This is a genomic window from Streptomyces sp. NPDC020747, from assembly GCF_044334695.1.
Taxonomy (GTDB): Bacteria; Actinomycetota; Actinomycetes; order Streptomycetales; family Streptomycetaceae; genus Streptomyces.
This window is the reverse complement of the sequence record NZ_JBIRTJ010000001.1, coordinates 173,015-229,240: the sequence shown is the minus strand read 5'-3', so window position 1 is coordinate 229,240 and position 56,226 is coordinate 173,015. Positions and strand designations below refer to the sequence as shown.

Annotated in this window: 51 protein-coding genes and 3 pseudogenes (2 of these 54 only partly in view); 27 read left to right on the top strand and 27 right to left on the bottom strand. The window is 71.4% G+C overall.

The features are described 5' to 3' along the window. Window positions 1–758, bottom strand: partial view of an ergothioneine biosynthesis glutamate--cysteine ligase EgtA gene (egtA, locus tag ACH4YP_RS00995; protein ID WP_398488762.1) — the 5' portion only. Its footprint begins 577 nt before the window's first position; only the first 758 of its 1,335 coding nucleotides appear in the window; it begins with the start codon at window positions 756–758; the stop codon falls past the left edge of the window. A gap of 269 nt (window positions 759–1,027) precedes the next feature. Here egtA and ACH4YP_RS00990 point away from each other — a divergent pair, with 269 nt between their 5' ends. Next, complete coding sequence (locus ACH4YP_RS00990; RefSeq protein ID WP_361065269.1) at window positions 1,028–1,885, top strand: TIGR02452 family protein; 858 nt, start codon at window positions 1,028–1,030, stop codon at window positions 1,883–1,885. On the opposite strand, the gene ACH4YP_RS00985 is transcribed toward ACH4YP_RS00990, so the two are convergent. From ACH4YP_RS00985 to ACH4YP_RS00970, 4 genes are all read right to left on the bottom strand, one after another. Then, the gene (locus tag ACH4YP_RS00985; protein WP_398488760.1) at window positions 1,870–2,325 is read right to left on the bottom strand and encodes a type II toxin-antitoxin system PemK/MazF family toxin; all 456 of its coding nucleotides are present in this window, start codon (window positions 2,323–2,325) and stop codon (window positions 1,870–1,872) included. The genes ACH4YP_RS00990 and ACH4YP_RS00985 overlap by 16 nt on opposite strands. Window positions 2,326–2,472: 147 nt before the next feature. Next, window positions 2,473–3,975, bottom strand: coding sequence for an SPFH domain-containing protein (locus tag ACH4YP_RS00980; protein WP_361065275.1), 1,503 nt, complete (start codon window positions 3,973–3,975; stop codon window positions 2,473–2,475). Window positions 3,976–4,120: 145 nt separating this feature from the next. Further along, on the bottom strand, window positions 4,121–4,339 hold the full coding sequence (locus tag ACH4YP_RS00975) for a hypothetical protein (RefSeq protein ID WP_398488758.1): 219 nt from the start codon (window positions 4,337–4,339) through the stop codon (window positions 4,121–4,123). 10 nt (window positions 4,340–4,349) lie between these two features. Then, entirely contained in the window at window positions 4,350–5,792 is a 1,443-nt protein-coding gene (locus ACH4YP_RS00970; RefSeq protein WP_398489429.1) for an amidase, read from the bottom strand. Window positions 5,793–6,025: 233 nt separating this feature from the next. Between ACH4YP_RS00970 and ACH4YP_RS00965 the strand changes: the two genes are divergently transcribed. Then, window positions 6,026–6,907: an LLM class F420-dependent oxidoreductase gene (locus ACH4YP_RS00965; protein ID WP_398489428.1), complete on the top strand. Its 882-nt coding sequence runs from the start codon at window positions 6,026–6,028 to the stop codon at window positions 6,905–6,907. A gap of 52 nt (window positions 6,908–6,959) precedes the next feature. On the opposite strand, the gene ACH4YP_RS00960 is transcribed toward ACH4YP_RS00965, so the two are convergent. After that, window positions 6,960–7,814, bottom strand: a complete 855-nt coding sequence (locus tag ACH4YP_RS00960; RefSeq protein WP_398488757.1) for an HAD family hydrolase — start codon at window positions 7,812–7,814, stop codon at window positions 6,960–6,962. 158 nt (window positions 7,815–7,972) lie between these two features. After that, window positions 7,973–8,536 (bottom strand): NAD(P)H-dependent oxidoreductase, encoded by a 564-nt coding sequence (locus tag ACH4YP_RS00955; RefSeq protein ID WP_361070603.1) that lies wholly within the window; start codon window positions 8,534–8,536, stop codon window positions 7,973–7,975. A gap of 117 nt (window positions 8,537–8,653) precedes the next feature. On the opposite strand from ACH4YP_RS00955, the gene ACH4YP_RS00950 reads away from it, so the two are divergent. The 4 genes from ACH4YP_RS00950 (at window position 8,654) to ACH4YP_RS00935 (ending at window position 13,157) form a co-directional block, all read left to right on the top strand. Next, complete coding sequence (locus tag ACH4YP_RS00950) at window positions 8,654–9,316, top strand: helix-turn-helix domain-containing protein (protein ID WP_361070601.1); 663 nt, start codon at window positions 8,654–8,656, stop codon at window positions 9,314–9,316. Between the two features lie 110 nt (window positions 9,317–9,426). Continuing rightward, window positions 9,427–10,461, top strand: coding sequence for a LacI family DNA-binding transcriptional regulator (locus ACH4YP_RS00945; protein WP_398488755.1), 1,035 nt, complete (start codon window positions 9,427–9,429; stop codon window positions 10,459–10,461). A gap of 18 nt (window positions 10,462–10,479) precedes the next feature. Beyond that, a complete protein-coding gene (locus ACH4YP_RS00940; protein WP_398488753.1) occupies window positions 10,480–11,703 on the top strand; it encodes a 4-hydroxybenzoate 3-monooxygenase in 1,224 nt (407 codons plus the stop codon). Between the two features lie 17 nt (window positions 11,704–11,720). Further along, window positions 11,721–13,157: a benzaldehyde dehydrogenase gene (locus ACH4YP_RS00935; protein ID WP_398488752.1), complete on the top strand. Its 1,437-nt coding sequence runs from the start codon at window positions 11,721–11,723 to the stop codon at window positions 13,155–13,157. 54 nt (window positions 13,158–13,211) lie between these two features. Here ACH4YP_RS00935 and trxA read toward each other — a convergent pair whose 3' ends face one another. Further along, window positions 13,212–13,586 carry a thioredoxin gene (gene trxA / locus ACH4YP_RS00930; protein WP_361070590.1) on the bottom strand — a complete coding sequence of 125 codons (375 nt, stop codon included), beginning with the start codon at window positions 13,584–13,586 and terminating at the stop codon, window positions 13,212–13,214. 122 nt (window positions 13,587–13,708) lie between these two features. On the opposite strand from trxA, the gene ACH4YP_RS00925 reads away from it, so the two are divergent. Further along, a complete protein-coding gene (locus ACH4YP_RS00925; RefSeq protein ID WP_361070587.1) occupies window positions 13,709–15,142 on the top strand; it encodes an NAD(P)/FAD-dependent oxidoreductase in 1,434 nt (477 codons plus the stop codon). 34 nt (window positions 15,143–15,176) lie between these two features. On the opposite strand, the gene ACH4YP_RS00920 is transcribed toward ACH4YP_RS00925, so the two are convergent. From ACH4YP_RS00920 to ACH4YP_RS00910, 3 genes are all read right to left on the bottom strand, one after another. Beyond that, entirely contained in the window at window positions 15,177–15,836 is a 660-nt protein-coding gene (locus ACH4YP_RS00920; RefSeq protein ID WP_398488751.1) for a peptide deformylase, read from the bottom strand. A 91-nt stretch (window positions 15,837–15,927) separates the two neighbouring features. Continuing rightward, entirely contained in the window at window positions 15,928–16,494 is a 567-nt protein-coding gene (locus tag ACH4YP_RS00915; protein ID WP_361070581.1) for a sigma-70 family RNA polymerase sigma factor, read from the bottom strand. Between the two features lie 234 nt (window positions 16,495–16,728). Then, a complete protein-coding gene (locus ACH4YP_RS00910; protein WP_361070579.1) occupies window positions 16,729–17,382 on the bottom strand; it encodes a hypothetical protein in 654 nt (217 codons plus the stop codon). Between the two features lie 175 nt (window positions 17,383–17,557). Between ACH4YP_RS00910 and ACH4YP_RS00905 the strand changes: the two genes are divergently transcribed. The 3 genes from ACH4YP_RS00905 (at window position 17,558) to ACH4YP_RS00895 (ending at window position 20,914) form a co-directional block, all read left to right on the top strand. Beyond that, window positions 17,558–18,955, top strand: coding sequence for a PepSY-associated TM helix domain-containing protein (locus ACH4YP_RS00905; protein ID WP_398488750.1), 1,398 nt, complete (start codon window positions 17,558–17,560; stop codon window positions 18,953–18,955). Between the two features lie 136 nt (window positions 18,956–19,091). After that, a complete protein-coding gene (locus tag ACH4YP_RS00900; RefSeq protein ID WP_361070573.1) occupies window positions 19,092–19,649 on the top strand; it encodes a winged helix-turn-helix domain-containing protein in 558 nt (185 codons plus the stop codon). Continuing rightward, window positions 19,646–20,914, top strand: a complete 1,269-nt coding sequence (locus ACH4YP_RS00895; RefSeq protein ID WP_398488749.1) for an MFS transporter — start codon at window positions 19,646–19,648, stop codon at window positions 20,912–20,914. The genes ACH4YP_RS00900 and ACH4YP_RS00895 overlap by 4 nt, the downstream gene beginning before the upstream one ends. Window positions 20,915–20,956: 42 nt before the next feature. Here ACH4YP_RS00895 and ACH4YP_RS00890 read toward each other — a convergent pair whose 3' ends face one another. The 3 genes from ACH4YP_RS00890 to ACH4YP_RS00880 form a co-directional block, all read right to left on the bottom strand. Continuing rightward, window positions 20,957–21,304: a tetratricopeptide repeat protein gene (locus tag ACH4YP_RS00890; RefSeq protein ID WP_398488748.1), complete on the bottom strand. Its 348-nt coding sequence runs from the start codon at window positions 21,302–21,304 to the stop codon at window positions 20,957–20,959. 90 nt (window positions 21,305–21,394) lie between these two features. Continuing rightward, window positions 21,395–21,850, bottom strand: a complete 456-nt coding sequence (locus tag ACH4YP_RS00885; protein WP_398488746.1) for a MarR family winged helix-turn-helix transcriptional regulator — start codon at window positions 21,848–21,850, stop codon at window positions 21,395–21,397. Continuing rightward, a complete protein-coding gene (locus tag ACH4YP_RS00880; protein WP_361070559.1) occupies window positions 21,847–22,338 on the bottom strand; it encodes a MarR family transcriptional regulator in 492 nt (163 codons plus the stop codon). The genes ACH4YP_RS00885 and ACH4YP_RS00880 overlap by 4 nt, the downstream gene beginning before the upstream one ends. Window positions 22,339–22,458: 120 nt before the next feature. On the opposite strand from ACH4YP_RS00880, the gene ACH4YP_RS00875 reads away from it, so the two are divergent. Further along, a complete protein-coding gene (locus ACH4YP_RS00875) occupies window positions 22,459–23,424 on the top strand; it encodes a pirin family protein (protein ID WP_398488745.1) in 966 nt (321 codons plus the stop codon). Window positions 23,425–23,573: 149 nt separating this feature from the next. On the opposite strand, the gene ACH4YP_RS00870 is transcribed toward ACH4YP_RS00875, so the two are convergent. Then, window positions 23,574–26,468, bottom strand: coding sequence for an AAA family ATPase (locus tag ACH4YP_RS00870; protein WP_398488744.1), 2,895 nt, complete (start codon window positions 26,466–26,468; stop codon window positions 23,574–23,576). A gap of 177 nt (window positions 26,469–26,645) precedes the next feature. Here ACH4YP_RS00870 and ACH4YP_RS00865 point away from each other — a divergent pair, with 177 nt between their 5' ends. Continuing rightward, window positions 26,646–27,470 carry a calcium-binding protein gene (locus tag ACH4YP_RS00865; protein WP_361052396.1) on the top strand — a complete coding sequence of 275 codons (825 nt, stop codon included), beginning with the start codon at window positions 26,646–26,648 and terminating at the stop codon, window positions 27,468–27,470. A gap of 522 nt (window positions 27,471–27,992) precedes the next feature. Further along, on the top strand, window positions 27,993–29,057 hold the full coding sequence (locus ACH4YP_RS00860; RefSeq protein WP_398488743.1) for a LacI family DNA-binding transcriptional regulator: 1,065 nt from the start codon (window positions 27,993–27,995) through the stop codon (window positions 29,055–29,057). On the opposite strand, the gene ACH4YP_RS00855 is transcribed toward ACH4YP_RS00860, so the two are convergent. The 4 genes from ACH4YP_RS00855 to ACH4YP_RS00840 form a co-directional block, all read right to left on the bottom strand. Continuing rightward, a complete protein-coding gene (locus tag ACH4YP_RS00855; protein ID WP_398489427.1) occupies window positions 29,020–30,444 on the bottom strand; it encodes a glycoside hydrolase family 32 protein in 1,425 nt (474 codons plus the stop codon). The two genes, ACH4YP_RS00860 and ACH4YP_RS00855, sit on opposite strands and share 38 nt — an antisense overlap. A 5-nt stretch (window positions 30,445–30,449) precedes the next feature. Continuing rightward, entirely contained in the window at window positions 30,450–31,319 is an 870-nt protein-coding gene (locus ACH4YP_RS00850) for a carbohydrate ABC transporter permease (protein ID WP_398488742.1), read from the bottom strand. A gap of 65 nt (window positions 31,320–31,384) precedes the next feature. Continuing rightward, complete coding sequence (locus ACH4YP_RS00845) at window positions 31,385–32,395, bottom strand: carbohydrate ABC transporter permease (protein WP_398488741.1); 1,011 nt, start codon at window positions 32,393–32,395, stop codon at window positions 31,385–31,387. Beyond that, entirely contained in the window at window positions 32,392–33,801 is a 1,410-nt protein-coding gene (locus ACH4YP_RS00840; protein WP_398488739.1) for an extracellular solute-binding protein, read from the bottom strand. Before ACH4YP_RS00840 ends, ACH4YP_RS00845 begins: the two co-directional genes overlap by 4 nt. 248 nt (window positions 33,802–34,049) lie before the next feature. Between ACH4YP_RS00840 and ACH4YP_RS00835 the strand changes: the two genes are divergently transcribed. Then, window positions 34,050–35,654: a glycoside hydrolase family 32 protein gene (locus ACH4YP_RS00835; protein WP_398488737.1), complete on the top strand. Its 1,605-nt coding sequence runs from the start codon at window positions 34,050–34,052 to the stop codon at window positions 35,652–35,654. 192 nt (window positions 35,655–35,846) lie between these two features. Here the strand turns inward: ACH4YP_RS00835 and ACH4YP_RS00830 are convergent, their stop codons facing one another. Next, window positions 35,847–36,752 carry a LysR family transcriptional regulator gene (locus tag ACH4YP_RS00830; RefSeq protein ID WP_398488736.1) on the bottom strand — a complete coding sequence of 302 codons (906 nt, stop codon included), beginning with the start codon at window positions 36,750–36,752 and terminating at the stop codon, window positions 35,847–35,849. 95 nt (window positions 36,753–36,847) lie between these two features. Between ACH4YP_RS00830 and ACH4YP_RS00825 the strand changes: the two genes are divergently transcribed. From ACH4YP_RS00825 to ACH4YP_RS00805, 5 genes are all read left to right on the top strand, one after another. Further along, window positions 36,848–37,702, top strand: coding sequence for an alpha/beta fold hydrolase (locus ACH4YP_RS00825; RefSeq protein WP_398488734.1), 855 nt, complete (start codon window positions 36,848–36,850; stop codon window positions 37,700–37,702). Next, a complete protein-coding gene (locus ACH4YP_RS00820; protein ID WP_398488732.1) occupies window positions 37,699–38,523 on the top strand; it encodes an LLM class flavin-dependent oxidoreductase in 825 nt (274 codons plus the stop codon). The genes ACH4YP_RS00825 and ACH4YP_RS00820 overlap by 4 nt, the downstream gene beginning before the upstream one ends. Window positions 38,524–38,749: 226 nt before the next feature. After that, window positions 38,750–40,240, top strand: a complete 1,491-nt coding sequence (locus tag ACH4YP_RS00815) for a DUF1996 domain-containing protein (RefSeq protein ID WP_398488731.1) — start codon at window positions 38,750–38,752, stop codon at window positions 40,238–40,240. 161 nt (window positions 40,241–40,401) lie between these two features. Continuing rightward, on the top strand, window positions 40,402–40,977 hold the full coding sequence (locus ACH4YP_RS00810; protein WP_398488730.1) for an FABP family protein: 576 nt from the start codon (window positions 40,402–40,404) through the stop codon (window positions 40,975–40,977). A gap of 50 nt (window positions 40,978–41,027) precedes the next feature. After that, window positions 41,028–41,693, top strand: a complete 666-nt coding sequence (locus ACH4YP_RS00805; protein ID WP_398488728.1) for an SDR family NAD(P)-dependent oxidoreductase — start codon at window positions 41,028–41,030, stop codon at window positions 41,691–41,693. Between the two features lie 15 nt (window positions 41,694–41,708). Here ACH4YP_RS00805 and ACH4YP_RS00800 read toward each other — a convergent pair whose 3' ends face one another. Further along, a complete protein-coding gene (locus tag ACH4YP_RS00800; RefSeq protein ID WP_361052429.1) occupies window positions 41,709–42,101 on the bottom strand; it encodes a DUF2255 family protein in 393 nt (130 codons plus the stop codon). Window positions 42,102–42,456: 355 nt separating this feature from the next. On the opposite strand from ACH4YP_RS00800, the gene ACH4YP_RS00795 reads away from it, so the two are divergent. Beyond that, complete coding sequence (locus ACH4YP_RS00795; protein WP_398488726.1) at window positions 42,457–44,244, top strand: FAD-binding dehydrogenase; 1,788 nt, start codon at window positions 42,457–42,459, stop codon at window positions 44,242–44,244. 188 nt (window positions 44,245–44,432) lie between these two features. On the opposite strand, the pseudogene ACH4YP_RS00790 reads toward ACH4YP_RS00795, so the two are convergent. Continuing rightward, window positions 44,433–44,675 (bottom strand): annotated as a pseudogene (locus ACH4YP_RS00790) (SDR family oxidoreductase); the annotation flags it as partial. On the opposite strand from ACH4YP_RS00790, the pseudogene ACH4YP_RS00785 reads away from it, so the two are divergent. The 3 genes and pseudogenes from ACH4YP_RS00785 to ACH4YP_RS00775 form a co-directional block, all read left to right on the top strand. Continuing rightward, window positions 44,663–45,340, top strand: a pseudogene (locus tag ACH4YP_RS00785) (helix-turn-helix domain-containing protein); the annotation flags it as partial. The pseudogenes ACH4YP_RS00790 and ACH4YP_RS00785 sit on opposite strands and share 13 nt — an antisense overlap. A gap of 263 nt (window positions 45,341–45,603) precedes the next feature. Further along, window positions 45,604–47,760, top strand: coding sequence for an ATP-binding protein (locus ACH4YP_RS00780; RefSeq protein WP_398488724.1), 2,157 nt, complete (start codon window positions 45,604–45,606; stop codon window positions 47,758–47,760). Window positions 47,761–47,834: 74 nt separating this feature from the next. Continuing rightward, window positions 47,835–48,575: a hypothetical protein gene (locus tag ACH4YP_RS00775; protein WP_361052439.1), complete on the top strand. Its 741-nt coding sequence runs from the start codon at window positions 47,835–47,837 to the stop codon at window positions 48,573–48,575. Window positions 48,576–48,641: 66 nt separating this feature from the next. Here ACH4YP_RS00775 and ACH4YP_RS00770 read toward each other — a convergent pair whose 3' ends face one another. Then, entirely contained in the window at window positions 48,642–49,568 is a 927-nt protein-coding gene (locus ACH4YP_RS00770; protein WP_398488723.1) for a squalene/phytoene synthase family protein, read from the bottom strand. 61 nt (window positions 49,569–49,629) lie between these two features. Further along, on the bottom strand, window positions 49,630–50,541 hold the full coding sequence (locus ACH4YP_RS00765) for a lytic polysaccharide monooxygenase (protein WP_398488721.1): 912 nt from the start codon (window positions 50,539–50,541) through the stop codon (window positions 49,630–49,632). Window positions 50,542–50,679: 138 nt separating this feature from the next. Between ACH4YP_RS00765 and ACH4YP_RS00760 the strand changes: the two genes are divergently transcribed. The 4 genes from ACH4YP_RS00760 to ACH4YP_RS00745 are packed head-to-tail and all read left to right on the top strand — an operon-like array spanning window position 50,680 to window position 53,144. Then, window positions 50,680–51,360, top strand: coding sequence for an ABC transporter permease (locus ACH4YP_RS00760; RefSeq protein ID WP_398488719.1), 681 nt, complete (start codon window positions 50,680–50,682; stop codon window positions 51,358–51,360). Next, entirely contained in the window at window positions 51,357–52,022 is a 666-nt protein-coding gene (locus tag ACH4YP_RS00755; RefSeq protein WP_361052725.1) for an ABC transporter permease, read from the top strand. The genes ACH4YP_RS00760 and ACH4YP_RS00755 overlap by 4 nt, the downstream gene beginning before the upstream one ends. Further along, window positions 52,019–52,954: an ABC transporter substrate-binding protein gene (locus ACH4YP_RS00750; protein ID WP_398488717.1), complete on the top strand. Its 936-nt coding sequence runs from the start codon at window positions 52,019–52,021 to the stop codon at window positions 52,952–52,954. The genes ACH4YP_RS00755 and ACH4YP_RS00750 overlap by 4 nt, the downstream gene beginning before the upstream one ends. A gap of 7 nt (window positions 52,955–52,961) precedes the next feature. Beyond that, window positions 52,962–53,144 (top strand): hypothetical protein, encoded by a 183-nt coding sequence (locus tag ACH4YP_RS00745; RefSeq protein ID WP_398488715.1) that lies wholly within the window; start codon window positions 52,962–52,964, stop codon window positions 53,142–53,144. Window positions 53,145–53,274: 130 nt separating this feature from the next. Here ACH4YP_RS00745 and ACH4YP_RS00740 read toward each other — a convergent pair. The 3 genes and pseudogenes from ACH4YP_RS00740 to ACH4YP_RS00730 form a co-directional block, all read right to left on the bottom strand. Continuing rightward, window positions 53,275–54,495, bottom strand: a pseudogene (locus tag ACH4YP_RS00740) (ATP-binding cassette domain-containing protein). A gap of 22 nt (window positions 54,496–54,517) precedes the next feature. Next, window positions 54,518–55,165, bottom strand: coding sequence for a lactate utilization protein C (locus tag ACH4YP_RS00735; RefSeq protein WP_398488713.1), 648 nt, complete (start codon window positions 55,163–55,165; stop codon window positions 54,518–54,520). Then, window positions 55,162–56,226, bottom strand: the 3' portion of a protein-coding gene (locus tag ACH4YP_RS00730) for a LutB/LldF family L-lactate oxidation iron-sulfur protein (RefSeq protein ID WP_398489426.1). It continues 393 nt past the right edge of the window; the window shows 1,065 of its 1,458 coding nt (coding positions 394–1,458); the start codon falls outside the window, past its right edge; its stop codon occupies window positions 55,162–55,164. The genes ACH4YP_RS00735 and ACH4YP_RS00730 overlap by 4 nt, the downstream gene beginning before the upstream one ends.

Sequence of the window (56,226 nt, the reverse complement as noted above, 5' to 3'; positions counted from 1 at the left end):
CGGACGCACATCACCGGCGCGTCCAGGACGTGCCGGGCCCAGGCGGTCCGCGGATCGCCGTCGAGAGGCGGGGCGCTCGTGCGGCCCGGTTCCATCGCGGTCCACAGGGACTGCCGGGTGGAGCGCCAGCCCGTGGGCTGCCCACAGGCCATCGGGGAGTGGGCGAACGCGGCCACCAGGACCGCGCCCAGCTGATGCGCGAGCCACCAGCGCCGCCCGTGCCCGAGCGGGCCAGGCTCCTCGTACCCGGCGTCCAGACAGACCTGGACGGAGGCGGAGGTGCACATCATGGCGCGGCCCTCGGGGCCCGTGCGGTCGAGGTAGGTCTCCATGGCGTCGTAGCGCGGGTCATGGAGGAAGCGGGTCGGCGGGTTCCAGGGATCCTGGCCGAGGCCGCTGAGGGCCAGGTCCGCCTCGCGCAGTACCGCGCGTACGGCGTCGAGGTCGGCGGAGACGGTCCCGACGCACTCCATCAGGGAGGCGGCGGGTGCGGAGCTGAGCTCCAGCTGACCACCCGGTTCGACGGTGAGCGCCGAACTCAGGGGCAGGGCCCGCAGTGCGGCGTAGGCCGCTTCGAGACGTTCCGGTGGTACGGGGAGTCGCGGGGAACGCGACTCGTGGACGAGCCATTCGAGTTCCACACCGAGGAATCGGGGCGGGCCGGTCTTGAAGCAGATGCCGCGGACCAGCGCCTCCACCTCGGCCTCGGTGACGGCGGAGCGCCGGGGCTCCGTACAGTCACTCACCGAATCGGACATGTCGGGATCCTCCTGAGATTCCATCCATGCCGCCGGCCCGGCGTCGGATGGACCGGGCCGACAGTCGCTCGTCCCACCCAAGACCCTCACGGCGCCTCGCACAAGGGTGCGTATCGGCGCTTTTAGGACCGGGAAACTCTGTTGCGGCGCAATACCAGGATCGCTCACCATGCGTTCATGAGCACGACGGGGGATGCGACGGGGGATGTAACGGGGGATTCGGGGGAGACCGCGTGGGGCGCGCTCACGGCGCGTACAGGGGTGGCGCCATGAGCGCCCGCCTGCGCGGGATCGCGCGGCAGACGGAGGAGATCGTCGCGGCGGGTTCGTACCGCGCGTCCGACGGACGCACGGTGTCGATCGCCGCGGCGGTGGCCGCCGCGCGGCAGGGCACGCGGATGTACGGGCCGGGGCCCGTGGAGACACCGCCGACCGGCCCGGTGGACACGTTCTTCGAGGTCACGGGTGAGAGCAGCCTGGAGGTGGCGCGGCGGCTGACCGGCCCGGTCGCGGTGCTGAACTTCGCCTCGGCCCGCAACCCCGGCGGGGGCTATCTGAACGGGGCGCAGGCCCAGGAGGAAGCCCTGTGCCGGGCCTCCGCGCTGTACGCGTGCGTGCTGGAGGCCAGGGAGTTCTACGACCACCACCGGGCACACCGCGACCCCTTCTACACCGATCGGGTGATCCACTCACCCGCCGTCCCGGTCTTCCGCGACGACCGCGGACAGCTCCTCGACGAGCCGTACACCGCCGGATTCCTGACCGCCGCCGCGCCCAACGCCGGGGTCGTCCTGCGCACGGCACCGGAGCGCGCGCCCGAGCTGCCGCGCGCCCTCGCGTCACGGGCCGAGCGAGTGCTGGAGACGGCCGCGGCGCACGGCTACCGACGGCTGGTGCTCGGAGCCTGGGGCTGCGGCGTCTTCCAGAACGACCCGGCCCAGGTCGCGGCCGCGTTCCGCGCCCTGCTCACGGACGGCGGCCGGTTCGCCGGCTCCTTCGAGCACGTCGTGTTCGGCGTCCTCGACCGTACGAAGGGCGCGGTGGTCCTGAGCGCCTTCGAGCGGTCGTTCCGGGAGGTACTGGAGGCGGAGGTATCGGAGGACAAGGCGGTTCAGCGCCAGCCGTAGCGCTCCCGCAGCCGGTGCACCACCGAGTTGAACCGCATCCGGTCCAGCGCGCACGCCTCCCGGCGCATCCCCTTCTCGTGCAGCCGCAGCACCCGGTCCACGTCCACCCACGAGTCGCGCCCCGACCGGTCCCACGGCCCGCTGCCGATCGGCACCCACTCCCGGTCGCCGTCGTGCCGCTTGCTCGACAACTGCACGGCGAGAAACGTCCCCGCGGACTCACGGGCGACGACCAGCACCGGCCGGTCCTTCCCGCGCCCGTCGTTCTCCTCATAGGGCACCCACGTCCACACGATCTCGCCCGGGTCCGGATCCCCGTCGTGCGCGGGCGAGTACTCGGTACGCACCTGCCCCACCTCGCGCGGATCGGCCTCGTGGGTGGCGGAGGGCCCGGAGTGGCCGGGGATGTCTTGCTCGGCAGAGGCAGTCACGGGGCACACGCTAACGCGAGCACTTTTGACGAGCCCCCGCGCCCCTTCGGTAGTTGCCCGCACCCCCTTGGCCAGGGGTACGGGCAACTGCCTTCTTGGGGGCGCGGGGAACTGCGCACTCGGCCACCCCCAACCCGCACCCGGCCCCCAGCCGTTCTACGACTCCCCGTCCACCGGAACCTTCTGCGAAGGAGGAGCAGCCGGCGGCGCCACATGCCCATTCACCGCCGAACTGTCCTTACCGACCTGCCCGTTCTGATCCTGCCCCATCGACGACAGCAACTGCCGGGCCAGCCCCAACCCCGTGCCACCCATCGTCAACGCCTTGGCGAACATGTCAGACATCCCGTCGGCCCCGTTGAGCAGCACCATGTGCTCAACGTTCCCGAACGCTCCGGCGCCCGCCCTCACGATCTCCGGCCAGTTCTCGGCGAGTTGCTGCGCGACAACGGCCTCCTGGTTCTCCGCCAGCGCGGCGGCCCGCGCCTTGATGGCCTCGGCCTCCGCGAGCCCCTTCGCCCGCGCGGACTCGGCGATCGCAAGACCCTTGGCCTGCTGGGCGGCGGCCTCCGCCTCACCCGTGGCACGGGTCGCCGTCGCGGCGGCCGCACCCCGTGCCTTGGTCGCCTCGGCCTCGGCACCCGCGGCCGTCGTGACCCGGGTCGCCTCCGCCGCGGCCGCGAGCTCCGTCTCCTTGGCCTTGGCCTGCGCCGCGGAGATCCGGACGTCACGCTCGGCCTCGGCCAGCGTGCGCTTCTCGTACGCCTTCGCGTCCGCGGGCTTGCGGACGTCCGCCTGGAGCTGCTGCTCACGGCGGTGCGCCTCCAGCTCGGCGACACGTGTCTCCTGGACCACGACCTCCTGCCGCGCCGCCGCGTCGGCGAGCGGCCCGGCCTGCCGGGCCTTGGCGGAGGCGTTGTCGCGCTCCGCCTGGTATCCGGCCTGGAGGATCTCGCTGTCCCGGGTCGCCTCCGACATCCGCGCGGCGGCCTGCTGTTCGGCCTCGGTGGCCCGCCGGTTGGCCTCGGCCTGCGCTATCCGGGCGTCCCGCTGCACGGCCGCCGCGTGCGGCATGGCCAGGTTCTTGATGTAGCCGGTCGGATCCTCGATCTCGTGGATCTGCAGCGAGTCGACGATCAGCCCCAGCTTCTCCATCTCCGTACCGCAGGCGGCCCGGGTCTGCCCGGTGAGCTTCTCGCGGTCGCGGATCATGTCCTCGACGGTCAACCCGCCGACGATGGACCGCAGATGACCGGCGAACACGTTGTGCACCCGCTCCGACATCAGCTTCTGCTGGTCGAGGAAACGGCGGCCCGCGTTGGCGATCGACACGAAGTCGTCGCCCACCTTGAAGATGACCACGCCCCGCACCTTGAGCGGAATGCCCTGGTGGGTCACGCAGTCCACGGACAGCTCGGTCTCGTTGAGGTCGAGCGAGAGTTTGCGCACCGCCTGGACGCCCGGCAGCACGAGCGTGCCGCGCCCGGTGACGATACGGAAACCCATGCCCTCCTCAAGGCCCTCTGTGCGGTGCTTCGAACCGGAGATGATCAGTGCTTCGTTGGGCTCCGCGACACGCCACATGAGCTTGAAGAGACCAACGACGAAGATGAGTGCGAGGACAGCTGCCCCCGCCACGACGCCGACAATCATCGGCATACGCCCCCTGTTGAATGGTGCCCTTTCGGCACCGAACGAACGGATTGTGCGCCCGGTCAGGCCCCGAAAGACAGACGCTGACGAGTCTTTGGCGCATCTTTGACGAGCACGACACGCTCACATGGCACAGACTCGCCCGGTCGGCTCAACCGTCGTACGCCGCCGACACGTACACCGTCCGCGGCGGCAGGTACTCCACCACCATCACCACCGTGCCCGTCTCGATGCGGTCCTTCGGGGAGGAGGGATAGGCGAGGAAGTGCTCGGCGCCGCCGCGGATCCGGACGATCACCTCGCCGACGAGCCCCGGCCCGATCGTGCCGGTCACCCGTCCCATGAGGCCCACCATCGACGCGTCGTCCATGGTCCCCACACTACGGGCCGGCAGGCGTCCCGAAATCAGGTACGGCACCGTCCACTTCACCGCTCGGCCAACGCTCGTACCACCGCTGGTCCGCCTCCAGCTGCGCGGCCAGCGACACCAGGAGCGGCTCACTGTTCGCGGGCCCGAGCAGCTGCGCGCCCACCGGCAGGGAGCCCTCGACGAACCCCGCGGGGACGTTGACGCCGGGCCAGCCCAGCACGTTCCACGGCCAGGCGTACGGACAGGCGGCGATCATGGCCCGGTCGGTTCCGAAACCGCTCAGATCGTGCAGTGCGCCGATGCGCGGCGGGGGAGCGGCGGTCGTCGGCGCGAGCACCACGTCGTACGTGTCGAAGAGCGCGCCGACGCGCCGGTGCAGCCTCGCCTCGGCTCGCCGGGCCAGCCGCAGCGGGGCCCCGCCGAGCACCCGGCCCAGCCGCGCGGCCTCCAGGGTGCGCCGGTCCAGCAGGCCGGGATGGGGTGTCTCGCGGACCCGCTCGGCGATCCCGGCGGTGGCGCGCGGGACGAAGGCCAGCCCGATCTGCCCGTACGGCGGGTCGGCCTCCTCCACCTCGTGGCCGAGCGCGGCCAGCCGCTCCGCGAGCGCGAGGACCCGGGCTCGTACGTCGGGCCGCAGCCGTGCGGGCAGCGCCGTGAACGGCGGTTTCAGCGAGAGCGCGATGCGCAGCCTGCCCAGGTCCCGGCCGACCGCGTCCGACACGCGCAGCGCGGACGGGCGGTGCAGATCACGCTCGTGGCTGCCGCTCGCCGCGTCCAGCAGCAGCGCTGCGTCCTCGACCGTACGGGCGAGCGTGCCGTTGACCGTGATGCCGTGGAAGGACTCCGCGCGAGGCCAGGTCGAGATGCGGCCGCGCTGCGGTTTGATGCCGATCAGATGCGTCCAGGAGGCCGGGATCCGCACCGAGCCCGCGCCGTCCGAGCCCAGCGCGGCGGGCACCAGACCGGCCGCGACCGCTGCCGCCGAACCGCCGGACGAACCGCCCGGCGTGTGCGCCCCGTTCCACGGGTTGCGGGTGTCGCCGAAGGCCGGCCCCTCGGTGAAGGGCCACTGTCCGAACTCGCAGGTGTTGGTCTTGCCGACGACCACGGCCCCGGCCGCCCGCAGCCGGCGGACCGCCTCGCCGTCCTCGGCCACCGGCGGGAACTCCCCGCGGCAGCCGAACGCGGTCGGCTCGCCCGCCACGTCCATGTCGTCCTTGACCGCCACCGGCACCCCGAGCAGCGGTCGGCGTTCGCCCGCCGCCAGCTCCTTGTCCGCGGCGTCGGCCTCGGCGAGCGCTGCCTCGGCGCGCACCAGCCGGAAGGCGTTCAGCGTGCCCTGAGAGGCCTCGATCCGGGCGAGGGCCTCCTCGACGAGCGTCCGCGAGGACACCGTTCCCTCGGCCAGGGTGCGGGCACACTCCGCGAGACCCGCGGCACGGTCGGGAGACACGGGAGTCATACGGCCACCTCCGGAAGCGCGTTGTCTACTGAACGGTAACGTCAAGGCGGGCCCAGCGGTACGGGATGGGTAACTTCCCTCGCCGGAGCGGTGATTCGCCTGTCAACGGCACCGCGCCCACCGCTCGGTGGGCACGTCGGTCCTTGACTTCGAGAGCGCTCCAAGATCTACCGTCATGACAGTCGGTGACGGTCCGACGGTGAGCCCAGGTGACGGAGACGGACATGCGGGTCGGCGTACACATCAACCGGTTCAACCACCCCCGGGGCGCGGCCGCGCTCGGCCCCGAGCTGGCCGCCGCGGGCGCCGCCGCCGAAGCGGCGGGCGTGAGCTGGATGTCGGTCATGGACCACTACTTCCAGATGGAGTTCAACGGCGGCGCCGAGAGCGACATGCTGGAGGCCTACACGACCCTCGGCTTTCTCGCGGCCCACACCTCCACGGTCCAGCTCGGCACGCTGGTGACCGGTGTGACGTACCGCCATCCAGGACTGCTCGCCAAGATCGCCACCACCCTCGACGTCCTGTCCGGCGGCCGGGCCACCCTGGGCATCGGCGCAGCCTGGTACGGCCGCGAGCACGAGGGGCTGGGCGTGCCGTTCCCGCCGCTCGCGGAGCGCTTCGAGCGTCTTGAGGAGACACTGCGGATCTGCCTGCAGATGTGGGACCCCGAGGCCAACGGGCCCTTCGAGGGCAAGCACTACCGGCTCGCCGAAACGCTCTGCGTACCCGCGCCGGTGAGCACTCCGCGTCCGCGGATCATGATCGGCGGGGGCGGCGAGAAGAAGACCCTCCGGCTGGTCGCCCAGTACGGGGACGCCTGCAACCTCTTCGCCTCGACCCCGGAGGAGGTCGCGCACAAGCTGGACGTCCTGCGCGGGCACTGCGACGCCGTGGGGCGCGAGTACGCCGACATCCACAAGACGCTCACCCACTCGGGCGACCCGCGGGGCGGGGCCGAACTCGACGCCTTCACCCGGGAGTTGGAGGGCTACGCGAAGCTCGGTATCGAGACGGTGATCCTCGGCCCACGCGTGGACGAACCGGCCGAGTGGATCGAGCGGAGGGTGGCCCCGGCGGTCGAGCGACTGGCCGAACTCGGCTGAACCACAAGGCGTTTGGCGTGGCCCGACCCGTAGGGCTTCGGGTGCGCGCGGCCTACGCGGGCTGGTGGTGCGTCAGTGCCACGAACCGCTCCAGCACCCGGGCCACCCCGTCCTCGTCATTGGAGGCGGTGTGGAACCGCGCCGCCCTCCTGACCGACGGATCGGCGTTGGCCACGGCGTACGAGCGGCCCACCGCCCTGAGCATGGGCAGGTCGTTGGGCATGTCGCCGAACGCGGCGATGTCGTCGGCACGTATACCGAGCTCGGCGCTCCAGGCGGTCAGCGCGCTGGCCTTGGTGACCCCCGGAGCGCTGAACTCCACCAGCGCCAGCCCCGTGGAGTGCGTGGTCTCGGCGTCCGTGCCCGCGCTGACATGCGCCCGCGCATGGAAGTCGCGCAACGACAGCGTCGGATGATGCGCCAGGATCTTGAGTACCGGACGGCCGGGAGCCCTGGCCAGCAACTCCGCGGCCCCGCCGATCAGTTCGACCTCGGACTCACCGTACGACCAGGCGGGGTACGCCGGTTCGTGGCCGAAGACCGTCTCGTACTCGAAGGCGAAGGACACACCAGGCACCGCCGCGCGCACGCGTGCCACGAGCGGGGCCACCGAGGCGGCAGGAAACGGCGACAGTCGTACGGGCGTGCCGTCGGGCGCGTACACGGCGGCGCCGTTGGCGGTGACGGCGAAGTGCCGGCCGATGTCGCGGTGCAGGGCGGGAAGGCCGCGCGGGGGACGGCCGGTGACGAGGGCGAGGCGGATCCCTGCCGCCTCGGCCGCCGCGAGCGCTGCCGCCGTCCGTCCGGAGAGGGTCCCGTCGCCGCGCAGCAGCGTCCCGTCCAGGTCGGTGGCCACGAGCTTCGGCGGCGTGGCGGGCTCGGAGGCCGGGTCGGGCGTCGTCGTCATCGTGGACCGGTGCCTTCCGGGCCGGACCGAGGGCCCGGCCCTGTGGGGACCGGTGGTGCCGGGCGGCGGCCACCGGACGAACGTACGGGAGGGGGCCGGAACCACGTCGGTTCCGGCCCCCTCCCGGCCTCGCGGCTGGCCGCGGGAGTCTCTCGTCGTCAGGCGGCGACGGGCGCGCCGGCCTCGCCGTGGATCCGGCCGATGACCTCGGTGAGCTGAGCGGCGACCTCGGTGTCGTCGGCCGGGTGCGTCTCGGCGAAGCGGACCACGGAGCCGGGGATGGAGAGCTTGACGTCCTCGAGGACCTTGGCGCCGGCGATGCCCGCGGCCTTGCGGGTCTCGTCCTGGGCCCAGACGCCGCCGAACTGGCCGTAGGCGGTGCCGACGACGGCGAGGGGCTTGTCCTTCAGGGCGCTGTCACCGAACGGGCGGGACAGCCAGTCGATGGCGTTCTTCAGGACGGCCGGGATGGTGCCGTTGTACTCGGGAGAGAAGAGCAGCAGGGCGTCGGCGGAGGCCGCGGCCTCGCGCAGCCGGACGGCGGCGGCCGGGACGCTGCCCTCCACGTCGATGTCCTCGTTGTAGAACGGGATCTCGGCGAGGCCCTCGAACAGGTCGACCTCCGCGCCCTCGGGGGCGAGCTTGACGGAGGCCTCGGCGAGCTGGCGGTTGTGCGAGCCGGCGCGGAGGCTGCCGACGAGCGCGAGGATGCGAACAGTCATGGGGAACTCCAAGGGGGTGAAACATTGCCGTTACGATCCGGACCGAGGTCCGTTTAGAGTTGTAGCACCTAAACGGACCGTGGTCCAGTTTTCTTCCCGGGGCGATACGCTGTGTTCATGTCCGCCTCCCTGCCGCCCTTCCCGAAGTCCCAGGAACCGACCGGAGAGCCCGTTCTGCTGGAGCTCGGCTCCGCCGAGGACGAGCCCTGCCTGCGCGCCGACGCGGCGCGCAACCGGGCCCGGCTGCTGGAGGCGGCCACGCGACTGATCGAGGAGCACGGAGCGGCCGGCGTCACGATGGAGGCGGTGGCGGCGGCGGCCTCGGTGGGCAAAGGGACGGTCTTCCGCCGCTTCGGCGACCGCACCGGCCTGCTGACGGCCCTGCTCGACCACTCCGCGAAACAGCTCCAGGCGGCCTTCCTCGGCGGGCCGCCGCCGCTGGGCCCCGGGGCGCCGCCCGTCGAGCGGCTGCGAGCCTTCGGCCAGGCCGTCCTGCGTCAGGCGGCCGACCATCTGGAGCTCCAGCTGGCGGCCCAGCCGGAGGCGGCCCGCCGCCACTCCAACCCGCCCACGCGTCTTCTGTCCGGTCACGTCACCCTGCTGCTGCGGCAGGCGGTGCCCGACGCCGACTGCGTCCTCCTCGCCCAGACCCTGATGGGCTATCTCGACCCCGCCCTGATCCACCACCTGACCAAGGAGTGCGGGATGTCGATCGAGCGCCTGGAGGCGGGATGGATCGACCTGGTCGCGCGTGTGACACGTACGGAACTGCCCCAGTAGGGCCCCCACTTGGGCCGCCCCGAGCCCGGGGCGGCGGTTCCGCAGGTCCGGCCCGCGCGGCGCCCCCGGCCCCGAGCCCGTCCCCGGCTTCTGCGAAGATGCCGTACGTCATGGTGCAGATACCGAAAACATCCGCCCCTACGCCGCCCGCGCCGCACTCCGTGCCCACGAGTGCCGATGTGGCCCGCCTGGCGGGGGTCTCGCGAGCGACCGTCTCCTACGTCCTGAACAACACCAGCGCCGTACGGATCAGTGAGCCCACCCGTCGCCGGGTCCACCAGGCGGCCAAGGAACTCGGATACGTCCCGCACGCCGCGGCCCGCAGTCTGCGCGCCGGGCACAGCCGCATGGTCCTGATGCCCGCGCCGGACGTGCCCGTGGGCCCGCTCTACAGCCAGTTCTTCAACGAACTCCAGTGGGCCCTGAGCCGGCTCGACTACACCGTCGTGCAGTACGGCAGTGTCGGCCTCCAGGGCGACGAGGCGGCCCGCGCCTGGGCCGAGCTGCGTCCGGTCGCCGTGCTCGTGCCCGGCAGCGGACTCGGCGCGGAGGGCGTGGCCGTCCTCAAGCGCTCCGGCGCCCGGGCCGTCGTCACCCTCGGTCCCGACCGGGTCGAGGGCGCGCACGCCCTGATCATGGACCACCACGAGGTCGGCCGGAGCGCCGGCGCCCACCTGCGTGCCCGCGGCCACCGCCGCGTCGGAGTCGTGATGCCCGAGGACCCCGGCCTGGAGATCTTCTCCAAACCCCGGTTCGAAGGCGTACGGCAGGCCCTCGGCGGCGCGGACGCGTCGGTGACCGAGGTGTCGCTCGCCTACGACGAGGAGGCCGCGGCCCAACTCGCCGCGCGCTGGAGCTCGTTGGGGCTTGACGCCGTGTTCGCGTACAACGACGAGTACGCGATGCTGCTGATGCGTGCCCTTCAGGATGAGGGCATCGGCATTCCGGGGGACACTGCTGTCATCGGCGCCGACGACCTGATGCTCGGCCGGCTGCTGCGTCCCCGGCTGAGCACCGTCCACGTCGAGCTCCCGTCCGGACGGGAGCTGGCCGAGCTGGTCGACCGCGCGGTGCGGGAGCCCGGCGCCCCGCCGGAGGCGCACGAGGTGCTGGGAGCGACGGTCGTGCACCGCGAATCGAGCTGAAGACCTGGGAGGCGCGTCATGCGGACCACGGTCGGCATCATCGGCGGGGGCCCGGCCGGGCTCCTGCTGGCCCGGCTGCTGCACCGGACGGGAATCGACTGCGTCGTCCTGGAGAGCAGGACCCGTGCGTACGTCGAGCAGCGGCAGCGCGCCGGGATGCTGGAGCAGGGCACGGTGGACGCCCTGTGCGAGTGCGGCGCCGCCGACCGGCTGGAGGCCGAGGGACTGGTCCACAACGGCATCGAGCTGCGCTTCGACCGAGAACGGCACCGCATCGACTTTCCCGTGCTCACCGGCGGCCGCACGGTCACGATCTACGCCCAGACGGAGATCGTGAAGGACCTCGTGGAGCTTCAACTCGCCGACGGACCGCCGCTGTTGTTCGAGGCCGAGGTCCTCGCCGTCGCGAACGCGGTCGAGGAGCCGGGCGGCGGCGCACCCCTCGTGCGCTTTGTGCACGACGGCCGCGAACAGACCCTCACCTGCGACTACGTGGTCGGCTGCGACGGCTTCCACGGCATCGCCCGCGACGCCTTCCCGGCCGCCGTCAGCCGCACGTACGAGCACGAGTACCCCTACTCCTGGCTCGGGATCCTGGCCGATGTGGCGCCCTCCTGCGAGGAGTTGGTCTACGCGCGTGGCCCACGTGGCTTCGCGCTGCACAGCATGCGCTCGACGTCGGTGTCGCGGCTGTACCTACAGGTCCCGAACGGCACCGACGCCGACGACTGGCCCGACGAACGCATCTGGGACGAGCTCGACGCACGCTTCGCGATCGACGGCGACTGGCGGCTGGAGCGCGGCCCGATCACCTCCAAGTCGGTGACCGGCATGCGCAGTCACGTCCACGAGCCGATGCGCCACGGACGCCTCTTCCTCGCCGGGGACGCCGCGCACATCGTGCCGCCGACGGGTGCCAAGGGGCTGAACCTGGCCGTGTCCGACGTCCGGGTCCTGGCCCGCGGCTTCGCCGAGCTGCACCAATCGGGATCGACCCAACTCCTCGACTCCTACTCGGAGTTGTGCCTCGACCGGGTCTGGCAGGCGACGCGCTTCTCGTACGACATGACTAGGATGTTGCACGCTCAACCAGATGGGGATGCCTTCGAGGACCGGCTGCAGCTCGCGCGACTGCGAAGGATCGCGGCATCCCGCCCCGCGGCCGCCGAACTGGCCGCGAACTACACGGGACTTCCGCTCGCGGCCACCGTTCGCGCTGTGGGTCCCACCGGTGTCCACTGACCGATCGGAGAGCCGACATGCCGCTGCTCGACCCGGAGAACTGGCAGTCCCACAAACTGGCGGGCGGTGAGTACGCCGTCACGGAGCCCGCGACCGGCGACCCGCTCGGCACCGTCACCCTCGCCTCCGCCGAGGACGTCACGGCAGCCGCCGGGGCCGCCCGCGCGGCCCAGGCGGAGTGGGCCCGCGCCCCGCACTTCGTCCGTGCCGCCGTGCTGCGCAAGGCCGGCGACCTGTTCACCGCGCACGCCGACGAACTGCGCGACTGGATCGTGCGAGAGTCCGGCTCCATACCGGGCAAGGCCGACTTCGAACTCCACGTCGCGGCCCAGGAGTGCTACGAGGCCGCCGCGCTCGCGTCGCGTCCGGCAGGGCAGGTCCTGCCGTCCGAGGCGGCCCGGCTGTCGTACACGCGTCGGGTCCCGGTCGGCGTCGTGGGAGTGATCTCGCCCTTCAACGCCCCGCTGATCCTCTCGATCCGCTCGGTGGCCCCGGCGCTCGCGCTCGGCAACGGCGTCGTACTGAAGCCGGACCCGCGCACCGCGGTCTGCGGCGGCCTCGCGCTCGCCGCGGTCTTCGCCGAGGCGGGCCTTCCGGAAGGGCTGCTGCACGTGCTGCCCGGAGGCCCGGAAGCCGGACAGGCGCTGGTCGCCGACCCGCAGGTGCCGGTGATCTCCTTCACAGGCTCAACCGCCGCCGGACGCGCGGTGGGTGAGGCCGCGGGGCGCCATCTCAAGCGCGTACACCTGGAGTTGGGCGGCAACTCCGCGCTGATCGTGCTGGAGGACGCCGACATCGACGCGGTGATCTCCACAGCGGCCTGGGGCTCCTTCTTCCACCAGGGCCAGATCTGCATGACCACCGGCCGCCACCTCGTGCACGCCTCCCTCTACGAGGAGTACGTCGAGCGGCTCGCCGCGAAGGCCGACTCGCTGGCCGTCGGAGACCCGCACCGGGAGCACGTGCACCTCGGGCCGATCATCGACGACGCCCAACTGGCCAAGATCCACGGCCTGGTGGAGTCCAGCACCGCACGCGGCGCGAAGCTGGCGGCGGGCGGCACCCACGACCGGCTGTTCTACCGTCCGACGGTCCTCGCCGGGGTCGACGACTCGACCCCCGCGTACACCGAGGAGGTCTTCGGCCCGGTCGCGCCGGTGCGCTCCTTCAGCACCGCCGACGAGGCCGCCGCCCTCGCCTCCGACGGGCCGTACGGCCTCTCGCTGGGCATCGTCACCCGGGACACCGCGCGTGGCCTCGACCTCGCCGAGCGCGTCCCCACCGGGATCGTCCACATCAACGACCAGACCGTCAACGACGAGGCCGTCGCGCCCTTCGGCGGCATCGCCGCCTCCGGCACCGGCGCCAGGTTCGGCGGCGAGGCCAACCTGGAGGCCTTCACCGACCTGCGCTGGACGACGGTGCGAGGGGACGTGGCGGGCTACCCCTTCTAGGGGCGCAGACGGGTTACCGGATCCGCCGGCGGCGTCGGCGGATCAGGCGGCGGATCACTGGGCCTGCTGGCCCTGCTCCGCGACGGACCTGCGGACCTCGTCCATGTCCAGCTTCCGGGCCTGTCCGATGACGTCCTCAAGGGCGGCCTCGGGCAGCGCCCCGGGCTGGGCGAAGACCGCGACCTGGTCACGGACGATCATCAGCGTCGGAATCGACTGGATGTTGAACGCCGCGGCCAGCTCCGGCTGCGCCTCGGTGTCCACCTTGCCGAAGACCAGATCGGGGTTGGCCTCCGCCGCCTTCTCGTAGACCGGGGCGAACTGGCGGCACGGGCCGCACCAGGACGCCCAGAAGTCGATCAGGACGAATTCGTTGTCCGTGACCAGCTGGTCGAAGTTGTCCTTGGTGAGCTCCACGGTGCTGCTCATGGCGTTGAATCCCTCTTCCTGGGGTCGGGGCCTTGCCGCTGTCCACAACGGCGTCGATCAGTGGCGTATTCCGCGCACGTACCCGTGTGGCCACGGCCCACACCAAGGACCAGACTGGCCCCATGACGGAATCGGAATCCATCGCGTACGACGTCGTGGTGCTCGGGGCCGGGCCCGTGGGGGAGAACGTCGCCGACCGCGCCCGCGCGGCAGGCCTCTCCGCCGCGATCGTGGAGAGCGAGCTGGTCGGCGGAGAGTGCTCCTACTGGGCGTGCATGCCCAGCAAGGCCCTGTTGCGCCCGGTCATCGCCCGTGCGGACGCACGCCGAGTGCCGGGGCTCAGCCACGCAGTACAGGGCCCCCTCGACGCCGCCGCGGTCCTCGCCCACCGTGACGGCTTCACCTCGCACTGGAAGGACGACGGTCAGATCCAGTGGCTCGACGGCATCGGCGTCGACCTCTACCGAGGACACGGACGGCTCGCCGGACCACGCAAGGTCACGGTCGACGGCCCCGACGGGGAGCGGCACGTCCTGACCGCCCGGCACGCCGTGGCCCTCAGCACCGGTACCCGCGCGGTCGTGCCCGACCTGCCCGGGATCGCCGAGGTCAAGCCCTGGACCAGCCGGGAGGCCACCAGCGCGCACGCCGTGCCGGGCCGCCTCGTGGTCGTGGGCGGCGGGGTCGTCGGCGTCGAGATGGCCACCGCCTGGCAGGCCCTCGGCTCCAAGGTCACGCTCCTCGTCCGGGGCAAGGGCCTGCTCCCCAAGATGGAGCCCTTCGCCGGGGAGCTCATCGTCGAGGCGCTGACGGAGGCGGGCGCCGACGTGCGTACGGGCACGTCGGTCGAAGCGGTGACCCGGGACGGTACGACGGTCGTGGTCACCACCTCCGCGGGCGACCGCATCGAGGCCGACGAGATCCTCTTCGCCACCGGCCGCGCCCCGCGCACCGACGACGTCGGACTGGAGACGATCGGCCTGGACCCCGGTTCCTGGCTGTCGGTCGACGACAGCTGCCGGGTGACGGGCAGCGACTGGCTCTACGCGGTCGGCGACGTCAACCACCGGGCCCTTCTCACCCACCAGGGCAAGTACCAGGCCCGTATCGCCGGCGCCGCCATCGCGGCCCGCGCGGCCGGTGTCCCGCTCCTGGAGACCGACCCCTGGGGAGCCCACTCGGCGACCGCCGACCACGCGGCCGTTCCCCAGGTCGTCTTCACCGACCCGGAGGCCGCCGCCGTCGGCCTCTCCCTCGCCGAGGCCGAACAGGCTGGTCACCGGGTCCGCGCGGTCGACGTCGACCTCTCCTCGGTCGCCGGCGCCGGCCTGTACGCCGACGGCTACCGCGGCCACGCCCGCATGATCGTCGATCTCGACACCGAGACCCTCCGGGGCGTCACCTTCGTCGGCCCCGGCGTCGGTGAACTGCTCCACTCCGCCACGATCGCGGTCGCCGGAGAGGTCCCGGTGAGCCGACTGTGGCACGCGGTGCCGGCGTATCCGACGGTGAGCGAGGTGTGGCTGCGGCTGCTGGAGGCGTATCGGGACGCGTGAGCGCTCCGCCGGCCCCTTCAAAGGGCGCGGGGTCTCAACTCCCCTCGGGCAGTTCGAAGCCGAGGTCCGCTGCCGCCTGCTTCGGTGTCGGGTGGGACCAGCGTTCCGCCATCGCCTCGTTCGAGGAGAGGGAGCGCAGTTCGGCGCGGTCCAGGTAGAGGGTGCCGTTGAGGTGGTCCGTCTCGTGCTGGACTATGCGGGCGGGCCAGCCCGTGAACACCTCGTCCAGCGGGCGGCCGTTCTCGTCCTGGGCCAGCAGCCGCACCTCGAGGGGCCGGGCCACCACCGCCTGCCAGCCCGGCACGCTCAGACAGCCCTCGAAGAACGCGACGCGGGCGGGACCCACCGGCTCGTACGTCGGGTTGACCAGGACGCGGAAGGGCAGAGGCACCCGGCCGCGTGCCTCGCGGATCTCGTCCGGCACCGGTGCCGGGTCCTCGACGACCGCGAGGCGCAGCGGCACGCCGACCTGGGGCGCGGCCAGCCCGACGCCCGGTGCCGCGTGCATCGTGTCGCGCAGGGCCGCGACGAAGCGCGCGAGGAGCGCCGGGCCAAGCTGGCCGTCGAAGGGCTCGGCCGGGCGGCGCAGCACCGGGTCACCGGCGGCGACGATCGGTAACGGGCCTGTACGGGAGAGCAGTTCCTCCACCTGGTCGCTGAGGGATGAGGGAACGGAGTCAATGGGGGAAGCCATTCCGCCAGGATGCCAAAGCGGGATGCCGGGGCGCGAATCGGCTCTCTGGAGGGGAGTGAGGGTGTCGCCTCCATGGCTTCCCCCTGGACTCCTATCCCGCGGCCTCCAGCAACGCCGTCACGCTCTCCCGGGCGCGCGCGACCCGCGACCGTACGGTCCCGATCGGGCAACCCACCGCCGACGCGGCGTCCGCGTACGGGAGGCCCGCCAGCTGGGTCAGGACGAACGCCTCGCGCCGTGGGGCGTCCAGGGTCTCCAGGAGATCGAGCAGGGCCACGCCCTCGTCGAAGCCGGGCAGCCCCCGCGGCTGAGCGCGCTCGGCGGCCGTCTGCCAGTCGCCGGTGTCGGACAGCCGCGGCCGGGCCGCCGCCGTGCGGAACCGGTCGGCCACCGTGCGGCGGGCGATCGCCAGCAGCCAACTGCGGGCGCTGGAGCGGGCGGAGAACCCCGGCAGGGCGGTCAGCGCGCGCAGGAACGTCTCCTGGGTGAGGTCGTCGGCGCCGTGCACATCGCCGCTGAGGTGGGCCACGAAACGCCATACGTCCCGGTGGGTGGCCCGCACGAACCGCTCGACCGCGTCGGGGTCGCCGGCCCCGGCCGCCAGGGCCCAGCGGGTGATCCGTTCGTCGTCGTGTGCCTGAAGCAGGGCAGAAGCCATCGCAGGTGGTCCTTCGGTGAAGGGAAGCACGGAGTGAGGAGAGCGGCGTACGGCCCGCGCGACCCGGAGGCACGCGCGCGTGGACCTACGGCAACGGCACGCGCGCGTGGCTTCGTACGACGTCTGGGCGCCGTACGACGAGGACCGGGACTTGGTCGCCGGGCACGCGAGCTGTCCGCCGACAGCTGGCACGTACGCCGCGGTTCCGCCCGTCACCGGTTGCGGGACGGGCGGTCAGCAGGCGGCCGGTGCGACCGGCGGACCCCTCCGCGCGACGGCGTACTCCAGCAGAACTCCGCGCAGTCGACGCACCGGTACGAACACGGGCGTCCGTACGGGCCCGGCCGGCCGCCCGGCCGCCGACACCCGCAACGCCCTCAACGTCCGCCGCAGCGGCTCGAAGAGCGCGGTGCCGAGCAGCCGGCCGGTCCGGTACGCGATCGCCCGCGCCGTGCGGAACGCGGCCTCCTCGCCGCGCCACAGCCACACACCGCAGACGAGTGCGGCGAGCAGGTGGGCCGCGAACATGCCGACGTCACCACCCATGAGCAGGGTGTCCGCCGGTGCGGGGCTCATGGGGTGCGTATGGCCCGCATCCATGGACGCGGGGGGCATGAAGGTGTCCGACGAGCGCACGCTCTGGGCGAGTCCGAACACCTGGTGCAGCCCGAGCTGTGCCACGACCGTGGCCCCGGTCACCAACCCGACGCCGCGCTCCCGCCCGGTGAGCCACCACGCGGCGGCCGTCGTCGCGGCGAACGCGTACCCGACGGCCCACCACGGCAGGCCCGCCCCGGACATCAGCGCGTGCCCCAGGGACGCCGACACCACGCACACGGCCGCGAACACGGCGGCACGCGCGAGGCGGAAGGCGATCCCGGAGGTCATGGCGAGCATCGTGCCAGTACAGGGCCGCCCGGAAGACCGGAGCCCCGATATGCGCCTCGCGATGTGACCCACACCACGCGAACCTCCGGGAACTCGACGCCCCCGCCCACCGACTACTGCACCGCAACGGCCGAGCACGGCCCGTCGTCCCCTGCCCCACCGGAGAAGCCCGCCGATGACCACCGCTCCCACGACCGAGACGGACGAGTCCCCGCAAGCCGTCGCCCCCTCCCCGAAACGCGGCCCCTGGTCGCCGCTGCGCCCCCTGGTCCTGCGGCTGCACTTCTACGCCGGAGTGCTCGTCGCCCCGTTCCTGCTGGTCGCCGCCACGACCGGTTTCCTGTACGCGGCGTCGTTCCAGGCCGAGAAGATCCTGTACTCGCACGAGATGACCGTCCCCGTCGGCGACGAGAAGCTGCCGATATCCGAGCAGGTCACCGCCGCCCGCAAGGCCCACCCGGAGGGCACGGTCTCCGCCGTACGCCCCTCGCCGAAGGACGACGAGACCACCAGGGTGATGCTGTCCGGCGTCCCGGGCATCGAGGAGACGCACGCCCTCGCGGTGTTCGTCGACCCGTACACCGCCAAGGTGCGCGGCTCGCTCGAACAGTACGGATCCACCGGCGCGCTGCCGCTGCGCACCTGGATCGACGAGTTCCACGCCAACCTGCAGCTCGGCCAGAACGGCCGGCTCTACAGCGAACTCGCCGCCAGCTGGCTGTGGGTGATAGCGGGCGGCGGTCTGCTGCTCTGGTTCAGCCGCCGCCGTACGCAGCGCAAGATACGCGGCACCACCGGCCGCCGACGCACACTCGGTCTGCACGGCACGGTCGGCGTCTGGGCCGCCCTCGGGTTCTTCTTCCTCGCGGCGACGGGCTTGACCTGGTCGACGTACGCCGGAGCGCACATCGACGAACTGCGCACCCAGCTCCACCAGGCCACCCCCGCGGTGTCGGCGGCGGCGGGCGGCGAGCACTCCGGCCACGGCTCCGCCTCGGCCGAGGGAGGCGTCGAGCACGGCGTCGGCCTCGACAAGGTGCTGGCGTCCGCGCGGGCGAAGGGCCTTGGCGACCCGGTGGAGATCGTCCCGCCCGCCGACGCGGAGTCCGGGTACGTGGTGAGGCAGGTCCAGCGCAGCTGGCCCACCAAGCAGGACGCGGTCGCCGTCGATCCGTCGAACGGCGAGGTCACCGACACGGTGCGGTTCGCCGACTACCCGGTCCTCGCGAAGCTGAGCCGCTGGGGCATCGACGCGCACACCGGAGTCCTGTTCGGCATCGGCAACCAGCTGGTCCTGATGGCCCTCGCCCTCAGCCTGATCCTGCTCATCCTGTGGGGCTACCGCATGTGGTGGCAACGCGGCCGAGCCTCCTCCTTCGGCCGCCCCATCCCCCGCGGCGCCTGGCAACAGGTCCCGGCCTACGTCCTGGTCCCCCTGATGGCCCTCATAGCCGTCCTCGGCTACTTCGTACCCCTCCTCGGCATCCCACTGGCGGCCTTCATCGCCGCGGACGTCGTGCTGGGCGAGATCGCGTACCGCCGCGGAAAGCGGACGTACGCGACTGCCAAGTAGCGGCCCGCCGTTGACGCGCGGCCGGGTCCTTCGGGCGGGGACCCGGCCGTACGGCAACGCCGCAACGCCGAGGTTGCGAAGAGACGTTCGCGAAGAACTCTTCCGGAAGAGTTCTTCGCGTTCTACGCTGCGCCTCATGGCGGACGACGACATCACCCTCGACACGGCCGCACTTCGTGTACTGGCGCACCCCATGCGGCTCGCACTGCTGAACCGACTCCGTCGGCAAGGCCCGGCGACCGTACGGCAGTTGGCCACGCACTTCGAGCTGGACTCCGGCGCGGCCAGCTACCACCTGCGGCGGCTCGCGGCGGGCGGACTCATCGAGGAGGACACGGGGCGGGGGACACGACGGGACCGGTGGTGGCGTGTGCGGCACAGGATCTCGACGCACGACCCGTCCACGTCACCGGACACGACCGAAAGCCGTGCGTACGTACAGGCTTTGGCCCTGACCGACGGCGAGACGCTGCGCAGGGTGGCCGCCGAGGTCGTACCGGCCCTGCCCGACGAGTGGTTCGGGGTCAGTGCGTTCATGAATCAGACGGTCCATCTGACGCCCCGTCAACTCGAAGCGATGAAGCAGGAGTTGGCGGGAGTGATCGAGCGGTACCGGACGGGGGAGCCGACCGAGGGGGCCGAGCGGGTGGCCGTGCAGCTGCAGATGTTCCCGTGGCTCGCCGAAGAGACGTGACCGCGAGGCCCGCCTTCCGCGATCCGGACGTCCTGCGCTGGCTGGGCGCCTACACCACGTCGGTCACCGGCGACGTCGCCTACTTCATGGCCCTGTCCTGGGCCACTGCCCGGGTCGCGGGTCCCGCACAGGTCGGTCTCGTACTCGCCGTCGGGGCGATACCCCGTGCCGTGCTCATGCTGGGCGGCGGGGTGCTCGCCGACCGCTTCGGCCCGCGCCGCGTCCTGATCGGCAGCGACCTCGTACGGTGCGGGGTGCTGCTCGGTGCCGCCGCCGCGACCTGGGCCGGCGGCCCTCAACTGTGGCTGCTGTACGCCCTGTCCGTGCTCTTCGGCGTGGTCGACGCGGTGTTCATGCCGGCGGTGGGCGCCCTGCCACCGAGGCTCACGGACCAGGGGCAACTGGCCCGCGTACAGGGCATGCGGGTCCTGGCGGTTCGGTTCGGCAACGCGGTGGGCCCGTTGGTCGGCTCCTTCGCTCTGGCCGTGGTGGGGGCGACGGGCGCGTTCGCCGTGGTGGGGGCGCTGTTCGCGGTGTCGTTGGGGCTGTTGTCGGCGGTGCGCATGACGCCGGTCGCCGCTACGGCAGTCGCAACCGCGCCGGTGGAGGGGGACGTCGAGCCCGCGCCGATGCGACGCGGTCCCGCCGAATCGGATCCGCCCCGGCCGCTGTCGGCCGACCTGCGCGACGGCCTCCGCTATCTGCGCGGTCACCGGCGACTGCGCCGCCTCGTCTGGGTCGTCGCCCTCGGTGAGATGTGCTTCAGCGGCCCGCTCGCGGCCGGACTCGTCCTTCTCGCCGATGAAAGGAAGTGGGACGCCGCAGGTCTCGGCTGGATCCTCGCCGCGTTCAGCGTCGGCGGAGCCATCAGCGCTCTCGCGATGGCCGCGGCCAGCCGGGTACCACGCGCCGGAGTCGTTCTGGCGGTCTCGCTCGCCGCCACCGCCGTTCTGGTCGCGGCGCTGGGCAGGGCCACGACACCAGGAACAGCCGTCGTGCTCAGCGGGCTGCTCGGCGCGGTCAGCGGCGTCGCGATGGTTCTTGGCAACGCCATGCTGCAGAAAGAGGCCGAGCCCCGGTACCTGGGGCGCGTCACCTCCGTGACGACCCTCGGCACCTTGGGGCTCAGCCCTCTGCTCTTCCCGCTCACCGGCCTGGCCGCCGCACGCTGGGGTACGGCGGCCTTCTTCGCCGGGTGCGGCGCGATCTGCGTCCTGGCGGCCGCGACCGCGCTCAGCCCGCCGCTGCGCGGCGCACGCCTCTAGGCGCTCCCGACTCTCCCGGTACTCACAGGGTTCTTCCGGTACTCACAAGGACTCGAACTCGCCCGCGAGGGCCGAGGCTAGGCGGATGTGGGGCTCGGCCTCGTCGGTTCGGCCCTGGCGTTGGAGGGTGCGGCCCAGCATCAGACGGGCGTAGTGCTCCACGGGGTCGCGCTCGACGAGCAGCCTCAACTGGTGTTCCGCGCGGCCCAGTTGGGCCGAGTGGTAGTACGCGCGGGCCAGCAGCAGTCGCGGGCCCACCTGCTCCGGCACCTCCTCGACCAGGCCGTCGAGGATGCGTGCCGAGGCGGCGTATTCCTTGGCGTCGAAGAACATCCGGGCGCGCTCCCAGCGCTCCGCGGGCGTCCCGTGGTCGTAGTACGTCGTGTCCACTTCCGACCTCCTTCGACGGGCAGAACGACGCCGTTTCGTTGAATATTCCACGACCTCGACGGGGTGCCCGGTTGAGGCTGCCGATGGCTGCTACATCCGGGCCAGTTCGGCGTTCGCCCGCTCGGTGACGAGTGTCAGTACGCGGCCTGCCGTCGCCAGGTCCTCGGCGGGAATGTCCGCGTAGATCCGGGCGGAGATCTCGCCCGTCTCGGCGGTGACCCGCTCGAACAGCTCCCGGCCGACGGGCGTGAGCCGCAGCCCGGAACCGTCCGACGGGACTTCTTCGACCAGCTTCGCCGCCACCAGTTCGTCGATGGTGGTCCGCACCGCCGACTCCTCGATCTTCAGCGAGCCGCTCACGTCGGCCGCCACCTCGTCGCGCTCGATCGGGGTGTCCGCGATCGCGACGACCCTGAGGGTCACCGACTGGTTGAACGTGTTGCCCGTACGCGTCAGAACGCGCTCCAGGACGGCACGTCCCGCGTAGTGGGCCAGGGCGATGACGCGGCCGTTGACGATGGGTGTAGTGGGTGTCGCAGTGGTCATGACTGCTCCGTCTCGTTCTCGGTCGGCGGATCGAGGGGATCAAGCGGTACGTCCAGCAGGGTCGCCAGTTCGCGGCTGAAGGCCTTCGCGCGTGGCCCGTCGAGGCCGCCGAGTGGTGTCAGCAGTTGTTCCAGCAGCCCGTGGACGATCCCGATCGCGCGGCGGGTGACCTCGCGACCCTGATCGGTGAGCGTCAGCTGCACCGCGCGGGGGTCGGCCGGGTCCCGCGTGCGCTCGACGAGTCCGGCCGCCTCCAGGGCGCGGGCGAGCTTCGACACGTACAGCGGTTCGAGCCCTGTGTGGTCGGCGAGTTGCCGCTGGCTGGGGCGGAGTCCGGCCCGGTCCATGCCGTAGAGCGAAGCGACCAGCGAGTACTGCGCGTGGGTGAGGCCGAGCGGTGCCACCGCCCGGTCCACGGCGACCCGCCATTTCATCGACAGACGCCACACCAGGAAGCCGGGCGTCGCGCCCTCGGGATTCGTACTCACGAGAAATACGGTACATGGCTACTATGTACATGGCTAGTATTTATGGAGCGGGCGACCGGTCCGCCGACCGGCGGGTGGATGGCCTGACGGAGAGTCCTTCGCGGGGCTAGGTTGTGGGCCATGAGCAATCTTGATCGCGAGGCAGTTCCCGCTCTGTGCGGCGGCCGGGGTTTCGTGGTGGCGGAGCCGGTGCGTGAGCTCCTCAGTCCCCGCCGGGTCAAGCTCGGCGAGTCCAGCGAGGTCCGCCGTCTGCTGCCCAACCTGGGCCGGCGCATGGTGGGCGCCTGGTGCTTCGTCGATCACTACGGCCCCGACGACATCGCCGACGAGCCCGGCATGCAGGTTCCGCCGCATCCGCACATGGGCCTGCAGACCGTCAGCTGGCTCCACGAGGGCGAGGTCCTGCACCGCGACTCCACCGGCAGTCTCCAGACGATCCGGCCGCGCGAGCTGGGCCTGATGACGTCCGGCCGGGCCATCAGCCACTCGGAGGAGAGCCCCAAGTCGCACGCCCGCTTCCTCCATGGCGCGCAGTTGTGGGTGGCGCTCCCCGACAGCGACCGCCACGCCGACCCGCTGTTCGAGCACCATGCCGAGCTGCCCGTCGTCACCGCCCCCGGCATCGAGGCCACGCTCATCCTCGGCGGCGTCGACGGGGCCGCCTCGCCCGGGACGACGTACACCCCGATCGTCGGCGCCGACCTGGCCCTCGCCCAAGGGGCGGACGTACGCCTCCCGTTGGAGCCGGACTTCGAGTACGCCGTGCTGTCCATGTCCGGCGAGGCCCACGTCGACGGCGTACCACTGCTGCCCGGTTCCATGCTCTACCTCGGCTGCGGCCGCTCCGAACTTCCCCTGCGCGCCGAGTCGGACGCCGGCCTCATGCTCCTCGGCGGTGAGCCGTTCGAGGAGGAGCTGATCATGTGGTGGAACTTCATCGGCCGCTCCCAGGAGGAGATCACCCAGGCCCGCGCGGACTGGATGTCGGGCTCGCGCTTCGGTGAGGTGGTGGGGTACGGCGGTGCCGCGCTGCCCGCTCCCGAACTGCCGCCCGTGCCCCTCAAACCACGGGGGAGGGTGCGCTGACCAGCGGGAATCCGGGGGAACCGTCGCGGGGTCGCGCGGCAACGGCGACTTGCCTGCCCGCCCCTTCACACTGGTCGGGGCCCGCACCATGGCCTCTGTCGGTCTCTCTGGAGCCGTGCAGCCGCCGGACCAGAGACGCCGCGCCGGTGTCAGTCCCGGTCGTCGCCAAGGATCCCCTTCGCCATCGTGGAGGCCTGGATGCGGCTGGTGACGCCCAGTTTTCGAAGGATCGCCGAGACATGCACGCTCGCGGTCTTGACGGAGATGAACAGTTCGCGGGCGATCTCACCGTTGGTCAGGCCGCGTGCCAGCAGCCGGAGGACCTCGCTCTGGCGGTCGGTCAGGCCGAATCCGGCGCCGACCGACGCCCGGCCAGGGTCTGCGGGGACCGACCGGTCGAGAGCGATACCCGCGCGCCCGGCGAAGTCGCCGATGTCCCGGGCCAGCGGCTCGGCACCGATCTCCCGGGCGCTGCGGTGGGCCTCGTACAGCAGGGGCGCGACGGTGGCACGTGGCGCGCGGGACATGAGAAGCGCCTCGGCGTGGCGCCGACGTGCGTATGCGGCGAGGTAGGGGTCCAACTCCCGGTCCCGGTCCGCGGAGAACCGCTCCCACAGGTCGGGATCCGGCCCGGACACGTCCAGCCGGGAACACTCGGCGCGGGCCAGCAGCGCGTAGCCGAGGTGGTCGGGCGAGGGCCGGCCACCGCGGGCCCGGACCTGCGTGACCAGCGAATCCGCGAGGTCGGCGAACCGGCGGGCCTTGGCCGGCGTCGAAGCCGGGTCGGGGCGGCGGCCGTGACAGCGGTCCTCCTCGACCATCTCGGCGACAGCGCGTACGGCGATGGCGCACAGCCGCGGGCCGAGCGACTCGTGTCCGCTCGTATGACGCGAACCGAGTCCGCGTTCGGCCAGTGCGAGTGCGTCCGCCCAGTCTCCGCGGGCAACGGCGAGTTCGGCTTGGTGTCCCAGCACGCCGACGCTCCACAGCATTTCCTCGGTGGTGAAGATGGCGTCGAGTCCGCCGAGCAACTCCTTGGCCGCGACCAGTCGCCCGCGCCTGGTCTCCAGCCCGGCCAGCTGGATCTCGATCTGCTGGCAGAAGAAGCGCTCCACGACCTCCCCCAGCGCCCGCTCCGCGACGTCCGAGGCCTCGCGCAGCCGCCCGAGCCGGACCAGAGCACGTACCGCGCAGCCTTCGATGGCGGGCGCGAACGTGCCGGTCAGGCCGAGGTCCCTGGTCAGCCGCGCGCCCTCGGCGGCCCGCCGCAGCGCGAGCTGTGGCTGCCCGGCTGACACCAGGTTCTCGCACAGCGACCAGTAGCTCCGCGCGACCGCCGACGGCTCGTTGGTCTCCAGGGCGAATGTGACGGCCTCGCCGAGCCGGTCCAGGCTTTCCTCCAACCGTCCGAGCTTGAACAGGGACGATCCCAGGGAGCACAGCGCGAGCGACAGGACCGGGGTGGCACCGGTCTCCCGGGCGTCCGAGATGGCCTGCTCGGCGTAGCCGATCGCCTCCTCGTCGTAGGAGCGCAGCATCAGGCCCTGGGCCATCGACTCCAGTACCCGGGCGCGTTCGGGTGAGGCGGGCGCTCCCGCCACCAGGCGGGCCGCTTCCTCGTACGCGGTACGGGAGGTCTTCTGGTCCGCGGAGGTCAGCGCATAGCAGCCCTGGCGCTCCAGCAGTACGGCCGCACGTGCCGGCTCAGCGGTTCTGTCGACCTCCAGCAGGGCCTCCGACACCAGAGCGAGGGCTCGCGGGTTGTTACCGGCTCCGGCGGCCGACTCGGCTGTGTGGAGCAGGAGTTGATGACGCGTCATACCGGCGGGCACCGGTGCGCCGGGGACGTGCGGCCACATCCGCAGCATCCGTTCGAACTGGACGTGGGCCGCCGCGGGGGAACTGGCCCCGACCGCGAGGTCCGCCGCCCGGCGGGCGGCCGCCAGGGCCTGCGCGGACTCACCCGCGCCCTCCCAGTGCCGGGCCAGCTCCGCGGCATGCGCCGGCGCGACGTCCGCCGGTGAGGGACCTCGGTCCTGGAGAGTCCGGGCGGCGCGGCCGTGCAACCGGGCGCGCTCGCCGGCCAGTACCGTGCGGAGGACCGCTTCCTGCGCCAGCTGGTGGCGGAAACGGTAGCCGTCGGACGTCGACACCAGTAGAAAGTGGTCCACCGCCTCGCGCAGGGCCTCCTCCAGGACGTCGTCCGGCAGACGGGCGACGGCGGCGAGCAGCAGGTGGTCGCTGGAGCGGCCGATCACCGAGGCCGCCCGCAGCACCTGCCCCGCGGCCGGTCCCAGCCGGGCGAAGCGGGCGTGCAGCGCATCGCTCACGGTCGCCGGAAGGCGGCCGGTCCCGCCATCGGCGGCGAGCAGTTCCTCCGTGAAGAAGGGGTTTCCCTCCGCCCTGCCGAAGAGATCGTCCACGAGGGACGCGGAGGCGCGCTCCCTGAGGAGTTCGCACACCTGTCGTTCCACCTCGGCACGTGTCAGCGGCAGCAGCCGCAGCCTGTCCACCTGCCGGTCGCGGGTCAGTTCGGCGAGCAGCGCGCCGACCGGATGGCCGGGGACCAGCTCGTCGCCTCGCACGGTGACGACCAGCAGGACGGAGTCCTTGCGCAGTACGCGGGAGAGGAACGCCAGCAGGTCGCGGGTGGACCCGTCGGCCCAGTGCAGGTCCTCGACGATCGCGACGGTGGTCGTGCCCTGTCCGGCGAGCAGATCCGCGACCTTGCGGAAGAAGCGCCCGCGGTCCCGGATCCGGGCGGATGCCGGCGAGGCGTCGAGGCCGCGCAGGATGTCCAGGATCGGCGCGTACGGCACGTCGTCCACCAGCGGCGGACAGTACCCCACCGGCACCCGTACGCCACGTTCGGCGGCGGCCCGCGCGAAGCTGTCCACGAGCCTCGTCTTGCCGATGCCGGCGTCACCCTCGACCACCACCAGCCGTCCCTCGCCGCCGTCGGCCCGGTGCAGCGCGGCGTCCAGAACGGCCAGTTCCACCGACCGTCCCACCATCACCGGCGAGGAGTACAAGGGGTTCGGCATCGAGGCCGAAGCTAGGACTCGGGGCCCTGCCCGTCAATGGACATATGAGGTAGAGGCAGGGGCGGAACCAAGGATTCTCCCGATGTGTTGCCACCGGGAGGCGGTGAGGCTGTGGGGGTCCGACGGCGGCGTCCACGGGGGGTGCCGCCGCGGACCCACCCACAGGGGGAATCGGATATGCGCGACACATACAAGATGGTGCTGGCCACCGCGATCGCGGCGGGGGCCGTCACCGCCTCCCAGGTGATGCCGGCCGTGGCGTTGCCCGCCGCGCCCGGCACCGCCTCGGTCTCCAACGGGACACTCACGTACGACGCACGCGTCAACCAGGCCAACCGGGTCACCGTCAGCCGTATCGGGGTGGCGTCCTACGAGGTCGACGACCGCCGTCGGATCACGGCGGGGGCCGGTTGTCAGCGCGTCGGCGCGGATGTGACGAAGGTGCGGTGCGCGGGCGTCCAGCGGATCGTGGTCAACACCCTCAACCTGAACGACTCCGTCGGTGTCAGCACGAACGTCCACACCCCGACAACTCTCAACGGGGGCATAGGAAACGACACCCTGATCGGCGGTTCGGGTCGTGACCTGCTTCGTGGAGGCGCGGGGAACGACGGACTCGCGGCGCGCGACGGCATCGACGTGCTCAACGGCGGCTCCGGCAACGACCGGCTGTCCGGAGGCGCGGGCAGGGACACGCTGAGCGACGACGCCGGCGACGACACGATGAACGGCGACGAGGGCAACGACCAGCTCAATGGCGGCGCAGGCAACGACACGCTCAACGGGGGCGCGGGCGACGACACGCTGAGCGGTGTCGCCGGAAACGACGTGCTCAACGGGGACGCGGGCAATGACACGCTGCGTGGTGGCTTCGGCAGGGACCGGCTGTTCGGCGGCTCGGGCCGGGACTCGCTGACCGGCGGTCCGGGCTTCGACCGGCTGAACGGCGGCACGGGAGTCGACTCCTGCAACGGCGAGGTCCGCGTCAGCTGCAATCCGTAGCCAGTAGGGGTTGGAAGGGCCACCGGCAGCCCTTCCAGCCTCATGTTGAGGTGGAGGGCGGCACCTCAACAACAGGCGCCGACGGGTATGCCCTGGGAGGGATGAGCGACAGACTCGGCAGCGCCAGGCTTCGTCGTATTGCGCGTTGCGCGTCGCGTGGGCGTCGAGATGAAGCGGCCGGCATCGGTTCGGTGGCGATGGCAGCGACGTGGACTGGACCTCGACCGTGATCCTGGCCGCACGGGAGCGAAGCAGAAGGGAACCCGACGCCTGCCGCGTTCTTTCCACTGATCGTGGTCACGAGGAAACCCGGGACGTCGTCGGCCGGTCGCGACTTGAACGGTTCCCGCAAGCTGCGAGGGACGGCGGTCGGGCGTTCGCGGTCGTACGGCGACCTGTACCCCGGTGTGCAGAGGTCAGCGGCTGTTCCACCGCGTGTCCCCTTCGGGCTGCGGTGGCGGGCTCCGGGGCATTTCCCGCGGGTAGGCTCTGCTGATCAGACGAAGTCTGCGGGGACGAGGCATGGGCGGGGTCGAGAAGACGCGGGGTGGCGGGGCCGAGCGGGCGACCTCGCGGGATGTCGCCCGGCTTGCCGGGGTGTCGCACACCGCCGTGTCCTTCGTCTTCAACGGGCGTGCCCAGGGCAACCTCTCCGCCCAGACGCAGGAGAAGATCCGCAAGGCGGCCGAACAGCTCGGCTACCGGCCGAACGCGGTCGCCCGTGGCCTGCGCCGGAGTCGTACCGCCGTGATCGGTCTGGTCACGGACGAGATCGCCACCTCGCCGTTCGCCGGGCGGCTGCTGCGCGGGGCCATGGACATGGCGTGGAGCAGCGAGCACCTGGTGCTCACCGTCGACTCCCGGCAGGACCCGGTCGCCGAGGACGCGGCTGTCGCCGAACTGCTCGACCGCAGGGTCGACGGGATCATCTACGCCGCCCTGTCGTTGCGCCGCGCCCGAGTCCCGGAAGGGCTGCACCGCACGTTCGCCGTGCTCGCCAACTGTCTCCCCGAGGACGGCTCCCTCCCGGCCGTCATCCCCGCCGAGCGGGCCGGTGGCCGCAGCGCCGCGCGTGTCCTTCTCGACGCGGGCCACCGCCGTGTCGCCCTGGTGGGCGGTCTGGACGACATCGCGACCGCGGAACGGCTGCGCGGCTTCCGGGACGCGCTGCGGACGGTGGGGCTGACGGCTGGGAAGGACCGGGTCGTGCGTACGGGAGGGGAGATCTCCGCCGGGTACGAGGGAGCGTTGCGGCTGCTGGACGGTGTTCCCGCCGACCGGCGGCCCACGGGCATCGTCTGCTACAACGACCGGGTCGCCGCGGGCGTCCTCCACGCCGCCGCGCGCCTGGGCCTCGACGTGCCCGCCGAGCTGTCCGTCGTCGGCTATGACGATCAGGAACACATGGCGGCCTTCCTCAGCCCGCCCCTCACCACGGTCGCGCTGCCCCATCGCGCGATGGGAGAGACGGCCGTCCGCCTGCTCCTGGACGCCATCGACAGCGGGACCGCGCCGCCGGTCACCACCCGGCGGCTGGAGTGCCCCGTCGTCACGCGGGGTTCGGTGGGACCAGCTCCCAGCCCGTGACCTCGACGTCCGTCCCCGTCCCTGTCCCCGTCACGGTCAGCTCCGCGATGTCGTCGTGCCGTCGGTACACCCGTTCCGTGGCCGTCGCCCGGTCACCCGCGAACAGTTCCAGCAGGGAGCCGTCCACGAGGATCCGTACGGTGAGGGTCTCGCCCGGCGGGGTCGGCAGGACCAGGGGGGCCGTGCCGTCCGGGCGGGAGCGTGGCCAGGCCGTGCGGTCCAGGGTCACCGTGCCGGACGCCGGGTCCAGGCGCACGGTCAGTTCGGCCCCGGACGCGGCCCGCAGCAGACTCAACGTCGCCGCCGAACGGGCGGTCACCAGCAGGTCGTACGCGAGGGGGAGCGGCCGGTGCGGTCCCGGTGCGGCCGTGAACGGGACGGCCGCTCGCAGGAGTTCGAGCTCCGGAGCCGGTACGACCCGTAGCGTGCCGTCCTCGTGGGTGTCCATCACCCGGGGTGCCGTGAGGACGCCGGACCAGCCCGCGCGGTCCACCTCCTCGGGCGGGCGGGACTCCCAGGACCAGCCCCAGAGCAGGGCGCGGTTGGACTCCGTGTCCTGGAGGACGGCGGGGGCGTAGAAGTCACGGCCGAGGTCCAGCGGGCCGCCGCCCGTGCCCGCCGCGAACCTCAACCGCCCTTCACCGGGCTCGATCAGACGCCCCGTCAGGTAAGCCGTGCTCAGCGGGTCGCCGTCCCACAGGGCCACCGCCAGCACCCAGTCGCCCCCGGGGGTCGCCCACAACTGCGGGCACTCCCAGCCGATCGCCCGCCTGCCGAAGGCGCGGACCGCCGCCGGGTCCCGGCCGTCCAGCAGGACCCCGGCGAACCGCCAGTCGTACAGGTCCTCACAGTCGTACACCAGGACGGACGGGGTGCCGTCGGCGTGGCCGGCGCCCATCAGCGCCCAGCGGCGTCCGGCGAAGCGGAAGACGAAAGGGTCCCGGAACATCGTCACGTCCAGGCCGGGTGGCGGTCCGGCGACCACCGGCACCGGCAGCTGCTTCCACCTCCGGAGGCCGTCGTCCTCGGCGACGGCCAGACAGATCGCGCTCAGGCCCCGGTGGGCGTGGTCGATCCCGGAGTACACCGCTGTCGGTACACCACCGTCGTCCACCACGCAGCCGGACCAGCAGCCCGCCTCGTCCGGGCCGTCGGGCGTGGGGCGCAGGGCGATCCCGTGGTCGTCCCAGTGGGCGAGGTCGGGGCTGGAGGCGTGGCCCCAGTGCACGTTCGTGTGCACGGGGGCGTCGGGGTTGTGCTGGTAGAAGAGGTGGTAGCGATCGCCCCAACGGAACGGGCCGTTCGGGTCGTTCATCCAGTTGGCCGGCGGGCGGACCCTGAAACGCGGGCTGTCGGCGTCGGTCTCTTCCACCGGCGACCGGCTCACGGAACTCAACGATTGACTCCTGCGGATGTGATGCCCTCGCGCAGAGGGCGCTGGCCGACGACGAACACGACGACGGCGGGGATCATGGAGAGGACGACTCCGGCGAGGACGACGGAGATCGAGCCGGTGCCGAGGTTGCCCTGGAGGGAGACCAGGCCCAGGGGCAGTGTGAGGTTCTCGGTGGAGGTTTCGAGGATCAGCGGCCGGAAGAATTCGTTCCAGTGGTAGTTGAAGGCCAGCACGCCGACGATGGCGAGACCGGGGGCCGCCAAGGGGGCGTACACCGACCGGAAGACGCGCCACGGACCCGCGCCGTCGATCATCGCCGCCTCGCCCAGGTCCTTCGGCATGCCCAGGAAGTACTGGCGCATCAGGAAGGTGCCGAAGGCCGTCGGGAAGGCCGGGACGATGAGGCCGAGCAGGGTGTCGGTCAGACCCATCGTCTTCAGTTCCAGGAAGACCGGGACCATCGTGACCTGCAGAGGAACCATCATCGTGGCCAGGACCAGCGCGAACAGCGGCTTCTTGAAGCGGAATTCGAGGCGGGCGAAGGCATAGCCCGCCAGGCCCGCGGTGACCATCTGGCCGGCCGCGATCAGCGCGGTCACCAGGGTGGAGTTCAGCGCGTACAGCCAGACGTCGATCTGGTCGAAGACCCCGCGGTAGGCGTCGACGGTGGGGTCAGTGGGGATGATCCTCGGCGGCAGGTCGAAGGACTCCGCCGGCATGCGCAGTGACGTCGACACCGTCCAGATGACCGGGCCGAGCGTCAACAGGGCACACAGCGCCAGGCCCGCGATCCGGCCCCAGGGAGCCAGGCCGTGCCGTACGCGTGACGCGGTGGGGCTCGTGGGGCTCGTGGGGGGACCCGGCATCGGACCCGACGCCGAACCGGGAAGGGAACTTGAGAGGGAACTCGTGCTCATCTGACTCACCCGGCTCACTGGTAGTGGACGTAACGCCGGCTGAGCCGGAACTGGAGTGCGGTGACCGCCATGATCAGGGCGAAGAGCAGGACGCCCACGGCGGACGCCTCGCCGAAGCGGAGCTGCTCGAAGGCCGTCTCGTAGATGACCATCACGACCGTGCGCGTCGAGTCGCCGGGACCGCCCGCCGTGAGGACATACGGCTGCTCGAAGACCTGGAGGGCGTTGATGATGCCGACCACGGACGCCACAAGGAGCGTGGGCGACAGCAGCGGCAGGGTGATGGCGAGGTGTTTGCGCACCCCGCTCGCGCCGTCCAGCGAAGCCGCCTCGTGCACCTCTTTCGGGATGTTGTTCAGGCCGCCGACGAACAGCAGGAAGGAGAAGCCGAACTGCTGCCAGACGTACGCCAATACCACGGCCGCCATCGCCCCGTTCTCCGAGGTCAGCCAGGGGACCGAGGGGATACCGACCGTGCCGAGCAGCCAGTTCACGGGGCCGAAGTCCTGGTTGAACAGGTACTTCATCACCACCGAGATGGACGCGGCGGACAGCACCAGCGGGAAGAAGAACGCCGAACGGAACACGGACCGCAGCCACTTGGGCATCCGGCCGTTCACCGCGATCGCCAGCACGAGCGCGATCAGCAACTGGAGTGCGACCGCGAGCACCATGAAGACGAGCGTGTTGCGGAAGGAGACGAGGACCGTCGAATCGGTCAGGATCTCCCGGTAGTTGGCCGCTCCGGCCCACCGCGGGTCGTCGATCACATCCCACTGGAAGAAGCTGAGGACGACCGAGCCGACGATCGGTACGACCGTGAAGACGACGATGCCGACGACGGTGGGCGCGAGGAACAGTACGGCGAGGAGGCGGGTGCCCCGGCTGCGGATGGTGGTGGTGGCCGTGGACGTGGACTCGGATGCCTTACGGGTCCGACCGGTCCCGCGATTCCGGCGGTTCCCGCGGCTCTTGCGGGTGCGGGCGGGCTCCGGCCCCACGGGCCTGGTCTCGGTGTTCGTCACACTTCACGCTCCATGGCCTTCTCCAGGTCCCCCTGCAGCCGGCGCAGCGCGGGACGCACCGCGCCGGGGCTCGCGAGGGCGGTTCCGGTGTGCTTGATCAGCAGTTGCTCGATCTCGTTGACCTGCGGCGGGGCCGGGATCGGGCCGGTGGTGGGGATCTTGTCGAGGGTGTCGTAGAAGACCTGCCAGTGGGCCGGTCCTGTCTCCCGGTAGCGGGCCTCGTCGACCATGGAGCGGCGGGCCGGAGTGGTCTGGTTGGCCGCGAAGAGCTGGGTCATCACGTCCTTGCGGGCGGTGTACTTGATGAACTCCCAGGCCTCGTCCCGCATCTTCGACGTTCGCAGCATCGCGTACCCGGCGGCGCCGAACTGGTGCCGCCGGGTACGCCAACGCGGGAAGTACCGCACGTCGTAGTCGGCCGGTTTCATGCCCGCCTCATGCAGGCCGCCCGCCCAGAAGCCGCCCGCGGGCGTGACACCGACGCGGCCGGTGGAGAAGACGCCGACGAGGTTGCGGCCGTCGCCGCCCTCCGGCCGGGTGCACAGGTCCTCCTGGACGAGGGAGGCGAGGTAGTCGTAGACCTCCGCGACGCGGTCGGAGTCGGCCAGGGGTGTCGTCCACCGGTAGCCGCCGCCCCGGCCTCGCCGCTGTGCCTCGGGATAGAAGGAGTTCCAGAGCCAGTCGCCGCCGGGGGCCTTGGACTCGGTGAGGAGGTTGGTGTCGTTGGCGAAGAGCCAGGGGACCACTCCGCCCCACAGCCGGTTCGTCCAGAAGTACGGGGTGAACCGGTCGCCGTTGCCGCGTCTCATCGCTCGCAGCAGCGTGGTGAAGTCGTCGTGGGTCCAGTCGTCGGCGGGGAGGTCGGCACCCGCGCGTTCGAGGACCCGGTTGTTGAGGTACATGTCGGCCGCGTTGAACTCGACCGGCAGTTGGTGGAGGCTCCCCTCGTACATCATCGACTCGACCAGCGAGGGATGGACGTCGGCGAAGTACGTGCGCAGCTCGGCCGCGTCCCGCTTCGCCCACCGGTCCAGCGGTACGCCGAGCCGCTGGGCGAAGAGCTGCACGCCCTCGGTGGCGACGTACACGAGGTCGGGTGCCGTGCCCGCGGCGATCTGGGTGAGGATCTTGGAGAAGAAGTCCGACCAGTCGTAGGCCTGTACGGGGTTGATGCGGATCCTGATGTCGGGGTGGACCTCGCGGAATCCGTCGCGCAGGGCGCGCTGCGCCTCGGGGTTGAAGGCGGAGCCCAGGGTGGCGATGACGAGCGAGCCGTCGTCGCGGCCGGGGATGTCGGCGGCGGTGAGGCGGTCCCAGCCTGCCGCGACACCGGCGAGAGCGGCGGCTCCGGCGCCGTACGCGCCGTAGCGCATCAGGGCCCGTCGGGAGAGGAGCGAGTCGGTCATCGGCGAGCCTAACTCGTGTTAGTCCAGGTGTGATTCCACGATGATGAGAACCCCGCCGCAGGTCTGTCAAGGGACGTGCGCGGATGGGAAGTGCGGCTGGGAGGTTGGGCACGGCCGGTGCGCGAGGGCTTGACCTTTAACGAGTTAGGTATACGGTTCCGGTCCACATGAGCTGGTTCACGTGAACTGGTCCACATGAGTCGCCTCCCGACGACGACGTCGGGGAAGGGAGCCGCACGATGCGTGGCATGAAGAGGAGTTCGCTCGGCCCGGGGGAGACGCCGGGGAAGACGGGGGAGACACTGTCCAGGCGGTCGCTGCTGACGGTCTCGGCCGTCGGCGCCGCCGGTGTTCTGCTGCCGGACCTCGTGGGGCCGGCGGTGGCGGTGCCCCGCGAGGCGACGGCGACGGCCGCATGCTCGGGCAGCTACCGCGCCGAGTACCACTTCACGGTCCCCGACCAGTGGATGAACGACCCGCAGCGCCCGGTCTGGATCGACGGCGAGTACCACTACTACTACCTCTACAACCCCGACTACTCGACGGGCGGCACGACGGCCGGCACCGCCTGGCGCCTGGCCACCAGCACCGACCTCGTCTCCTTCACCGACCGGGGCATCGCCGTGCCGAAGGACACCACACCCAACGGCGACGTCTGGTCCGGCTCGGCGGTGGTCGACACGGACGACACGGCGGGCTTCGGCGTGGGCGCGGTGATCGTCATCGCCACCATGGCGCCCGACGACGTCACCCAGGCCCAGTACCTGTACTACTCGACGGACGACGGCCGCACCTTCACCAACCACGGCACCGCCCCGGTCCTCCCCAACCCCGGTGTACGGGACTTCCGCGACCCCAAGGTGATCCGCGACGAGGAGCACGGGCGGTGGGTGATGCTCCTCGCCGAGAACGACAAGGTCGGGTTCTACCACTCCGCCGACCTCAAGGCGTGGACGTACGTCGGCGGCTTCATCAAGGGCGGCATCGGCGTCCTGGAGTGCCCCGACCTGTTCCGGATCAGGGCGGACGACGGGACCTGGAAGTGGGTGCTGGGCGTCAGCGCCAACGGCAAGGGCGCCGGGCTGCCGAGCACGTTCGCGTACTGGACGGGTTCCTTCGACGGTACGACCTTCACCGCCGACGCGTCCGATCCCCAGTGGCTGGACCACGGCTGGGACTGGTACGCGGCGGTCACCTTCGACAGACGTGACGCGAGCGGGGTCCTGGACCCGGACGTGCGGTACGCGATCGGCTGGCTGAACCACTGGGACTACGCGAACACCACGCCCACCGTCGAGTGCGACGGCTTCAACGGCACCGACTCGATCGTCCGAGAGGTACGGCTGAAGCACGCCTCCGGTGCGTACTACCTGGCGTGCCAGCCGGTGGCGGCCCTGGACGACCATGTGTCGCGCACGGTGGACCTCGGCGACATCACGGTCGACGGCACACGAACGCTCGACTACACGGGTACCGCGTACGAGCTGACCTGTGAGATCACCTGGGACCAACTGCTCGGTGCCGGCCTCCAGTTGCGGCGGTCGTCGGACGGTGGGCGGCACATCGACGCGGGGGTCTACGGCGACTACGCCTTCGTCAACCGCGGTTACACAGTGAGCCCCGACAACTCCGGCCGCTGGCAGGAGAGTCGGACGCCGTTCGACCTGTCCGCCGGCACGGTCCGCCTGCGGATCCTCGTCGACCGCACGTCCGTCGAGATGTTCGTCGGCGACGGCCGGTACGCGCACTCGACCGAGGCCTTCCCCGACCCGTCCGACACGGCACTGGCGTTGTTCACGATCGACGGGCAGGCGGTGTTCCGGAACGTGGTGATCCGGGAGTTCACGGTCTGATCGGACGGGATCCGACGGGGAGGTGGCCTGGGCGTGCCGAGAGGCTGCCGACGACCGGCAAGCCAGGGCTCTCCGTACCGAGGCGAGTTAGAGGACGGCGCGTGCCAGGGCCCGCGACGCCGACATGATCCGCCTACGGCGACTTGCCCGCCCGTCCCTGAGTACTGGGCGGGCGCCTCGCACCGCCATGCATCAGCTGTTGGTCGGCGGCGGGGCGAGTTCGGTCGCGACTTCGACGGCGATCTCGATGGCCCGGCCCGCGAGTGGTGAGTGGGTGCGTCCGGCCCGCCAGTGCAGGTAGATCTCCCGTGGCGGCAGGGGCGGCCGTAGCTCGTGGACGCGGAGTCTGTCGTCGGACGGGACGTCGGCGCCGCGGATGGCGAGCCAGGGCAGTACCGCCGACCCCAGGCCGGCTCGCACCATCGACAACAGGGTGTCGTTGACCGCGCTGCGGAACACGACCTGTGGACGGGCGCCGCTCCGGGCGACCGCCTGTTCCATCGCAGGCTGGTCGCAGGTCAGCGGCCAGGCCACCATCGGTACGCCGTCGAGCAGTTCCAGCGGGACCGGGCCTTCGGGGAAGGTGCCGGCGCCTGCCACCAGCAGATACGGATCGTCGAGCAGCTTGTGGTGCTCGACGTCGACGTCGATGCGGCCGTCGTAGAACAGCAGGTCGAGGTCACCGATCTGCGGCTGCTCCGGTTCCTCCTCGGACAGCCTGATGTCGCAGCCGGGGTGCTCGTCCCGCAGCCGGCGTACGACCGACGGCAGGATCACGTTCGACACGCTCTGGAACGTGCCGATGTCGATCCGGCCGTCTCCCGCCTTGAACCGGTCCACGGCGTGAGCCAATGCCTCCGCCTTCGCCAGCAGTTGGCGACCCTGGTCCAGGACCACGGAGCCGAGCGGGGTGAGCCGCACCGGCTTGGGGCCGCCCGGCCGGTCGAACACCGCACCGCCGACGGCTCTCTCCAGCGCGGCGATCTGCTGGCTCACCGTTGACTGGGTGTACCCGAGGCGGACGGCGGCCCGGCCGAACGAGCCCTCCTCGGCGATGGCGGCCAAGGCCGTCAGATGGCGCAGTTCGACGTCGGTCACGGGCTCCACGATAGTGGGGGTGATTGTTTGGAGCGATTGAATCAATCGGAAATCATCGCTTTTCACGATGTAGTCGCGGGCCTAGCGTTCCGGACATGACCTCACATCGATCTCACGGCGAGCAACTATTCAAGATCAACGGCGTCGAGCTGTGCGTCGAGACCTTCGGCGACCGCGCGGCCCCGGCCGTCGTCCTGGTCGCCGGGGCGTCCGCCTCGATGCTGTGGTGGGACGCCGAACTGTGCGAGCGGATCGCCGACCGTGGCCGGTTCGTGGTCCGGTACGACCATCGGGACACCGGCCGGTCGACCTGCTACCCGCCCGGACAGCCGGCGTACTCGTTCAACGACCTGACCCTGGATGTGCTCGGCATCCAGGACGCCTTGGGCATCGAGTGCGCACATCTGGTCTGCCAGTCGATGTTCGGCGGGAGCGGGCTCATCCTCGGGGTGGACCATCCCGACCGGGTCGCGTCGCTGACGTTCGTCTCGACCTCGACCGGGGCCGACGACCTGCCGCCGCCGTCGAGCGACCTGGCCATGCCGGCCGAGCCGGATTACGCCGACGCGACCGCGGTCGTCGAGTACGTGGTCGCCGGTGCGAGGGCGTTCGCCGGTGGCTCGCCGTACTTCGACGAGGCCGCGATCCGGGCGTTGGCCGAACGCGACGTGGCGCGCGCCAGGAACTACGCGTCGACTCTCGCCAACCACTACGCCGTCGAGCCCGATGGACCGGTCCGAGGCGGTTTCGGCGACATCGCGGCGCCGACGCTCGTGGTCCACGGCGACCACGACCCGTTCCTGCCGCTGCCGCACGGCGAGGCGCTGCGCGACGCGGTCCCCGGCGCGGAACTGCTGGTCCTCAAGGGGGCCGGACACGACCTGCCGAGGCCGGTGTGGGACGACTTCGTGTCGGCCCTGGTGCGGCACACGGAAGGAGCCCGCCCGTGAACCGGCTGCGGTCGGCACTCTGGCTGCCGCTCTTCGACGACCTCGCCGACCCGCGGGAGGCCGCGCGCCTCGCCGCCGACGCGGAGGAAGCCGGGTGGGACGGCTGCTTCGTATGGGATCAGCTGTGCTGGCGGGCACCGGTCCGCCAGGTCGCCGACCCGTGGATCGCGCTGACGGCCGTAGCGACCGCGACCGAGCGGCTGCGGCTCGGCCCGATGGTGTCCCCGCTCGCCCGTCGGCGGCCGGCGAAGGTCGCGCGGGAGACCGCGACCCTGGACCGGCTCAGCGACGGCCGCCTCATCCTCGGCGTCGGCCTCGGCAGCGACCGGTTCGCCGGCGAACTGTCCAGGACCGGCGAGCAACTCGACGACCGGCGGCGCGGGCAGATGCTCGACGAGTCACTGACGATCCTGGCCGCCGCCTGGTCCGGCGAGCCGGTGCGCCACCGCGGCGAGCACTACACCGTCGACGACGTCACGTTCCTGCCGCGCCCGGTTCAGCGGCCCGGCGTGCCGGTGTGGGCCGCCGGATTCCCGGGCAACGCCAAGCCGATCCGCCGGGCCGCCCGGCTCGACGGCTTCTTCCCGGTCAACCTCGATCACCCGGACCAGCTCGCCGAGGTCGTCGCCACCCTCACCGAACTGCGCCATGGCGAGATGGCCTCGTACGACATCGCCGTCAGTCTGCCGCCCGGTGTCGATCCCCAGCCGTACGTGAAGGCCGGCGCGACATGGTGGCTGCCGGAGTTCGACCCGGGAGTACGGCTCGACACCGTGCGTGGCGTACTCCGCGACGGCCCAGCGACACGCCCAGCGACCTGAAGGGGGCGACGGGATGGGCGGTGAACGCGTGAAGGTCGTGGACTCCTCGCGGAGTAAGTGACCGTTCTGGTGCCCGAGTCCGGCTCCTATGCCCGGATTGCGGGTGGAGGAAACTATGAATCTGAGAATTCAGTGAACATCCTGCGACCACATCCGTATCCAAGGAGAGCTTCGCCCACACCGGAAGTCCCGCCGGTTCGGTTCCGAGGATGTTCAGAGAGGCCTGATGAGACGCAACACGCGGAAGAAGTCGAAGACCACCGTTCGGGTGGTGGGCGCTGCGGCGGCACTGGCCATGGGGGCCGGCGGACTCGTCGCAGCCAACATCTACGCCTCTGCCGACGAAACCGGCGCAGCGAAGGGCACGCCCCAGAACCAGGCGTTGGCGGCCGCGTCCTCCACGATCGACTGCCCCGACGTCGGCCAGCAGTTGAAGGCGGTGCCCGACAAGGCCCGAACCCAGGTCGACAGGGAACTCGCCCTGCTCGACAAGCAGGTGTCCGAGGCCTACCAACGGCTCTCCACCTCCCAGCAGGCGATCCAGCAGGACGCCAACTTCGCGCAGAACGCGATCGTGAACCCGCTGAAGGACAAGCGGAAGGCGACGATCGACCGGATCGTCATCGCCATCGGCCGTGTGGGCACCAAGCCGCAGGGTCTTGAGGCGCTGGCGGCCTGTACGTTGCGCTCCACCGGCAACCAGCCCGCCGCCGGTCAGCCTTCGGGTCAGCCCGCCTCCGGCAAGCCGGCTTCGGGCGCGCCCGCTTCGGGGCAGCCGGCCGCCGGCCAGCCCGCCGCGGGCAACGGGCCCGTCGCCGCCGACTTCGTGGACATCACCAAGGTCAAGCCCAACGTGAGCGCACCGCGCAAGTCGTCGAAGGCGTCCAAGGGCACCTTCGTCACCAAGTGCGGGGTGAACGCCAACAAGCTGTACAACAGCGACAACGTCATCGTCGCGCCCGGTGTCACCAACGGCGCCCACCACGTGCACGACTACGTCGGCAGCCAGGACAACGACGCCTTCACCAGCGACCAGGACTTCCTCAAGGCCAACACCAGCTGCAAGAACAAGGGCGACAAGTCGTCCTACTACTGGCCGGTGCTGCGCCTCCAGGACGGCACCAAGGAGTTCGACGCCGACCGGCTGGGCGGTGGGGCCGAGGGCAACACCGGCCGCATCCTGACGGCCAAGCAGGCCACGCTGGACTTCGTGGGCAGCCCGCGCGGCAAGGTCGTGGCGATGCCCCAGCTCCTGCGCATCATCACCGGTGACGCCAAGGCGTTCACGAACGGCCCTGCCAACGCCAACGCCTCCTGGAGCTGCACGGGCTTCGAGAACAAGGTGCAGCTGAAGGACAAGTACCCCCTCTGCCCGTCGGGCCGGGACGTGGTGCGCACCTTCAAGTTCCAGAGCTGCTGGGACGGCACCAACATCGACAGCGCCAACCACCGTACGCACGTGGCCTTCGCGGACGCCCAGGGCAACTGCCCGAGCGGCTTCAAGGCCATTCCGCAGCTGGTCCAGCGTCTGGTGTACGACGTGGACGCGCCCAGCCTGAAGGACAACGGGAAGACCCGGCCGTTCTTCTCCCTGGACGGGTTCCCCGAGCAGGCGCACAAGCCGATCACGGACCACGGCGACTTCATCAATGTGTTCGACAAGAAGGTGCAGAACCAGATGGTTCAGTGCATCAACTCCGGACGCAAGTGCAGCTGAGTTCGAACAGCGGGTCCAGTCAGCGGTAATCAGGGGTGGGCGTCGTGCGAACGGCGCCCACCCCGCCGCGTTCGCGCCCACCTCGGCGCTTTCAGGGCGCCGAGTGGGCCGACCGCCTAGGCTTCCGGTCGGCACCGGCACCGACCCCAGGAGCGCACACCGTGTTCGACCCCGCACCTGAGCACCCGTATCCCGACGGCCACCAGCCGGACGAGGCGCCGACGCCGCACGCGCTGCTCGAACCCGTCCTCGGTCTCCTGGGTTCCTGGTACGGCCGGGGCAAGGGCGAGTACCCGACGCTCACCGGGGACTTCGCGTACGCGCAGGAGGTGACCTTCAGTCATGACGGCCGCCCCTTCCTGCGTTACGAGGCGAGGGCCTGGCTGCTCGACGCCGAGGACGCTCCGCTGCGTCCGTCGGCCCGGGAGAGCGGCTGGTGGCGGCTGCAGCCCGACGGCCGGGTGGAGGCGCTGATCACCCAGCCCACCGGCATCGCCGAGATCATGGTCGGCCGTGCGGCCGACAGGACGGTCGACCTCTCCACCCACGAGGTGGCTCTCGCCCCCACCGCCAAGAAGGTCGGCGCCACCCGCCGCCGCTACACGCTGGCCGACGACGACACGCTCACGTTCGACCACGACCTGGAGGCGATGGGTCAGCCCCTGCAGCACCATCTCTCGGCGCTGCTGCACCGCAAGGTCGACGACGGCTCCGGCCGGCGGTTCACAGGGCGTTGAGCAGGAGTGACGCCCCCACGCCGAACCGACCCCGGAGACCGAGGAGGACCATGACCAGCATCGCCATCATCGGAGCCGGACCCGGACTGGGAGCGGCCGTCGCCCGGCGCTTCGGGCGCGAGGGCTTCGACGTCGCGCTCATCGCCCGCGACCACGAGCGGACGAACGCCCTCGCCGCCGAACTGGGCCGCGAGGGCGTCACGGCCCGGGGCTTCGCCGCCGACGTACGGGACCCGAAGGCCCTCGTGGCCGCCCTCGACGCGGCGAACGCGACTCTGGGGCCGGTCGAGGTCCTGCAGTACAGCCCGGTCCCGCAACGGGACTTCATGCTGCCGGTCCTGGAGACGACCCACGTCGACCTCACCGGCCCGGTCGAGTTCTCCGTCTACGGGCCCGTCGTCGCCGTACAGCAGGTGCTCCCCGGAATGCGCGCCCTGGGCCGCGGCACCGTCCTCTTCGTCAACGGCGGCACCGCGGTCGTCCCCCACCCCGACCGTGCCGGTACGTCCATCGCCTTCGCCGCGGAGAGCGCGTACGGCCATCTGCTGCACGACGCGCTCGGCGGCGAGGGCATCCATGTCGCGCAGCTGATCGTCCCCGGCGCGATCATCGCCGGACACCACAGGAAGGACCCGGCCGTGCTCGCGGACACCCTGTGGGGGATCCACCAGGAGCGGCACGGGTTCCGGCACTACGCCGACGACCTCGACTCCTGACGGCCGGTAGGTGGCCTAGGCGGCGGACTCCGCCGGGCGGGGGACGAGCCGCATCGTGGTGGAGTTCGCCTCGGGGCCGGTGATGGCCTTGATGATGTTCGCGGCGTAGTGGCCGTACTTGGCGCGGTAGGCCGCGTCGACCTCGTCGTTGAGGGCGGGGTCGGCGTCGACGAAGGTCACGTCCTTGTCCACGCCACCGGCCTGGATGCGGCCCTGCAGACGGACACGGGTGCCCCGGTACCAGGCGGCCGTCGGCCCGTTGACGGACCGTACGCAGATGTCGTCGCCGACGCGGACGACCCAGATGGTCCGCCAGCTGCCCGGCGATCCGTCGCGCCGCAGGGAGACGACGCGCAGTTCCTCGGCGCGCTCGATCCGGGCGAGTTCGTCATTGGGCCAAGTCGTCATCGACGGGTCTCCTTGTCGCTACCGGTGTGCCGGCCTCCGAACCAGACTCACCGCCGCGATCGGCACCGGCAACAGCACGGCGCTCAATGGGCTGACGGCGTGCCGGCGGGCGTCGCGATGGCGAGGGTGATCCTGCGGGCGAGACGCTGTTCGCCCTGGTCATCGAGCCGGGCGGACGTCCGGGGGCGGAGGGAGACGGTCGGGTGCGGCCAACGTCCCGGGTTCCAGGGGGAGTTCGCGGTGCACCACTCTGGCGGCGTGCGATCACTTGGGCTACCGTCGGTAACACCTTGCCGTCGCAGCGGCATCCTTGGCGTCTCCCGCCCCCTCCGCACCTCCTCCGGAAGGCACCCCCATGGAGAATTCAGCAGCCACGGCTGCCATCACGCGCCGCCGTGCCCTGACGGTGGCGGGCGGCACGCTCGCCGGCGCCGCCCTGGCCCAGTCGGCCGGATCCGCCTTCGCCGCCTCGGCGTCGGACGCGGACGCGATCGTCGTCGGCGGCGGGCTCGCCGGGCTGGTCGCCACGGCGGAACTGGCCGCGGCGGGCCGCAAGGTACTGCTCCTGGACCAGGAACCGGAGACGAACCTCGGCGGACAGGCGTTCTGGTCCTTCGGCGGTCTGTTCCTCGTCAACTCCGACGAGCAGAGACTCATGGGCATCAAGGACACCCAGGAGCTGGCCTGGCAGGACTGGCTGGGCACGGCCGGCTTCGACCGAGGCATCACCGATCCCAAGGGCCAGGACCACTGGGCCTACAAGTGGGCCGAGGCGTACGTCGACTTCGCCTCCGGTGAGAAGCGCTCCTGGCTCGCCGGCCTCGGGGTGCAGTGGTTCCCGATCGTCGGCTGGGCCGAGCGGGGCGGCGGTCTCGCGGACGGACACGGCAACTCCGTGCCCCGCTTCCACGTCACCTGGGGCACGGGACCGGCGGTGGTCGAGCCGTTCGAGAAGAAAGTGCGCGCCGCGGTCGAGGGCAACAAGGTGACCTTCAAGTTCCGGCACCGCGTGGACGGGCTCGTGACCACGGGCGGTGCCGTCACGGGCGTGCGCGGCGCGATCCTGGAGCCGAGCGGCGCCGCCCGCGGCAAGCCCAGCTCCCGCACGGTCGTCGGCGAGTTCGAGCTGCGCGCCCCGGTCGTGATCGTCACCTCCGGCGGCATCGGCGCCAACCACGATCTCGTACGCCAGAACTGGCCGGCCCGGCTCGGCACCCCGCCCAAGACCATGATCACCGGCGTGCCCGCCCACGTGGACGGCCGCATGCTCGCGATCACCGAGAAGGCGGGCGGCCGGATCGTCAACCCGGACCGCATGTGGCACTACACCGAGGGCTTGAGGAACTACGACCCGATCTGGCCGGGCCACGGCATCCGCATCCTGCCGGGCCCGTCGTCCATGTGGTTCGACGCCACCGGCAAACGCTTCAGCGCACCCGACATGCCGGGCTACGACACCCTCCACACGCTCAAGTCCATCACTGACACCGGGTACGACTACTCCTGGTTCGTGACCACCCAGAAGATCATCGCCAAGGAGTTCGCGCTCTCCGGCTCCGAGCAGAACCCGGACCTCACCGAGAAGAACATCTGGATGCTGCTCTCCCGGATCTGGCAGACCCCGGAGCCGATCGAGAAGTTCAAGAAGAACGGCGTGGACTTCGTCGTCGCCACGACCCTGTCCGAACTCGTCCGCGGCATGAACAAGTTGACCGGCGACGGCCTGATCGAGCTGAACGACCTCAAGCGGCAGATCGACGCGCGCGACCGGGAGATGGACAACCCCTACTCCAAGGACGCCCAGGTCATGGGCATCCGCAACGCCCTCTCCTACCCCGGGGACACCCTCAGCCGCACGGCCGCCGCCCACAAGATCATGGACAGCAGTGCCGGGCCCCTGATCGCAGTACGCCTCAACATCCTCACCCGCAAGACCCTCGGCGGCCTCCAGACCGACCTCTCCGGCCGCGTCCTGAACGCGGCCGGAGAAGCCGTACTCGGTCTGTACGCGGCCGGTGAGGTGTCGGGATTCGGCGGAGGCGGCGTCCACGGATACCGCTCCCTGGAGGGCACGTTCCTCGGCGGCTGCCTGTTCTCCGGCCGCACGGCGGGACGGGCCGCGGCAGCGGCCACCGGGTCCTGAGACTCATGTCGACGCGGTGTGATGTGGTGCCGGCGCGGAGTTCAGCCCCGCGCCGGCGCCTGAAGCTTCGCGAGCGTCAGTACCTCGCCGCCGATTCCCCACCTGCCCTCGGTCACCTCCTCGACCAGCACGAGGGTGGCGGGGCTGACGGGTGGTGGCTGTTACCGGTGGTGCCGGTGGGGCGGCCGTCAGACGATGCCGCCGTTCGCCCGGACGACCTGTCCGTTGATCCAGTGACCGGCCGGAGAGGCGAGGAACGCGGCGGCCTCGGCGATGTCGGCAGGGGTGCCGAGGCGTTCCAGCGGAGGCTGCGCGGCCAGCCGGGCGATGGTCTCCTCGTCCTTGCCGTCGAGGAACAGATCGGTCGCCGTGGGGTCGGGGGCAACGGCGTTCACCGTTACGTCCCGGCCGCTGAGTTCGCGGGCGCGTACCGGGGCTGCGCCGGGAGGAGGTCGCCCAACTGGCAGGCCTGTCGGTGGACTACTGCACCGAACTGGAACAGGGGCGCGGCGCCCAGCCCTCGGAGCAGACCCTGGCCGCTCTCGCCCGCGCGCTGCGGCCGGCCGGCGACGAGCGCGGCCACCTCTACCACCTCGCGGACCGACGGGCCCCGGCCGCGCACGGCCCGGCCGCCCATGTCCAGCCGGTGCTCCTCCGCCTTCTCGACCAGCTCGCCGGCACGCCCGCGCAGGTCATCACCAACCTCCACGAGACGCTCGTCCAGAACGAGGCGGCGGTCGTGGCGGATCTGCAAGTGGTCGCCGCCCGACGCGGGCGCGACGCCGAGGTGGCCCGGATGATCCGCGAACTACGCCGACGCAGCACGGAGTTCACCGCGTTGTGGGACACCCATGACGTGGGTCTGCGCAGGAACGACCACAAACGCATCGTCCACCCGAACCTGGGCGTCATCGAGCTCGAATGCCTCAGTCTCTTCAGCGAGGACGGCCGTCAGCGCCTCCTCCGGTTCACGGCGCCGTCCGGCAGCCGGGCCGCCGAGCAACCGCGGCTCCTGTCCGTCATCGGCACCCAGGACATGACGGAACGCGAGCGCACGGCCCAGGACTCGACATGCCCTGCCCGGGGGAGCGGATGACCTGGCACTGCCGGCCGTGCTCCGCGATTCCGGGGAGGCGGGCCGGCCGACCACCAGGCCGTTCGCCGCTCGTCCGTGGTCGGACCCTGAGGTCCTCGACGTGGCCCTGGCGGCGGAGCACGTTCAGCGGCCGAACAGCCGGCCTCCCGCCGTGAACCAAAGTCGCGGCGACGCGCGCCCCCACCTTTCAACTGCCTTGAGCCGAACGACGTAATGTGATCGGTCATGAAAGATTCGGTTCGGTTCATGAGGGGCTCAGGGGTATGGAGGACGGCGGCTCGTTAGGCGACCTCGTGGTCGCGGCGCGGGACCGGGCGTTCGTCGGGCGGGCGGCCGAACGGGCGATGTTCCGGTCCGCGCTCGCGGGGGACCCCCACGGTTCGCCGGTGCTCTATCTGCACGGGCCCGGTGGCATCGGCAAGTCCACACTGCTGAGGCGGTTCGCGCTCGAGGCGCGGGAGGCGGGACGGCTGGTGGTCGAGATCGACGGCCGTACGGTTCCGGCGACGCCCGACGACTTCGAGCAGGCCGCGGGAAAGGCGATCGGCGAGCCCGGATCGGTGCTTCTGGTCGATGCCTTCGAGCACTGCCAGGGCCTGGAGCACTGGTTGTGGGAGCACTTCCTGCCGCGGCTGCCGCTGGGCACGGTCGCGGTGGTCGCCGCACGCTCGGCCCCCGATCCGCGCTGGGTCGCCGACCCGGGATGGGCCGACCTGATGGACGTCGTACCGCTGCGGAACCTGGCCCGGGGCGACGCCGCCACCTTCCTGCGGGTACGCGGCGTCCCGGACGGGGCGCACCACGCACTGCTGTCCTTCACCGGCGGCAATCCCCTGGCCCTGTCCCTGGCCGCGGCGGTCGTCGTGCGGCAGGACGCGGACGGTACGGCCCGGGCGGCCGACTGGTCACCCGGCCGGGACGTGATCGCGACGCTGCTGCCGCGACTCGTGGGCGATCCGCCGAGCCCCGCACACCGCACGGCGCTGGAGGTCTGCGCCCAGGCCGACGTCACCTCCGAGGCCCTGCTGCGGGCGATGATGGGTGAGCGCGCCCCCGAACTGTTCGCCTGGCTGCGCACCCAGCCCTTCATCGAGTCCACCGCGGCCGGGCTCTTCCCGCACGACGTGGTGCGCGAGGTACTGGCAGCCGACCTGCGCTGGCGCGATCCGGACGGATTCGCCGCCCTGCGCCGACGGATGTACGAGTATCTGCTCGGCCGTGTCCGGGAGGCGTCCGCCGCGCAGATGCTCCAGGCGATGCAGGCGCTGGTGTACCTGCACCGCACCATCGGCCATCTCGCGCAGGCCTTCGAGTGGCACTCCCACGGCCTGGTGCGGGAACTCCCGTGCACGCCCGCCGACGAGAGACGCGTGGTGGAACTGGTCCACGAGACGGAGGGCCCCGAGTCCGCCGCGCTCGCCCGGTTCTGGCTGGACCGGCAGCCCGAGGCGTTCGTCGTCTACCGGTCGACCGGTACCGATGACATCGTTGCCTTCTCCGCTTGGCTGCAACTCGCCGGGCCGGAGGGGGAGGACGTCGATCCGGTGGTGGCCGCCGCCTGGGCCCATGTGCGTACGGCCGAGCCGTTGCGGGCGGGGGAGCGTGTGGCCGTCGCGCGGTTTCATGTGAACCCGCAGGCGTACCAGCGGCCTTCGGCCGCCATGAACCTGATCCAGTGGCGTGTGATCGGGGAGATCATCCGGTCCGACGATCTCGCGTGGTCCTTCGTCGTGATGCGCGACGACGGGTTCTGGAACGACTATCTCCGACGCAGCGACATGCTGCCGACCGACGCGAGACCCGTGGTCGGCGACCATGGTTACCGCCTGTTCGCGCACGACTGGCGTACCCGGCCGGCCCTGGCCTGGATGGTGGAGAAGAACAAGGCCCTGCTGGCCGGCGCCGGCATCGATGTCGGCCCCGGTACCCATGCCGCCGCCGCCGGTGAGTCGGCGCCCTCGCCCTCGGGCGGAACTCCGCGGGAAGGGGCGGACTACGTCGTGCTGTCCCGGTCCCGGTTCGACAGCGCGGTACGGGACGCCCTGCGCGCGCTGTGGTGGCCCAACGAGCTCGCGGCCAACCCCCTCAGCCGCAGCCGCCTCGTCGCGGCGCACGGCCAGAGCCTCCACGACGTCCTGCTGCGCGCCATCGACACCGTGCCGGCCGAGCGCGGCGGGGAGAAGCGATACCGCGTCGTCACGACCACGTACAGCAGGGCCGCGCCCACCCAGGAGGCGGTGGCCAGACGCCTCGGGATGTCCTTCAGCACCTATCGCCGGCATCTGACGGCCGCGGTGAAGCGCGTCAGCGATGTGCTGTGGAGTCATGAACTGAGCGGAGAACCGATGATGTCCGCCGGCCGCGACCTGACGCCGGACCGGTGGGACGGGCAGCCGCTCGACGGGCCGGGCCCGGGTTGATGGACAGTAATGAGCAGTCATCGACCATGAATACGCCTGTTGCCGTGACTCAGGGCCGCCGAGAATTCCCGGCCGTGCCCAACCGACAGCCGTACTCGGCCTCTTCACCGTCGACAGGGGAACTCGACCACACGTCCGCCGACTCCGCGTCGACCGGTCGGCTGTCCGCCTTTCCGGTCGACGTCGTCGTCTCCTTACGACGTGAGGGGACGGCCAGGCTGTTGCGCACCCTGCGCAGCCACCAGGTTCTGCCTGCTCTCTTCCACCCGTGGGGCTCCGGAGCCGTTTACCGGTCGCTGCTGCTGGAACCGGATTCGCTGAGTCTGCTGGACGTCCCGGAAGGCGCGGTGACGGACGACCTCGCGCAGCGCGTGCATGTGCTCAGCGCCCTCTCCTCGGTCGTCGTGCTGACGCCCGGCCACATCGACTCCGTCGAGCTGCTGCGGGCGGGAGCCGTCAACGTGCTTCCCCGTGACATGCCGCCGCCCGAACTCGCCGGACGGCTGACCGCCGAACGCCGCTGGCTCGGCGCGTCCGCCCCGTCCCGGCGCCGCCACGTGCGCGCCCTGCCGCAACAGGTCACGCGGCCACGGCAGTTGTCCCAGGGGATACTCCTCGACGTCCTGCTGACGTCCGTACGCCCGTGGTGCTGCCACGACCTGTGTCTGCTGCTGGGTACGGCCCGGGCCCCGATGAGCCGGCGGGCCCTTCAGGCGCGCATGGTCCGGCTGGGCGAACGCCTGACGCCGTACGGGCTGTCGGTCACCAGCACCGTCCAGTGGGGCAGGACCACGTACACGGGTATCAGCGGCTGAGCCCGGCGGGAACGGCAACGCGCCCGCCGGCCACTTGGTACTCCGTGCCCGCTCACCTCGGCCGCCTCATCCAGCGGCGCGGACCGGCCGTCGGGCCGGACGCCCGGCCAGCAGCCGAAGACACGCCACCGGACGGTCCCGTACCGGACGACGGGCCACTGAAGCGCCGCGGGCCGTCACCGACGCCAGTCGCTGGTGGTGCAGGTCCAGGATGAAACGCATCAGCCGCCGGTGCTCCTCGGCGCAGTGCTCCAGGAGCACGGTGGCCTCGTGGAGCGTGGCGCGCGCCGCCTCGACGGTGGCCGCGACCAGCGCGCGGACGCCGGGCAGGTCGCGCCCCTTCTCCAGGTCGGCGCGCGTGATGCCGTGCCGTTCGAGATCGCTGAGGGGCAGATACAGCCGCCCGCCGCGCAGGTCCTCCGACAGGTCGGTGAGGATGTCCGTGCGCTGGGCCGCGTCGGCGAACAGCCGGCAGGAAGCCGCGAACTCGGCGCTCCCGCCCCCGAGATGGGCCAGCCCCGAGGTGATCATCAGGAACGGCCAGGTGAGCTGCTCCACATACCGCTGGTAGTCGGCCTCGGTCTCGAACCCGGAGAAGTCGAGGTCGATCCGCGCACCCTCCAGATACGAGTCGACCCAGCGGCGCGGCAGTTCACGCTCCGCCGCGGTGTGCAGGAACGCCCGCAGCAGGGGATGCGAGGCGCTTCCCGTACTCAGCGCCGTACGCACCTGCTCGGCCCACGCGTCATAGTGCCGCGTACGTTCCTGGACCGTCCCCCGGTCGCAGACGTCGTCGGTGAACGCCGCGAACGCGTACCCGGCCAGCACATGGGGCTGATGGGAGGAGGGCACCAGCAGCCGCACCGCCAGATAGCCGGCCGGCTCCCGCCGCTGCATGAACCGCGCGACCTTCATGTAGTCGTCACGCAGAGCGCCCTGGTGCGCTCCGGCCGATTCCAGACAACTCCGCCAGGTCCGCACGTACGCTCCCACGCGATAGTTCCTTTTTATAACTAAAGAACGCGCAGGCTATCAGTCACGGATTTCGGGCCGCTCACCGGCGGCGGCGCAGGGTGAACGCCGCGCCCGCCGTGATCAGCAGGCCGGCCGCGCCGCCCGCGACGAGAGGCAGCGCCAGGGCCTGGCTGTCGTCGTCGGAGTCGGGCGAGGAGACCGCCTGGCCGTCCGCGTCGGTGACGGTGACCGACGGTTGCACGGGGGCGGCGTCGGCCGGGGACTTCGACGGCGTGGGAGTGACCGCGGCCTTGCTGGGGGCGGCCTTCGTCGGTGTTGCCGCGGGCTTCTTCGACGCCGCCCCGCCGGCCCCGCCCTCCCCGGCACTCTCCTTCGCGGCGGGGAAGACCACGTCCGAGCACGAGTAGTACGTGTCCGGCGTGCTCGTGTTCTGCCAGATCGTGTAGAGCAGGTGGCGTCCGGTGCGGTCGGAGGGCAGCTTGGCCTTGATCCGGTAGGCGCCGTTCACGAGCGCCGGGTCCTTCGCCGTGGCGAAGGGCTGCGACGGCAGGTCGGACCAGGTGAGGGGCTTCGTCGGGTCGTAACCCTCCTTGGTCAGGAACAGCTTGAACGAGCCCGTGTGCGGAATCGTCGACCGGTAGGTGAGCGTCATGTTCGCCCCGCCGGTCAGCCTGGTCGACGGCCAGTCGGCGCGGGCCAGGTCCAGACCCCGGTAGGCGGCGATGCCCCCACTGCACAGCTTGCCGTCGGGGACGACCTGGCGGTCCCGGCCGTTGACGCCCGCGAGACGCAGATTGTCGAAGGCCGCGATGCCTGAGGAGGCGGCCGCCCGGCACGCCGCCGACTGCGACTGCTGCGCTCCGGGGGAGCAGGCCACCACCCGGCTCACGGGGTCCGTCGGCGCACCGTGCGCGGCGGCGGGCCCGGCGGCCCACACCGCGAGCAGGAGCGGGGCCGTCCCGAGGAGGGCGGCGGTGCGGTGTGCGGTCATGGGTCGGGTCCTCCTAGCACGGCAGACGGGTCGGGCCCGCTGCCCCTGAAGTACGGGGATCACGCGAAGCCCGTTCAACGCCCCCCGTACGGGCGATCAATACGCGCCACCCGGTGCCCGCCCGGCTGGAATGGACCCGTGACCGCGCCCCCGGACGACTGCCTCGCGCGCAACGAGTGGATCTGCGGTGAATACCTCAGCACCCGCCGCGACATCCTCCTCGACGCGGTCGGCCAGCACCTCCAGCTGACGGCGTTCTCCGTCCTCATCGGGCTGGCCCTCGCCGTGCCGCTGGCCGTGCTGGCCCGCCGCTGGGGCTGGGCGGCGGGCCCGGTGCTCGCCGTGACGACGGTCCTCTACACGATCCCGTCGCTCGCCATGTTCTCGCTGCTCCTGCCGGTCTACGGGCTGTCGGCGGCCCTCGTCGTCGCCGGTCTCGTCCTCTACTCGCTGACCCTGCTCGTACGGAACATCCTGGCCGGACTGCGTGCCGTGCCCGAGGAGACCCGGCAGGCGGCCCGCGGCATGGGATACGGGCCCATCCGTCTGCTGCTCACCGTGGAGCTGCCGCTCGCCCTGCCCGCCGCCATGGCCGGGCTGCGGATCGCGACCGTCTCGGCGGTGTCGCTGGCCACGGTCGGCGCGATCGTCGGCTTCGGAGGGCTCGGCAACCTCATCTACTCGGGCATGAACACCTTCTTCAAGGCGCAGGTCCTCACCGCGTCCGTGCTGTGCGTCGTCATCGCCGTCGTCGCCGATCTGCTGCTGCTCGGAGTGCAGTGGCTGATCACTCCATGGACCCGGGCGGCCAGGGCGTGAACACACTGGCCGACGCCTGGGACTGGCTCACCGACTCCGCGAACTGGGCGGGCGACGCCGGCGTGTGGCACCGGCTCACCCAGCACCTCGTGCTGACCGTGGTCTGCCTCGTCATCAGCTGTCTGATCGCGCTGCCGGTCGCCCTCGTCCTCGGCCACCTCGGCAAGGGCGGCGCGCTCGCCGTCAACATCTCGAACGTCGGCCGCGCGATCCCCACCTTCGCCGTCCTCGTCCTGCTGCTCCTCACCCCCATCGGCAAGTGGGGCGAGGGCCCGACGGTCGTCGCGCTCGTACTGTTCGCCGTGCCGCCGCTGCTCACCAACGCGTACGTCGGGATGCGCGAGGTCGACCGTGACGTCGTGCGGGCCTCGCGCGGGATGGGCATGACCGGGCGCCAGATGCTGTGGCGGGTCGAGGTGCCCCTCGCCATGCCGATGATCCTCAACGGGGTGCGCATCGCGGCCGTGCAACTCGTCGCCACCGCCACGATCGCCGCGCTCGCGGGCGGCGGCGGACTCGGACGCATCATCACGGCCGGGTTCAACCTCGCGAGTACGCCCCAGGTCGTCGCCGGAGCCGTCCTCGTGGCCGTCTTCGCGCTGCTCGTCGAAGGGGTCTTCGAGGCCGCCGAGCGACTGGCACCCAAGAGGGGCCCACGATGAGGCGGCGTGCCGCACTCGCGGGCCTGCTCCTGCTGACCGGCTGCGCCTCCGGCCCCTCCCTGGAGACCCAGGGCGAGGTCACCGCGCCGCCCGGCGACAGCAAGCAGCTGACCATCGGTTCGGCCGGCTTCACCGAGAGCGATCTACTCGCCACCATGTACGCGCTGCTGTTGAAGCAGGCCGGCTACAAGACGTCGATGCTCACCGTCGCCAACCGCGAACTGTACGAACCCGCCCTGGAGTCGGGGCAGATCGACGTCGTCGCCGAGTACGCGGCGACCTTCGCCGACTGGCTCAACGCCAAGACCAACGGCGCGGACGCGCCGGCCGTCGGCTCGCCCGACCTGAAGGCCACGATGACCGCGCTGCGCAAGCTCGCCGCCCCGCGCGGGCTCACCGTCCTCGACCCCGGCAGAGCGGTCGACCAGAACGCCTTCGCGGTGGCCGGAGCGTACGCGCGGCAGCACGATCTCAAGACCCTGAGCGACCTCGGCAGGTCCGGCCTTGAGGTGCGGCTCGCGGCGGGCGACGAGTGCGTACAACGGCCTTACTGCGAACCGGGGTTGAAGAAGACTTACCGCATCGACATCACCGGTGTGGACCCGAAGGGCGTCGGTACCACGCAGGCGAAACGGGCTGTGCAGAACGGCCAGGACCAGCTGGTGCTCACCACCACGACGGACGCGACGCTCGACGAGTTCGGACTCGTACTGCTCGCGGACGACAGGCATCTGCAGAACGCCGACTACATCGTGCCGGTCGTGAACCGCTCCCGGGCGGGCAGCGAGGGCGTGACCGGGGCACTGGACAGGCTCAACGACGTACTCACGACCGCCGATCTGGCGTCCATGAACGAGCAGGTGGACAACTGGCGACGGCTGCCGGAGGACGTGGCGCGTACGTACCTGAAGGACAAGGGCCTCCTCAAGTGACAGGCCCGTGACGTCGGTGACCGTACCGGAGCGGTGGCCCGGGTTCCCGCGCCGGGCACCCGTCGAACTGCGGGACGCGTACGTGCAGTTCGGCAGGTCGTTTCCCGAGGAGAAGACCAGGCAGTCGCTGCGCACCACGGTTCAGCGGGTGCTGGAGCGGGAGCGTCCGGGGCGGTGCTCAGCGTCCTGACACGGCTGCGCAGGAGCGGCGACCAGCTGATGCGCCGCCGGCCAACGGGTCGAGGGAAGCGGCCCCACCCGGCCGGCAGGCCCGCACCATGCGGCCCGCCCGCATCACCGACGTCTGCGCCGCGGACCGGTCAGGCGTCCGCCACCGAGTCGAACTCCACCTGACCCCGCGGCACGCCCAGGGCGTCCGCGTCCACCGACCGTCGTAGCGCCTCGTGCAGCTTCGCGGGAGTCAGTACGCCGAGGAACCGCGCGCCCTCCAGCACGGCGACCCACCCCGCGTCGTGCTGGAGCATCACGCCGAAGGCCTGCTTCAGCGGGGCGCCCACCGGTACCCAGGAGTTCATCCTGTGGGCGAGGTCGCCGACCGTGCCGCCCGCGGCCAGCTCGTCGACGCCCACCCAGCCGTGCAGCTCGTCGTCGGAGTCAAGGACGACGGCCCAGCGGGAGCCGTCCGCGTTCAGCCGGGCGGCGGCCCGCTCGGCCGGCTCGTCGAGGCGGGCGACCGGCGGCTGCTCCAGGTCGTCGGGCTCGATCTCGGTGACCGACAGCCGCTTCAGACCCCGGTCGGCGCCCACGAACTCGGCCACGTACGGAGTCGCCGGGGTGCCCAGCACCGCCCCGGGCGTGTCGAACTGCTCGATGCGCCCCTGCCCGTACACCGCGATGCGGTCGCCGAGCCGGACGGCCTCCTCGATGTCGTGCGTGACCAGCAGCACCGTCTTGCGCACGGCGGCCTGCATCCGCAGGAACTCGTCCTGCAACTGCTCGCGCACCACGGGGTCGACCGCGCCTGGGGCCACCTCCCACGCCCGTTCAGGGCAGTGGGGGAGGCTCGTCCATCAGCAGCACTGGGGGTCCCCCCGGCCGGAGGCTGGGGGAGGGTCGGCGGCCAGCGCCCGCGCCACGCCGACACGCTGGCGCTGACCGCCCGACAGCTGGTCCGGATAGCGCGAGCCGAACGTCTTCGGGTCCAGACCGACCAGGTCGAGCAGCTCGGCGGCCCGGGCCCGGGCCCGGGCCTTCGCCTTCTTCCAGCCCACGAGCGTCGGCACGGTCGCCGTGTGGTCGAGGACGGTCCGGTGCGGGAAGAGGCCCACCTGCTGGATGACGTAACCGATCCGGCGTCTCAGCTTCACGGGGTCCACCGCCGCGATGTCCTCGCCGTCCACGAGGATCCGGCCGGACGTCGGCTCGATGAGGCGGTTCACCATCATCATGGTCGTCGTCTTGCCGCAGCCGGACGGGCCCACGAGCGTGACGAGTTCGCCCTCGGACACCTCGAACGAGAGGCCGTCCACGGCCGTCGTGCCGTCCGGGTAGCGCTTGGTGACCTGTTCGAACCGGATCATGACCTCACGCTAACCGCGTCCGTCACTCTCCGCTCACCAGCACCACCTCCAGGGTGCGCGGACCGTGCACCCCCTCGACCCGGTCGAGTTCGATGTCACTGGTGGCGGACGGCCCGGAGATCCAGGTCAGTGGACGGGCCGGGTCCAGGCGCTCCAGACCCTGGGGCACGGAGGACACGACCTGGTCGGGGACGCGTACGACACAGATGTGGTGGTCCGGGACCAGGGTGATCCGGCGGCGGCCCTGGTCCGGGCCGCCGTCCAGCACGATGGTGCCGGTCTCGGCGATCGCGACCGCGCACGCGGTGACGACGCTGTCGACGCGGTCCAGTTCGTCCGGGGTACCGGCGAGCCGGTCCGGAACCCGCGTCACGTCGGTGGCCGCGAGCCACTCCGGATCCAGGCCCGTGGGCACGACGACCGACGTCGAACCCCGCTCGGCCAGCAACCGGGCGATCGTCGCCGCCAACTCGTCGGCCGCACAGCGGTGCACCCGTGCCCGGTAGTCCGCCAGGTTCTCCGCCAGCAGCTCCACCGTCTGCTCGACACTCCGGTCCCCGTGCTCGCGCAGATACCCGCGCTCGAAGGCCTGGTCGTACGGCGTGTCGTCCCGTGGCACGTCCGCCAGCGCGCGCCGCACCCGGGCCAGGATCAGATCCCTGCTGCTCACTTCGACGTGTCCTTTCCACCGTTCGTCCGCTGCCACCAGTCGCGGAACGGCTCCGCCGGAACTGTCGGCAGTGCCCGCGTCTCGCTCCACGCCTTGCCGGGCCCTGGCAGCGTCCGCGGATGGAAGCGGCGCGTGCGGGACGCGAACCGCTGGCCGGTGCGCAGCGCGCCCGGGTGACCGAAGGCCCACCGTGCCGCGCGCATCGCCGCCCGCTCGGCGGCATGCCCCTTCGCGGGCTTGAGCACGACCTTGGCGCCGTCCCGGGTCACGACGCCGCCCTCGACGATCCGCTCCCGCAGATGCACCAGCACCTCCGGGATGTCGATCGCCACCGGGCAGACGTCGTAGCAGGCACCGCACAGCGAGGAGGCGTACGGGAGTGAGGCGTCGATCTCGCTCTGCGTGCCCCGGAGTTGGGGGCTGAGGATCGCGCCGATCGGGCCCGGGTAGACCGAGCCGTACGCGTGGCCGCCCGCCCGCTCGTACACCGGGCAGACGTTGAGGCACGCCGAGCAGCGGATGCAGCGCAGGGCCTGGCGGCCGACCTCGTCGGCGAGCGTGTCGGTGCGGCCGTTGTCGATGAGGACCAGATGGAAGGTCCCCGGACCGTCCTCGTCCGTCGTGCCCGTCCAGGTGGAGGTGTACGGGTTCATGCGCTCGGCCGTGGAGGAGCGGGGGAGTGTCTGGAGGAAGACCTCCAGGTCCTGCCAGGTCGGAATGATCTTCTCGATGCCGACGACCGAGATCAGCGTCTCGGGGAGGGTCAGGCACATCCGGCCGTTGCCCTCGGACTCCACGACGACCAGCGTGCCGGTCTCGGCGACCATGAAGTTGGCGCCGGAGACCCCGACTTTGGCGCGCAGGAACTTCTCGCGCAGGTGCACGCGGGCGGCCTCGGCCAGTTCGGCGGGCGTGTCGGTGAGACCCTCGGGCGCCGGGCGGCCCCACTCGCTCATCTCGCGCACGAAGATGTCACGGATCTCGCCGCGGTTGCGGTGGATGGCCGGCACGAGGATGTGGGACGGCCGGTCCTTGCCCAACTGCACGATGAGCTCGGCGAG

Bases quoted from the DNA above. Each gene is read 5' to 3' on its own strand.
- ACH4YP_RS00990 (WP_361065269.1), top strand. From the start codon at position 1,028: ATGAGCGCCCGCCTGCGCGGGATCGCGCGGCAGACGGAGGAGATCGTC.
- ACH4YP_RS00980 (WP_361065275.1), bottom strand. From the start codon at position 3,975: ATGCCGATGATTGTCGGCGTCGTGGCGGGGGCAGCTGTCCTCGCACTC.
- ACH4YP_RS00975 (WP_398488758.1), bottom strand. From the start codon at position 4,339: ATGGACGACGCGTCGATGGTGGGCCTCATGGGACGGGTGACCGGCACG.
- ACH4YP_RS00965 (WP_398489428.1), top strand. From the start codon at position 6,026: ATGCGGGTCGGCGTACACATCAACCGGTTCAACCACCCCCGGGGCGCG.
- ACH4YP_RS00960 (WP_398488757.1), bottom strand. From the start codon at position 7,814: ATGACGACGACGCCCGACCCGGCCTCCGAGCCCGCCACGCCGCCGAAG.
- ACH4YP_RS00955 (WP_361070603.1), bottom strand. From the start codon at position 8,536: ATGACTGTTCGCATCCTCGCGCTCGTCGGCAGCCTCCGCGCCGGCTCG.
- ACH4YP_RS00950 (WP_361070601.1), top strand. From the start codon at position 8,654: ATGTCCGCCTCCCTGCCGCCCTTCCCGAAGTCCCAGGAACCGACCGGA.
- ACH4YP_RS00945 (WP_398488755.1), top strand. From the start codon at position 9,427: ATGGTGCAGATACCGAAAACATCCGCCCCTACGCCGCCCGCGCCGCAC.
- ACH4YP_RS00940 (WP_398488753.1), top strand. From the start codon at position 10,480: ATGCGGACCACGGTCGGCATCATCGGCGGGGGCCCGGCCGGGCTCCTG.
- ACH4YP_RS00935 (WP_398488752.1), top strand. From the start codon at position 11,721: ATGCCGCTGCTCGACCCGGAGAACTGGCAGTCCCACAAACTGGCGGGC.
- trxA (WP_361070590.1), bottom strand. From the start codon at position 13,586: ATGAGCAGCACCGTGGAGCTCACCAAGGACAACTTCGACCAGCTGGTC.
- ACH4YP_RS00925 (WP_361070587.1), top strand. From the start codon at position 13,709: ATGACGGAATCGGAATCCATCGCGTACGACGTCGTGGTGCTCGGGGCC.
- ACH4YP_RS00920 (WP_398488751.1), bottom strand. From the start codon at position 15,836: ATGGCTTCCCCCATTGACTCCGTTCCCTCATCCCTCAGCGACCAGGTG.
- ACH4YP_RS00915 (WP_361070581.1), bottom strand. From the start codon at position 16,494: ATGGCTTCTGCCCTGCTTCAGGCACACGACGACGAACGGATCACCCGC.
- ACH4YP_RS00910 (WP_361070579.1), bottom strand. From the start codon at position 17,382: ATGACCTCCGGGATCGCCTTCCGCCTCGCGCGTGCCGCCGTGTTCGCG.
- ACH4YP_RS00905 (WP_398488750.1), top strand. From the start codon at position 17,558: ATGACCACCGCTCCCACGACCGAGACGGACGAGTCCCCGCAAGCCGTC.
- ACH4YP_RS00900 (WP_361070573.1), top strand. From the start codon at position 19,092: ATGGCGGACGACGACATCACCCTCGACACGGCCGCACTTCGTGTACTG.
- ACH4YP_RS00885 (WP_398488746.1), bottom strand. From the start codon at position 21,850: ATGACCACTGCGACACCCACTACACCCATCGTCAACGGCCGCGTCATC.
- ACH4YP_RS00875 (WP_398488745.1), top strand. From the start codon at position 22,459: ATGAGCAATCTTGATCGCGAGGCAGTTCCCGCTCTGTGCGGCGGCCGG.
- ACH4YP_RS00870 (WP_398488744.1), bottom strand. From the start codon at position 26,468: ATGCCGAACCCCTTGTACTCCTCGCCGGTGATGGTGGGACGGTCGGTG.
- ACH4YP_RS00865 (WP_361052396.1), top strand. From the start codon at position 26,646: ATGCGCGACACATACAAGATGGTGCTGGCCACCGCGATCGCGGCGGGG.
- ACH4YP_RS00860 (WP_398488743.1), top strand. From the start codon at position 27,993: ATGGGCGGGGTCGAGAAGACGCGGGGTGGCGGGGCCGAGCGGGCGACC.
- ACH4YP_RS00850 (WP_398488742.1), bottom strand. From the start codon at position 31,319: ATGCCGGGTCCCCCCACGAGCCCCACGAGCCCCACCGCGTCACGCGTA.
- ACH4YP_RS00840 (WP_398488739.1), bottom strand. From the start codon at position 33,801: ATGACCGACTCGCTCCTCTCCCGACGGGCCCTGATGCGCTACGGCGCG.
- ACH4YP_RS00835 (WP_398488737.1), top strand. From the start codon at position 34,050: ATGAAGAGGAGTTCGCTCGGCCCGGGGGAGACGCCGGGGAAGACGGGG.
- ACH4YP_RS00825 (WP_398488734.1), top strand. From the start codon at position 36,848: ATGACCTCACATCGATCTCACGGCGAGCAACTATTCAAGATCAACGGC.
- ACH4YP_RS00815 (WP_398488731.1), top strand. From the start codon at position 38,750: ATGAGACGCAACACGCGGAAGAAGTCGAAGACCACCGTTCGGGTGGTG.
- ACH4YP_RS00805 (WP_398488728.1), top strand. From the start codon at position 41,028: ATGACCAGCATCGCCATCATCGGAGCCGGACCCGGACTGGGAGCGGCC.
- ACH4YP_RS00800 (WP_361052429.1), bottom strand. From the start codon at position 42,101: ATGACGACTTGGCCCAATGACGAACTCGCCCGGATCGAGCGCGCCGAG.
- ACH4YP_RS00795 (WP_398488726.1), top strand. From the start codon at position 42,457: ATGGAGAATTCAGCAGCCACGGCTGCCATCACGCGCCGCCGTGCCCTG.
- ACH4YP_RS00780 (WP_398488724.1), top strand. From the start codon at position 45,604: ATGGAGGACGGCGGCTCGTTAGGCGACCTCGTGGTCGCGGCGCGGGAC.
- ACH4YP_RS00765 (WP_398488721.1), bottom strand. From the start codon at position 50,541: ATGACCGCACACCGCACCGCCGCCCTCCTCGGGACGGCCCCGCTCCTG.
- ACH4YP_RS00750 (WP_398488717.1), top strand. From the start codon at position 52,019: ATGAGGCGGCGTGCCGCACTCGCGGGCCTGCTCCTGCTGACCGGCTGC.